The sequence below is a fragment of the Microbacterium martis genome (assembly GCF_047246685.1).
Taxonomy (GTDB): Bacteria; Actinomycetota; Actinomycetes; order Actinomycetales; family Microbacteriaceae; genus Microbacterium.
In genome coordinates, this window is sequence record NZ_JBFOKT010000002.1 from 1,084,046 (window position 1) to 1,140,146 (window position 56,101).

General features: G+C 69.3%; 54 protein-coding genes (1 of these 54 only partly in view). 31 read left to right on the plus strand and 23 right to left on the minus strand.

The features are described from left to right. The 3 genes from AB3M90_RS13165 to AB3M90_RS13175 all read right to left on the minus strand — a co-directional run. On the minus strand, positions 1 to 67 hold the 5' end (the start) of the coding sequence (locus AB3M90_RS13165) for a winged helix-turn-helix transcriptional regulator (protein ID WP_412952575.1). It extends 407 nt beyond the left edge of the window; 67 of the gene's 474 nt are visible here — the first part of the coding sequence; it begins with the start codon at positions 65 to 67; the stop codon falls past the left edge of the window. A gap of 119 nt (positions 68 to 186) precedes the next feature. After that, the gene (gene purD, locus AB3M90_RS13170) at positions 187 to 1,464 is read right to left on the minus strand and encodes a phosphoribosylamine--glycine ligase (protein WP_412952577.1); all 1,278 of its coding nucleotides are present in this window, start codon (positions 1,462 to 1,464) and stop codon (positions 187 to 189) included. Between the two features lie 51 nt (positions 1,465 to 1,515). Beyond that, positions 1,516 to 2,196 (minus strand): NUDIX hydrolase, encoded by a 681-nt coding sequence (locus AB3M90_RS13175; RefSeq protein ID WP_412952579.1) that lies wholly within the window; start codon positions 2,194 to 2,196, stop codon positions 1,516 to 1,518. A 197-nt stretch (positions 2,197 to 2,393) separates the two neighbouring features. Between AB3M90_RS13175 and AB3M90_RS13180 the strand changes: the two genes are divergently transcribed. Then, the gene (locus AB3M90_RS13180) at positions 2,394 to 2,765 is read left to right on the plus strand and encodes a sterol carrier family protein (RefSeq protein WP_412952581.1); all 372 of its coding nucleotides are present in this window, start codon (positions 2,394 to 2,396) and stop codon (positions 2,763 to 2,765) included. A gap of 293 nt (positions 2,766 to 3,058) precedes the next feature. Beyond that, a complete protein-coding gene (locus AB3M90_RS13185) occupies positions 3,059 to 3,370 on the plus strand; it encodes a potassium transporter Trk (RefSeq protein WP_412952582.1) in 312 nt (103 codons plus the stop codon). A gap of 3 nt (positions 3,371 to 3,373) precedes the next feature. Here AB3M90_RS13185 and AB3M90_RS13190 read toward each other — a convergent pair whose 3' ends face one another. Then, entirely contained in the window at positions 3,374 to 3,979 is a 606-nt protein-coding gene (locus AB3M90_RS13190; RefSeq protein WP_412952583.1) for a zinc-binding alcohol dehydrogenase, read from the minus strand. A gap of 841 nt (positions 3,980 to 4,820) precedes the next feature. Here AB3M90_RS13190 and purM point away from each other — a divergent pair. The 3 genes from purM to AB3M90_RS13205 are packed head-to-tail and all read left to right on the plus strand — an operon-like array spanning position 4,821 to position 8,731. Further along, positions 4,821 to 5,936 carry a phosphoribosylformylglycinamidine cyclo-ligase gene (gene purM / locus AB3M90_RS13195; protein ID WP_412952585.1) on the plus strand — a complete coding sequence of 372 codons (1,116 nt, stop codon included), beginning with the start codon at positions 4,821 to 4,823 and terminating at the stop codon, positions 5,934 to 5,936. 6 nt (positions 5,937 to 5,942) lie between these two features. After that, positions 5,943 to 7,433 carry an amidophosphoribosyltransferase gene (gene purF / locus AB3M90_RS13200; RefSeq protein WP_412952587.1) on the plus strand — a complete coding sequence of 497 codons (1,491 nt, stop codon included), beginning with the start codon at positions 5,943 to 5,945 and terminating at the stop codon, positions 7,431 to 7,433. Further along, complete coding sequence (locus AB3M90_RS13205; protein WP_412952589.1) at positions 7,430 to 8,731, plus strand: MFS transporter; 1,302 nt, start codon at positions 7,430 to 7,432, stop codon at positions 8,729 to 8,731. Before purF ends, AB3M90_RS13205 begins: the two co-directional genes overlap by 4 nt. Positions 8,732 to 8,842: 111 nt before the next feature. Here the strand turns inward: AB3M90_RS13205 and AB3M90_RS13210 are convergent, their stop codons facing one another. Then, entirely contained in the window at positions 8,843 to 9,028 is a 186-nt protein-coding gene (locus AB3M90_RS13210; protein WP_116634077.1) for a DUF3073 domain-containing protein, read from the minus strand. Positions 9,029 to 9,177: 149 nt separating this feature from the next. Between AB3M90_RS13210 and AB3M90_RS13215 the strand changes: the two genes are divergently transcribed. Further along, positions 9,178 to 9,723 (plus strand): universal stress protein, encoded by a 546-nt coding sequence (locus AB3M90_RS13215; RefSeq protein ID WP_412952591.1) that lies wholly within the window; start codon positions 9,178 to 9,180, stop codon positions 9,721 to 9,723. Positions 9,724 to 9,785: 62 nt separating this feature from the next. Here AB3M90_RS13215 and AB3M90_RS13220 read toward each other — a convergent pair whose 3' ends face one another. The 7 genes from AB3M90_RS13220 to AB3M90_RS13250 all read right to left on the minus strand — a co-directional run bounded on the left by AB3M90_RS13220 (position 9,786) and on the right by AB3M90_RS13250 (position 14,575). Next, positions 9,786 to 10,403: a PadR family transcriptional regulator gene (locus AB3M90_RS13220; protein WP_412952592.1), complete on the minus strand. Its 618-nt coding sequence runs from the start codon at positions 10,401 to 10,403 to the stop codon at positions 9,786 to 9,788. Further along, a complete protein-coding gene (locus AB3M90_RS13225) occupies positions 10,400 to 11,242 on the minus strand; it encodes a DUF4097 family beta strand repeat-containing protein (protein ID WP_412952593.1) in 843 nt (280 codons plus the stop codon). The genes AB3M90_RS13220 and AB3M90_RS13225 overlap by 4 nt, the downstream gene beginning before the upstream one ends. Before the next feature lie 69 nt (positions 11,243 to 11,311). Beyond that, positions 11,312 to 11,770, minus strand: a complete 459-nt coding sequence (locus AB3M90_RS13230; RefSeq protein WP_412952595.1) for a hypothetical protein — start codon at positions 11,768 to 11,770, stop codon at positions 11,312 to 11,314. 58 nt (positions 11,771 to 11,828) lie between these two features. Further along, entirely contained in the window at positions 11,829 to 12,143 is a 315-nt protein-coding gene (locus AB3M90_RS13235) for a hypothetical protein (protein ID WP_412952597.1), read from the minus strand. Then, complete coding sequence (locus AB3M90_RS13240) at positions 12,127 to 13,545, minus strand: hypothetical protein (protein ID WP_412952599.1); 1,419 nt, start codon at positions 13,543 to 13,545, stop codon at positions 12,127 to 12,129. Before AB3M90_RS13240 ends, AB3M90_RS13235 begins: the two co-directional genes overlap by 17 nt. Further along, a complete protein-coding gene (locus AB3M90_RS13245) occupies positions 13,542 to 14,267 on the minus strand; it encodes an ATP-binding cassette domain-containing protein (RefSeq protein WP_412952600.1) in 726 nt (241 codons plus the stop codon). Before AB3M90_RS13245 ends, AB3M90_RS13240 begins: the two co-directional genes overlap by 4 nt. Before the next feature lie 65 nt (positions 14,268 to 14,332). Then, on the minus strand, positions 14,333 to 14,575 hold the full coding sequence (locus tag AB3M90_RS13250; RefSeq protein WP_412952602.1) for a hypothetical protein: 243 nt from the start codon (positions 14,573 to 14,575) through the stop codon (positions 14,333 to 14,335). 164 nt (positions 14,576 to 14,739) lie between these two features. On the opposite strand from AB3M90_RS13250, the gene AB3M90_RS13255 reads away from it, so the two are divergent. The 3 genes from AB3M90_RS13255 (at position 14,740) to AB3M90_RS13265 (ending at position 16,984) form a co-directional block, all read left to right on the plus strand. Further along, positions 14,740 to 15,624, plus strand: coding sequence for a MerR family transcriptional regulator (locus AB3M90_RS13255; RefSeq protein ID WP_412952604.1), 885 nt, complete (start codon positions 14,740 to 14,742; stop codon positions 15,622 to 15,624). Between the two features lie 168 nt (positions 15,625 to 15,792). Continuing rightward, positions 15,793 to 16,167: a hypothetical protein gene (locus AB3M90_RS13260; protein ID WP_412952605.1), complete on the plus strand. Its 375-nt coding sequence runs from the start codon at positions 15,793 to 15,795 to the stop codon at positions 16,165 to 16,167. 4 nt (positions 16,168 to 16,171) lie between these two features. Next, positions 16,172 to 16,984: a nitroreductase family protein gene (locus AB3M90_RS13265; protein ID WP_412952606.1), complete on the plus strand. Its 813-nt coding sequence runs from the start codon at positions 16,172 to 16,174 to the stop codon at positions 16,982 to 16,984. Positions 16,985 to 17,005: 21 nt separating this feature from the next. Here AB3M90_RS13265 and AB3M90_RS13270 read toward each other — a convergent pair whose 3' ends face one another. Beyond that, positions 17,006 to 18,535 (minus strand): FAD-dependent oxidoreductase, encoded by a 1,530-nt coding sequence (locus AB3M90_RS13270; protein ID WP_412952608.1) that lies wholly within the window; start codon positions 18,533 to 18,535, stop codon positions 17,006 to 17,008. 87 nt (positions 18,536 to 18,622) lie between these two features. On the opposite strand from AB3M90_RS13270, the gene AB3M90_RS13275 reads away from it, so the two are divergent. Together AB3M90_RS13275 and AB3M90_RS13280 are read left to right on the plus strand one after the other, a co-directional pair. Then, positions 18,623 to 19,000, plus strand: coding sequence for a fluoride efflux transporter FluC (locus AB3M90_RS13275; RefSeq protein ID WP_412952610.1), 378 nt, complete (start codon positions 18,623 to 18,625; stop codon positions 18,998 to 19,000). Continuing rightward, positions 18,997 to 19,356, plus strand: a complete 360-nt coding sequence (locus tag AB3M90_RS13280) for a fluoride efflux transporter FluC (protein ID WP_412952612.1) — start codon at positions 18,997 to 18,999, stop codon at positions 19,354 to 19,356. The genes AB3M90_RS13275 and AB3M90_RS13280 overlap by 4 nt, the downstream gene beginning before the upstream one ends. Positions 19,357 to 19,369: 13 nt before the next feature. Here the strand turns inward: AB3M90_RS13280 and AB3M90_RS13285 are convergent, their stop codons facing one another. Then, positions 19,370 to 19,702: a hypothetical protein gene (locus AB3M90_RS13285; protein WP_412952614.1), complete on the minus strand. Its 333-nt coding sequence runs from the start codon at positions 19,700 to 19,702 to the stop codon at positions 19,370 to 19,372. 159 nt (positions 19,703 to 19,861) lie between these two features. Between AB3M90_RS13285 and AB3M90_RS13290 the strand changes: the two genes are divergently transcribed. Both AB3M90_RS13290 and AB3M90_RS13295 read left to right on the plus strand, forming a co-directional pair. Continuing rightward, positions 19,862 to 20,461, plus strand: a complete 600-nt coding sequence (locus AB3M90_RS13290) for a TetR/AcrR family transcriptional regulator (RefSeq protein WP_412952615.1) — start codon at positions 19,862 to 19,864, stop codon at positions 20,459 to 20,461. A gap of 15 nt (positions 20,462 to 20,476) precedes the next feature. Further along, entirely contained in the window at positions 20,477 to 23,629 is a 3,153-nt protein-coding gene (locus AB3M90_RS13295) for an efflux RND transporter permease subunit (RefSeq protein WP_412952616.1), read from the plus strand. Positions 23,630 to 23,792: 163 nt separating this feature from the next. Here the strand turns inward: AB3M90_RS13295 and AB3M90_RS13300 are convergent, their stop codons facing one another. Continuing rightward, positions 23,793 to 24,689, minus strand: a complete 897-nt coding sequence (locus AB3M90_RS13300; protein WP_412952617.1) for an aldose 1-epimerase family protein — start codon at positions 24,687 to 24,689, stop codon at positions 23,793 to 23,795. Positions 24,690 to 24,963: 274 nt separating this feature from the next. Here AB3M90_RS13300 and AB3M90_RS13305 point away from each other — a divergent pair, with 274 nt between their 5' ends. Then, complete coding sequence (locus tag AB3M90_RS13305) at positions 24,964 to 26,832, plus strand: DEAD/DEAH box helicase (RefSeq protein WP_412952618.1); 1,869 nt, start codon at positions 24,964 to 24,966, stop codon at positions 26,830 to 26,832. A 122-nt stretch (positions 26,833 to 26,954) separates the two neighbouring features. Here the strand turns inward: AB3M90_RS13305 and AB3M90_RS13310 are convergent, their stop codons facing one another. From AB3M90_RS13310 to AB3M90_RS13320, 3 genes are all read right to left on the minus strand, one after another. Next, a complete protein-coding gene (locus AB3M90_RS13310; protein WP_412952619.1) occupies positions 26,955 to 27,494 on the minus strand; it encodes a YaeQ family protein in 540 nt (179 codons plus the stop codon). Positions 27,495 to 27,551: 57 nt separating this feature from the next. Then, positions 27,552 to 29,135 (minus strand): Rv2578c family radical SAM protein, encoded by a 1,584-nt coding sequence (locus tag AB3M90_RS13315; RefSeq protein WP_412952621.1) that lies wholly within the window; start codon positions 29,133 to 29,135, stop codon positions 27,552 to 27,554. Positions 29,136 to 29,204: 69 nt separating this feature from the next. Further along, positions 29,205 to 29,342, minus strand: coding sequence for a hypothetical protein (locus AB3M90_RS13320; protein ID WP_412952622.1), 138 nt, complete (start codon positions 29,340 to 29,342; stop codon positions 29,205 to 29,207). Between AB3M90_RS13320 and AB3M90_RS13325 the strand changes: the two genes are divergently transcribed. The 5 genes from AB3M90_RS13325 (at position 29,333) to AB3M90_RS13345 (ending at position 34,603) form a co-directional block, all read left to right on the plus strand. Then, positions 29,333 to 29,542 carry a hypothetical protein gene (locus AB3M90_RS13325; protein WP_412952623.1) on the plus strand — a complete coding sequence of 70 codons (210 nt, stop codon included), beginning with the start codon at positions 29,333 to 29,335 and terminating at the stop codon, positions 29,540 to 29,542. The genes AB3M90_RS13320 and AB3M90_RS13325 overlap by 10 nt on opposite strands. A 148-nt stretch (positions 29,543 to 29,690) precedes the next feature. Then, a complete protein-coding gene (locus AB3M90_RS13330; RefSeq protein WP_412952624.1) occupies positions 29,691 to 30,623 on the plus strand; it encodes a M15 family metallopeptidase in 933 nt (310 codons plus the stop codon). Between the two features lie 152 nt (positions 30,624 to 30,775). Next, the gene (locus AB3M90_RS13335; RefSeq protein WP_412952625.1) at positions 30,776 to 31,939 is read left to right on the plus strand and encodes an acyl-CoA dehydrogenase family protein; all 1,164 of its coding nucleotides are present in this window, start codon (positions 30,776 to 30,778) and stop codon (positions 31,937 to 31,939) included. 67 nt (positions 31,940 to 32,006) lie between these two features. Continuing rightward, entirely contained in the window at positions 32,007 to 33,107 is a 1,101-nt protein-coding gene (locus AB3M90_RS13340) for a serine hydrolase domain-containing protein (protein WP_412952627.1), read from the plus strand. A 155-nt stretch (positions 33,108 to 33,262) separates the two neighbouring features. Further along, positions 33,263 to 34,603, plus strand: coding sequence for a DUF222 domain-containing protein (locus AB3M90_RS13345; RefSeq protein WP_412952629.1), 1,341 nt, complete (start codon positions 33,263 to 33,265; stop codon positions 34,601 to 34,603). On the opposite strand, the gene AB3M90_RS13350 is transcribed toward AB3M90_RS13345, so the two are convergent. From AB3M90_RS13350 to AB3M90_RS13370, 5 genes are all read right to left on the minus strand, one after another. Further along, positions 34,604 to 35,200 (minus strand): ECF transporter S component, encoded by a 597-nt coding sequence (locus tag AB3M90_RS13350; RefSeq protein WP_412952630.1) that lies wholly within the window; start codon positions 35,198 to 35,200, stop codon positions 34,604 to 34,606. Next, positions 35,197 to 36,072, minus strand: coding sequence for a siderophore-interacting protein (locus AB3M90_RS13355; protein WP_412952631.1), 876 nt, complete (start codon positions 36,070 to 36,072; stop codon positions 35,197 to 35,199). The genes AB3M90_RS13350 and AB3M90_RS13355 overlap by 4 nt, the downstream gene beginning before the upstream one ends. A gap of 10 nt (positions 36,073 to 36,082) precedes the next feature. Continuing rightward, positions 36,083 to 36,868 carry an energy-coupling factor transporter transmembrane component T gene (locus AB3M90_RS13360; RefSeq protein WP_412952731.1) on the minus strand — a complete coding sequence of 262 codons (786 nt, stop codon included), beginning with the start codon at positions 36,866 to 36,868 and terminating at the stop codon, positions 36,083 to 36,085. Between the two features lie 35 nt (positions 36,869 to 36,903). Then, positions 36,904 to 38,778 carry an ABC transporter ATP-binding protein gene (locus AB3M90_RS13365; RefSeq protein ID WP_412952633.1) on the minus strand — a complete coding sequence of 625 codons (1,875 nt, stop codon included), beginning with the start codon at positions 38,776 to 38,778 and terminating at the stop codon, positions 36,904 to 36,906. Positions 38,779 to 38,869: 91 nt separating this feature from the next. Beyond that, positions 38,870 to 39,412 (minus strand): ECF transporter S component, encoded by a 543-nt coding sequence (locus AB3M90_RS13370; RefSeq protein ID WP_412952634.1) that lies wholly within the window; start codon positions 39,410 to 39,412, stop codon positions 38,870 to 38,872. Between the two features lie 213 nt (positions 39,413 to 39,625). Between AB3M90_RS13370 and AB3M90_RS13375 the strand changes: the two genes are divergently transcribed. The 12 genes from AB3M90_RS13375 (at position 39,626) to AB3M90_RS13430 (ending at position 55,979) form a co-directional block, all read left to right on the plus strand. Beyond that, entirely contained in the window at positions 39,626 to 42,838 is a 3,213-nt protein-coding gene (locus AB3M90_RS13375) for a S8 family serine peptidase (protein ID WP_412952635.1), read from the plus strand. 169 nt (positions 42,839 to 43,007) lie between these two features. Then, the gene (locus AB3M90_RS13380) at positions 43,008 to 45,263 is read left to right on the plus strand and encodes a carbon starvation CstA family protein (protein ID WP_412952636.1); all 2,256 of its coding nucleotides are present in this window, start codon (positions 43,008 to 43,010) and stop codon (positions 45,261 to 45,263) included. 10 nt (positions 45,264 to 45,273) lie between these two features. Further along, the gene (locus AB3M90_RS13385) at positions 45,274 to 45,513 is read left to right on the plus strand and encodes a YbdD/YjiX family protein (protein WP_412952637.1); all 240 of its coding nucleotides are present in this window, start codon (positions 45,274 to 45,276) and stop codon (positions 45,511 to 45,513) included. Positions 45,514 to 45,833: 320 nt separating this feature from the next. Beyond that, complete coding sequence (locus AB3M90_RS13390; RefSeq protein ID WP_412952638.1) at positions 45,834 to 47,015, plus strand: sensor histidine kinase; 1,182 nt, start codon at positions 45,834 to 45,836, stop codon at positions 47,013 to 47,015. A gap of 9 nt (positions 47,016 to 47,024) precedes the next feature. Beyond that, positions 47,025 to 47,744 (plus strand): LytR/AlgR family response regulator transcription factor, encoded by a 720-nt coding sequence (locus AB3M90_RS13395; protein WP_412952639.1) that lies wholly within the window; start codon positions 47,025 to 47,027, stop codon positions 47,742 to 47,744. Beyond that, a complete protein-coding gene (locus AB3M90_RS13400) occupies positions 47,741 to 48,115 on the plus strand; it encodes a heavy metal transporter (RefSeq protein WP_412952640.1) in 375 nt (124 codons plus the stop codon). Before AB3M90_RS13395 ends, AB3M90_RS13400 begins: the two co-directional genes overlap by 4 nt. Further along, the gene (locus tag AB3M90_RS13405) at positions 48,112 to 49,569 is read left to right on the plus strand and encodes a sodium/solute symporter (protein WP_412952641.1); all 1,458 of its coding nucleotides are present in this window, start codon (positions 48,112 to 48,114) and stop codon (positions 49,567 to 49,569) included. Before AB3M90_RS13400 ends, AB3M90_RS13405 begins: the two co-directional genes overlap by 4 nt. A gap of 215 nt (positions 49,570 to 49,784) precedes the next feature. Next, complete coding sequence (locus AB3M90_RS13410; RefSeq protein ID WP_412952642.1) at positions 49,785 to 50,459, plus strand: hypothetical protein; 675 nt, start codon at positions 49,785 to 49,787, stop codon at positions 50,457 to 50,459. Positions 50,460 to 50,670: 211 nt separating this feature from the next. Next, positions 50,671 to 51,831 carry an RHS repeat-associated core domain-containing protein gene (locus AB3M90_RS13415; protein WP_412952643.1) on the plus strand — a complete coding sequence of 387 codons (1,161 nt, stop codon included), beginning with the start codon at positions 50,671 to 50,673 and terminating at the stop codon, positions 51,829 to 51,831. 1,285 nt (positions 51,832 to 53,116) lie between these two features. Further along, a complete protein-coding gene (locus tag AB3M90_RS13420; RefSeq protein WP_412952644.1) occupies positions 53,117 to 54,829 on the plus strand; it encodes an RHS repeat-associated core domain-containing protein in 1,713 nt (570 codons plus the stop codon). A 599-nt stretch (positions 54,830 to 55,428) separates the two neighbouring features. Beyond that, positions 55,429 to 55,704, plus strand: a complete 276-nt coding sequence (locus AB3M90_RS13425) for a type II toxin-antitoxin system Phd/YefM family antitoxin (RefSeq protein ID WP_412952645.1) — start codon at positions 55,429 to 55,431, stop codon at positions 55,702 to 55,704. After that, on the plus strand, positions 55,701 to 55,979 hold the full coding sequence (locus AB3M90_RS13430) for a type II toxin-antitoxin system RelE family toxin (protein ID WP_412952647.1): 279 nt from the start codon (positions 55,701 to 55,703) through the stop codon (positions 55,977 to 55,979). The genes AB3M90_RS13425 and AB3M90_RS13430 overlap by 4 nt, the downstream gene beginning before the upstream one ends. Positions 55,980 to 56,101 lie beyond the last annotated feature (122 nt).

Sequence of the window (56,101 nt, forward strand, 5' to 3'; positions counted from 1 at the left end):
CGGCGAGCACATCGGCGGAGCGGGCGATCGGACACGACGCGGTCGACCAGTCGGAGCGGAGCGGCATCCGTCAACTTTCTTGAAGAAAGTAGATTCTGTCAAGCGCAGGCTCGGAGAATGGCAGGAATCTTGGACGATTCGGCAGCAATCGTCCGAGATTCGTGCTGATCTCCGACTTTCGCACACCTACTCCGAGACGCGCGCGGCGATGTCGGTGCGGTGGTGCGAGCCGTCGAGGCTGATGCGCCCGATCGCCTCGTACGCGCGCTCGCGGGCCGTGCGGAAGTCCGACGCGCGCGCGACCACGCTCAGCACGCGCCCGCCGGATGCCACCGGGGATCCACCCGGCGCATCAGGGCTCGACGTCGCCGCATGCGCGAGGTGCACTCCCTCCACGGCCGCGGCATCCGCCAGTCCCTCGATCGGCCGACCGGTCTGCGGCGACTCGGGGTACCCCTCGCTGGCGAGCACGACGGTGATCGCGACGTCGTCGGAGAACTCGGGCTCGGCCTGCTCCTCGAGGGTGCCGGATGCCGCGGCGAAGAGCAGCTCCGACAGCGGGGTGACCAGGCGCGGGAGCACGACCTGGGTCTCGGGGTCGCCGAAGCGCGCGTTGAACTCGATCACGCGCACGCCGGCGGGGGTGAGGATGAGTCCGGCGTAGAGCAGACCGATGAACGGGGTGCCCTCGGCGTCGAGCCGACGGATCACCGGCAGCGCGACGTCGCGCGTGACCTCGGCGACGAACGCCTGCTCGCTGCCGAACCGCTCGGCGAGCCAGGGGAGGGGCGAGTACGCACCCATGCCGCCGGTGTTCGGGCCCTCGTCGCCGTCGAGCGCGCGCTTGAAGTCCTGCGCGGGGCTGAGCGCGCGCACCGTGTCGCCGTCGCTGAGGAAGAAGAGCGAGACCTCGGGGCCCGAGAGGAACTCCTCGATCAGCACCGGTCCGGCGGGGAGGTACTGCTCGGCGTGAGCGAGGGCCTCGGCGCGGTCGGAGGTCACGATGACACCCTTGCCCGCCGCGAGACCGTCGGCCTTCACCACGTGCGGAGCGCCGAGGTCGTCGAAGGCCGCCTCGACCTCGGCCGTGGTCGACGCACGCACGGCGCGACCGGTCGGAACGCCCGCGGCATCCATGATCCGCTTCGCGAACGACTTCGACCCCTCGAGCTGTGCCGCCGCCCTGCCCGGCCCGAACACCGGGATGCCGTGCTCGCGGAGCGCATCGGCGACGCCGGCGACCAGGGGAGCCTCGGGGCCGATCACCACGAGGTTGATCGCGTGCTCGTTGGCGAACGCCGTGACCGCCGCGCCGTCGAGCGGGTCGAGGCTCACGGGCGTCGCGTCCTGCGCGATCCCGGCGTTCCCGGGGGCGACGAAGAGCTCGTGCTCCGCCCGCTCGGCCCGCAGAGCGAGGATGATCGCGTGCTCACGGGCACCGGAACCGAGGACGAGGATCTTCACCCGACCAGCCTACCGACGCGCTGCCCGGCGTTTCGGCCCCGATCCGCCGCCTCAGGGCTCGATCGGGCGTTCGATCGATCGGTCCCACTCCTGCGCCCACCCGGTCGCCTCGAACAGCGCGTCGAGCACCATGGCGGTGAAGCCCCACACGATCGTGCCGTCGACGTCGAACGCCGGTCCGCGCCAGGTGCGGCCGAAGCGCTGCAGACGCGAGGTGAAGCGGATGCCGGGATCGAGCAGCTGTGCGACCGGCACGCGGAAGACCTCCACCGTCTCGGCGTGATCGACCGCCGCGACGCGCGACGGCGACCGCCACCAGGCCAGCACGGGCGTCACCACGTGGTTGCTCGCCGCGAGGGGGAGTTCGCCGAGCGTCGCGAGCACCTCGACGCCTGCCGGGTCGAGGCCGGTCTCCTCCTGTGCCTCGCGGAGCGCCGTGGCGACGGCATCCGCATCCTGCTCCTCCCGGCGACCGCCGGGGAACGACACCTGCCCGGGGTGCGACGACAGGGTCGCGGCACGGCGCTGCAGCAGCACGTCGAGGTCGGCGGCGACCGTGGCCTCGTCGGTCTGCGCGGGGGTGCTGTCGAGTCGGCCGAACAGCACGAGGACGGATGCCGGATGCGCCTCACCCGCGAGCGGCGGGAACGGCGCCGCCCAGCCGTCTGCGCGCTGCGCCGCGGCGATCAGCTCGGCCCGCGCGCCGTGCAGGGTCTCGGGAGTCTCGCTCATCGCCTCGAGCCTATGCCCGTGCCGGAGGCCTCGGGCGCATCCGCTCGCGTGCGCGCGCTGCGCGAGCGCGAGTGCTCGCGTACCGCTCGGAAGGAGATGTGCGCTTGCGAAGGATGCCGCGCCGGAAATCGTCCTTCCGAAGCGCACTTCTCCTACCCAGGCGAACGGATGCCGGTCCGCGGCGTACCCTCGATCTCATGCCTCCCCGCAGGATCGACACCGTCTCCGGTCGCACCGCGCTCGACGCCGTGCAGGCCGCCGATGCCGCCGGGGCGACGCCGCAGCGCTCCGATCTCGCGACCGCCGTGCGATACCTGTTGCAGCTGCTCGACGAGAAGGCTCCGGGCAGCAGCGTCGAGGTGCGGGTTCCGCCGTTCGGGGCGGTGCAGGTCATCCAAGGACCCCGCCACACCCGCGGAACCCCGCCGAACGTGGTCGAGATGGATGCCGCGACGTGGATCGCCGTGGCGACCGGGGCCGAAGCATGGACGGATGCCGCGACGGCCGGTCGTATCGCCGCCTCGGGCACCCGGGCGAGTCTGGTCGACGTGCTGCCGCTGCGGCCGTAGCGCGATCCTCCGTGATCTTCGTCCCGCGTCGGCGTCGCCGTACGCGGGGCGGGACGATCTCGGAAGCGACGTCGTCTCGCGTCGCGGATGCAGGTCCCGATAGCGGATGCAGGTCGAGATGGCGGATGCAGGTCCGATTCACGGATGCCGTCCCGTCACGCATGCAGGTCCGATTCACGGATGCAGGTCGATATGGCCTCTTTAGTCCTGCATCCGTGATTCCGTCCGACAGGTGAGCCCGTGAGGCCGCGAATCGGAGACCATGTAGTCCGCAACGGTGGGACAATGGAGGCATGGCCCCCACCGACTCCCACCAGACCGTCGAGGCGACCGTGCGCCGCGTGCCGCGGTACGGCGTGCTCATGGGGATCGGCGTGGTCGTCGGCATCATCGTCGCCGGCATCCTCACCGCGATCGGCAGCTACGAGCAGTCGCAGGCTCTCGACGTCGTCTACCCCCCGATGCAGGTCTTCGGCTTCCTCCTGCTGTGGACCGTGCCGATCGGCATCGCCCTGGGCGGTGTCGCCGGACTGGTCCTCGAGCGCATCGCGCGTCGCCACGACCGGGTCGTGCATGTCGACCGCGAGACCGTCGTCGACGACTGAGAGTCAGGCCAGTTCGGCGATGACCGGGCGGATCGCCGAGTCGAAGGCCACGATGTCGCGACGCAGGCCGTCGGTGACGGCGACGGTGAGCGCCCCGATCCACCAGATGCCCCGTTGAGTGAACGGCAGCACCTGCACGTTGAGTTCGAACGAGTGCGCGCGGCGTCCGATCTCGCGCTCGAACTCCGCGATGGCGCTCGCGTAGGCGCGGTAGGCATCGCCGCCCGTACTGCTCTTCATGGAGTTGACGTAGCGATCGTGCGCGACCCGGGCATAACGGAGAGCGGATGCCGCGTGCGGCGCGATCGCGGAGGCCAACTCCTCCGCTCCCGTGGCGGGCAGTGCGACGAGGGTGTCGAACCCGTCGACGAGCTCGAGCGGGACGCCTGACCGGTGCGCCCGCGGCTCGACCGTCATGTCCCAGTAGTCGCGCCACTGCTTCTCGACCGAGGCTGAGGCGTCGGGGGCGTCGGGCGCGCGCACGCTGAGCTCGCGCAGGCTGGGGAGATCTTCCGGCGCACGGATGCCGAGCGACTGACGCAGCGCGAGGGCCACGAGCACGGGAACGCTCGCGTCTTCGCGGATGAGCCACTGCGGCTTGTCGGCCATGGCCCCATCGTAGGCCCGCATCCTGCCCCGTCCGAGCCCGCCCGCCGGAGCGGCCCCGCCGCCCGAGCCCTCGCCCCCCGAGCCCTCGCCCCCCGAGCCCTCGCCGCCCGAGCGCTCGCCCCCGCCCCGCTCGCTCCGCGCCGTCCCGACCTCGCCCCCGCGCTCCGTCCCACTCGCCGCGCGGCCCCGCTCGCTCCGCGCCGTCCCGACCTCGCCCCCGCGCTCCGTCCCACTCGCCCCGCCGCCCCGCTCGCTCCGCGCCGTCCCGCCCTCGCCCCCGCGCTCCGCCTCGCCCCGCATACGCGCCCAGCCCCGCATCCGCACCCCGTCCCACTCGCCCCGCCCGTGTCCCGCCCCTTCGCCGCTCAAGGGAGGAACACGCCGGCGGGGAGCCGCATTCACCGGCGTGTTCCTCCCTTCAAAGACGCGCGGCGCGCTCGTCGGGCTCGTTCGCCGGCGTGTTCCTCCTCTCGGGCGGCGTCCGTCGCGCCGCCGGCCCCTGCGCCCCGCACCGCCCGCGTCCCGCCCCGCGCCCGGTATCCGCTCCCCGCCCCGCGTCCGGCATCCGCTCCCCGCCCCCGCGCCGCCCGCGCCTCCGCGCCCCGTGCGCGTCCCCGTCCCGTCCGCACCCCTCACCTACCCCCGGTCAAGGGAGGAACACGCCGGTGGCGGGCCGCATTCGCCGGCGTGTTCCTCCTCTCAGCGGCCACAGCCGGGGTCCGAGCGGCGAATCACCGGCGTGTTCCTCCTCTCCGGCGGGCCGGGGGCGCACGCGGAGGCGACGCAGCGACGGGCAGGGAGCGGGGGAGAGCGGCTGGGCCGCGGGCGGTAGGCTGGAGGGGTGGCTGCCTCCCCCACCAACCCCTATTCCGAAGCCGGCGTCGACACCGCTGCGGGCGACCTCGCGGTCGAGCTGATGAAGTCGTCCGTGCGCGCCACGCACGGGCCCGAGGTGCTCGGAGGCGTCGGCGGGTTCGCGGGCCTGTTCGACGCGAGCGCGCTGCGCGACTTCCGCCGTCCGCTGCTGGCGACGAGCACCGACGGTGTCGGCACCAAGGTCGCCATCGCGCAGGCCATCGACAAGCACGACACCATCGGTCAAGATCTGGTGGGCATGGTCGTCGACGACATCGTCGTGGTCGGGGCGAAGCCCCTCTTCATGACCGACTACATCGCCTGCGGCAAGGTCGTGCCGGAGCGCATCGCCGACATCGTGCGCGGCATCGCCGAGGCCTGCACCGCCACGGGCACCGCCCTCGTGGGCGGCGAGACCGCCGAGCACCCGGGCTTGCTCGGCCCCCGCGACTACGACGTGGCGGGTGCCGCCACCGGAGTGGTCGAGGCCGACGCGATCCTCGGCGCCGAGCGGGTGCAGGACGGCGACGTCGTCCTCGCCATCGCCTCGAGCGGGCTCCACTCCAACGGATACTCCCTGGTGCGGCACATCATCACCGGCGCCGGCATCTCGTACGCCGACCCCGCAGCCGACTTCGGCACGACCTGGGGCGAGGCCCTGCTCGAGCCCACACGCCTGTACACCCAGCCGCTGCTGCGGCTCATCGACACCATCCCCGGTGCCGTCCATGCCCTCAGCCACGTGACCGGCGGCGGCATCGCGGCGAATCTCGCCCGCGTGCTCCCCCAGGGCAGCTGGGCCGAGGTGGACCGTGGCACGTGGTCGCCGAGCCCCGTCTTCCGCGTGCTCAGCGACATCGCCGGGTCGACGCTGGAGTCGGCCGAGGGCACCTGGAACCTCGGCATCGGATTCCTCGCCGTCGTCGCCGCGGAGAAGAAGGATGCCGCGATCGCGGCGCTCGCCGCCGAGGGCATGCCCGCCTGGCAGGTCGGCGCCGTCGGCTTCGGCGCGCGCCCCGCCGGCGCCTTCGAGGAGGGCGCCAAGGGCGTGGACGGCGGAGCAGTGCGCCTCGTGGGCGCCTACGCGGACGGAGTGAAGTAAGAGTCCATGTGCGGCATCGTCGGAATGGTGGGGTCCGCCCCGGTCAATCAGGACATCTACGACGCTCTCCTGCTGCTGCAGCATCGTGGCCAGGATGCGACGGGCATCGCCACGGCGGAGCCGAACGGCGTCATGCACAACGCCAAGGCGCAGGGCATGGTGCGCGAGGCGTTCCGCACGCGCGACATGCGCGCGCTGCTCGGCAATGTCGGCCTCGGGCACGTGCGCTACGCCACGAAGGGCACCGCGTCGAGCGAGGAGGAGATGCAGCCTTTCTACGTGAACGCGCCGTACGGCATCATCCTCATCCACAACGGAAACCTCACCAACACGCGTGAGTTGACCGCCGACATGGCCCAGCGCGACCGCCGGCACCTGAACTCGTCGAGCGACACCGAGCTGCTCCTGAACGTGCTCGCGGGCGAGCTTCAGAACACCACCTCGACCGTCGACCTCGACGCGGAGCGCATCTTCGAGGCGGTCACGCGAACGCACGAGCGCATCGAAGGCGCGTACGCGGTCATCGCGGTGATCGCCGGCTACGGTCTGCTCGCCTTCCGCGACCCGTTCGGCATCCGTCCCCTCATCCTCGGACGTCGCCCGTCGACCGTCGACCCTTCGACTGGCTCAGAGACCGCTCAGGCGAAGGACGAGTGGGTCGTCGCGAGCGAGTCGCTGGTGCTCGAGAACGGCGACTACGAGGTCGTCCGCGAGATCGAGCCCGGCGAGGCGGTGTTCATCACGAACGACGGCGAGCTGCACTCCCGGCAGTGCGCCGAAGCCGTACAGCTCGCGCCGTGCGCGTTCGAGTACGTCTATCTCGCCCGCCCTGACTCGGTCATGAACGGCATCTCGGTGTACGAGTCGCGCCTGCGCATGGGCGACCGGCTCGCCGACACGATCGCGAAGCACGTGCCGCTCGACGAGATCGACGTGGTCATGCCGATCCCCGACTCGTCGCGTCCTGCCGCGATGGAGGTCGCGCGCAAGCTCGGCAAGGAGTACCGCGAGGGTTTCTACAAGAACCGCTACGTCGGCCGCACCTTCATCATGCCGGGGCAGGCGGTGCGCAAGAAGAGCGTGCGGCAGAAGCTCAACGCGATGTCGACCGAGTTCCAGGGCAAGAACGTGCTCCTGATCGACGACTCCATCGTGCGCGGCACCACCTCGAAGGAGATCATCCAGATGGCGAGGGATGCCGGCGCCGCCTCGGTGACCTTCGCGTCGGCGGCCCCGCCGGTGCGGCATCCGCACGTCTACGGCATCAACATGCCGTCCCGTCACGAGCTGATCGCGCACGGACGCACGATCCCCGAGATCGCCGAGGAGCTCGGCGTCGACCACCTCGTCTACCAGGAGGTCGACGATCTCAAGGCGGCGATCATCGAGGGCTCGGCGCTGACCGATCTCGACATGAGCTGCTTCGACGGCCGGTACGTCACCGGCACCGTCTCCGACGAGTACCTGGCGTGGGTGGAGGGGTCGCAGACCTCGTGACGTCGAGGCCGCTCTGGCAGGGACGCGCCCTCGCCCTGATCGGGATCGTGCTCGTCGCGTTCTCGCTGCGGTCAGCCGTCGCCTCGCTGTCGCCGGTGATCGACCATGTCGCCGACGATTTCCCGGTGCCGCCCGTGGTCATAGGGCTCATCGGAGCCGCGCCGCCGGTGTGCTTCGCCCTCTTCGGACTCCTCACCCCGCTGTTCGAGCGTCGTTTCGGCCTCGAGCGGGTCGCCGTCTCCGCGATCGCGCTGATCGCTGTCGGGATGCTGCTGCGCGGCCTCGCCGGTGATTCGGTGGCGCTCCTGGCAGCGACGGCGGTCGTCTTCGCGGGCGTCGGCTCCGGCAACGTCCTGTTGCCGCCGCTCGTGAAGAAGTACTTCCCCGACCGCATCGGCGCGATGATGACGGTCTACTCGACGACGCTGGCAGTGTCGACGTTCCTTCCGCCTCTGGTCGCGGTGCCGGTGGCCGACTCGCTCGGCTGGCGGGTGTCGCTCGGCATGTGGGGCCTGTTCGCCGCGATCGCCCTGGTGCCGTGGGTGGCGCTGCTGCTGCGCGAGCGCGCCGCGCCGACGACGGTGACCGCCGCCCCGGTCGAGATCGATCCGACCGATGGTCGCCACGATCTGCAGGATGCGGTCGCCGTGGCCACGGGGCCGATCACGACGGCGCCCGCCAACGCGCGCACCTTCGCTCGTCTCTGGCGCCTGCCGCTCGCCTGGGCGCTCGCGCTCGTGTTCGGCACGTCGTCGACGATGGCGTACGTGTCGTTCGCGTGGCTGCCGACTCTGCTCGTCGACATCGGCGGAGTCACGCCGGCGACGGCCGGGTTCCTGCTTTCGGTCTTCGGGCTCATCGGTCTGCCGTGCTCACTGATCGTGCCGATCCTGGTGGTGCGGTACCAGGCGACGCGCCCTCTGTTCTTCGTGGCGGTCGTCGGCGGCTTGGTCGGCCTCGGCGGCTTCCTCGTCGCTCCGACCGCGGCGCTCGCGCTGTGGGTGTGCATCTTCGGCCTGACGGCCATCATGTTCCCGCTGAGCCTCGTGCTGCTCAGCATCCGCGCCCGCACGGCCGAGAGCGCTGTCGCGCTCAGCGGCTTCGTGCAGAGCATCGGCTACGCGATCGCGGCGGTGTTCCCGTTGCTCGTGGGCCTGCTCCACGATTCGACGGGCGGGTGGCAGGTGCCGCTCCTGGTCGTCGCGGGCGTTCTCGTGGTCTCGATCCCTGCGGGGGTCGTCGCGGGACGACGCCGCACGATCGAAGACGAGTGGGAGCGCCGGTACGGGAGCTGGTGACGGGCGGTGAGCCCGGCTCCGGCCGGCTCGTCGGCGGAGAGATCCATCGGAATGGGCACGACGAAACCCCCGTGGGTCGCACGGGGGTTCGACGACGGGCGGAGCGGGCGGTCAGGCCTTTTCGAGCTCGTCTTCGTCTTCGTCTGCGTACTCGTCGGCCCACTTGTCGACGTAGGCGTCTTCGTCGGTCGGGTGACCCAGCTCGCGCTCGAGCGCGGAGTAGTTCACCGACGGACTGTACGCCTTGAGTTCGCGGGCGATCTTGGTGTGTTTCGCCTTCTGACGGCCACGGCCCATGCGCGAGACCCCCTCACGAGTTAAGCTGCGGGCAGCAGGAGCCCGACGCGTTTCACGACACCGGCTGACGGCCGGTAAGAGTAGCATTCAGAATAGCACGCGGCTACGGCCCCCTGGCCGAGGCCCGGCTGGTGAAGGGAGCGATCCTCATGTCCGACAGCACCTCCACTCCGTCCGACGAGGCCGCGCAGAACGCGATGCTGCAAAGGGCCGTCATCGTCGGCATGCAGCCGAATCAAGACCGCCGCGTCCTCGACGAGGCCGCGCGGTACGCCCGTCTGCTGCACGTTCCGCTCGTCGTCGCGCACGTCGACGTCACGCGATTCGTGACGTACGAAGACCCCGACGGCTACGTGCATTCCGCGCCCATCGACATCAACTTCGACGCAGGCGTCGTCGAGTTCGAGGCCGTGCAGTCGGCGGCCGCAGCCGTTCTCGACAAGACCGACCTCACGTGGACCGCGCGCCAGCTGGTGGGCGATCCGGCGCTGGCCATCAAGCAGCTCGGCAACCGGCTCGACGCGCAGCTGATCGTCGTGGGCACGCGCAAGCGCGGCCTCGGCGAGTCGATCCGCGAGTTCTTCACCGGCTCGGTCGCGGCTCGCCTCGCCCATCGCCAGCATCGGCCCATCCTCGTCGTGCCGCTGGGCGAGCCCGTGCCCGACGAGCAGAAGGAGATCTGGCCGGAGGAGTAGGTCGCGACCGCGCCGCTCGACGACCGGGGTGTCGGTCGTCGAGCGAGTGCCGCGGCAGAGCGTCAGGCCGACAGCGCGCGCGTCACGGCGTGCGCCGCAGCGTCGAGGGCGTCTTCGAGCTGGCTCACCGTCGACGGCGTCAGCACGCCGCCCTTCGCCACATGCGTGCGCAGATCGGTGCGCACGCGGGCGCGGAAGGCGTTGATCACGGCATCGGCCCGATGCAGCTCTTCTCGGCTGGTGACACGGGCGTCGTCGGAGGCCGCTCTCGGACGGTTCTTCGCCGCGTGCCGCTCGTCGTGCTCGGCAGTGGCCAGGTCGGCGCGGAGGCTCTTCATCGCCTCTCTGACGCTCTGGCGCACCTCGTTCGCGATGAGCCGCACCGAATCGGCGAGACCCGACTCGATGCCGGCGAGGTCGCTCTCGCGCGACGCGAGCTCGGCGCGGCCGGCATCCGTGATCGCGTAGATCGTGGTGCGCCCGTCGACCGTCTTGGTGACCAGCCCCTCCTCCTCGAGCTTCGCCAGGCGCGGGTAGATCGTGCCGGCGCTCGGGGTGTAGGTGCCGCCGGTGCGATCGGTGAGCGACTGGATGATGCCGTAGCCGTGCTGGGGTGACTCGGCCAGCAGTGACAGCAGGTACAGGCGCAGGTCGCCGTGCGAGAAGACCGCGGGACTCATGCTTCCTCCCACTCGGCGTCGTCGGTGATGGTCGCGGGCGAGCGGCGGAGCACCGTGACGCCGCCCGAGACCGAGTTGGCGCGCAGGTCGACGAAGCGACCCGCGAGCTCGCCCGTCGTGCCGGTGTAGTTGCTCGGTCCTGACGAGCTGCGCGGGACGCCGTCGATCAGCAGTCGGCCGCTGAGCGAGCGGATGACGTAGTTCGCGGCGAGCGACTCGTCGAGACGGACGGTGGTGCCGCCCGAGACGGTGTTGATCGTGATCGAGTTGACGTCGCCCGCGGCATCGACGAGCGTCGCTCCCGACACCGTGTCGATGGTTGCGCGGCGCACGGTGCCGGTCACGGCCACGTCGCCCGAGACGCTGTTGGCGCTGATCGAGCCGGTGAGCCCGCGCACCTGCACGTCGCCCGAGACGGAGTTGACGTTGAGGTCGCCGAAGAGGGTGTCGACGATGATGTCGCCGGAGACGGTGTTCAGACGGGTGTCGTTGCGGATGCCGGAGACGAGGGCACCGGCGCTCACCACACCCAGGTTCAGGGCGATGCTGCGAGGGACCGCGACGCTCACCTCGGCGCGCGGGCCGCCCGAGCCGAAGTTGCGGAACACCTCGAGGAAGTTGTCCCAGCCCAGCTGCGGGTGGTCGATCTCGACCTCTCCGTCGTGCGACTCGATGCGGAGGTCTTTCGTCGTGACCCCGTGCACCTCGATGCGGATGCCGGGCTCGTCGTGGGCGATCACGTCGACCTGGCCGCCGACCAGGCCGATCTTCAGCCGGGTGACGTTCTCGATGTCGATGACGCGTTCCTCGCCGGGGGCGATGAGCCACTTCTCGGTCATGTGTTTCTCCTGACGTAGGGGATCACGATATATCGTGTCTTGCCAACGATAACACGATATATCTCGATGTCAAGGGATACGCATCCCGGATCGCCAGTGTCGCAGCGAGCGCAGCGCCACGCGGCCGTCGGCGAAGACCGGTGTGAGGAAGATCGCGTGGATGAGGTACCAGCCGTGGAGGTGCACCTGCGGGACGAGCATCCAGAGCACGGCTCCGATCGCCACGCAGCTGAGCGGACCCGAGACGGCGCCGATGAAGGCCTCACGTCCGCTGAGCGAGCCGTGCGGCACGACCGACACGCGCAGCAGCGAGCGCTCGAGCGTGAGCGCCGTCACGCCCGGAGAGCGCGAGAGGGCCGCCGCGTGCCCCAGCTCGTGCACGGCGTAGCCGGCCCAGACGCCGACGACGTAGTGCAGTGCGAGCACGAGGAGGGCATCGACGACCGCCGGCTGGCCGGTGAGCTGCGCGAAGACGAGGGCGCCGGCGGATGCCGCGGCGAACAGCGCATGCAGCGGCCACCCGGCCATGCCGAGCCAGAGAAGAATGCTCGATGGTGCGAGTCGGGGGACGGTCGCCGACCACACCTCAACCCGCGTCCGCGAGCAGCTGCCTCTTGCGCGCGACGAGCAGATCGTGCACGGCCAACACGGCCAGCACGAACACGGTGATGGCCACGACCGTGACGAGCAGGGGGAGCGGATCGGTGATGCCGACGCCCAGTTGGGTCGTGCCCTGGGGCGTCGGAACGACTTCGACGAAGATCGCGTCGAAGTAGCCGAGGCGTCGTCCCGGCGTCGAGCCGGCCGAGAACATGAGCCAGACGGCGACCGCGACGGCCGCTCCCGCGGTCACGACGAGGGCGGCCACCGTGCTGCCGAGGAATCTAAACAACCACTTCATGACGTTCGGTCCTTTCGATCTTCCGCAGGGCGACCGCGGAGAAGAGGGCGGCGGTGAGGGTCAGGAGGACGAGTGCGGTGGCGCCGACGGCGGCGGGGAGTCCGGGAAGGTTCGCGCCGAGCATGAGCGTTCCCGTCACGAGCGCTGCGACGGCGACGCCCACGACCACCGAGAACGGGTTGCCCTTCTCGGGCGGGAAGACGATGCCCGCGAGGGTGAGGACCACGACGTTCGACGCGCAGAACCCGACGACGACGACGATCTCGCTCCAGGAGATGCCGGTGAGTGCCGAGAGCACGCCGACGGGAAGGGCGCACAGGCCGAGGGCGAGCAGCTGCGGGCCGACCAGGAGGAGGTAGAGCCCGATCGGTCGGTGCCGGCGCGGGGCGCACGCGCGCAGCGGCTCCGTCGCGACGAAGGCGTAGACGGCCGGGATCGTCGTGGCGATGAGCAGGAACGGAGGGAGCCGGATGTCGGCGACGAACAGAGCGTACGAGCCGGCGAAGACGATGCCGTACACCGTGATGGTCTCGATCGCCCGCGCGTGTGCGGTGAAATAGGTGCCGAACTCGCTCGCGCCGAGCAGCCGGGGCACCCGGGCGAAGCGCCGGGTGGGGTCGAACTGACGCGGCGCGGCGATGCACACGGCCACGATCAGCAGCGCCACGACCGCGAGCCAGACGACGGTCGCGGCGACGAGTCCGTGCGCTGCAGCGATGTCGGCGAGCACGAGCTGTACGGCGACGTGCCCCTCACCCTCCGTCGCCGCGAACAGCACGCGCTCCGCCTGCGAGCTCACGACGAACGACAGGGCGACCAGTGTGGCGCCGAGGATGACCGGCACGAGGAAGGCCCGCAGCCGTGCGAGCCGGAAGTGCAGCAGGAGCCGCTCGAGTGCCAGGTAGTACAGGCTGGCCAGGAGATAGCAGACGAGGGTCGGCATGAGCAGGCAGGTCACGACGTCGTCGACGATGCCGACGCCGCTGATCGACACCGCGCCGGCGATCAGCGCGCCGAGGATGACGACCACGCCGGCGGCGACGAGCATCGCCTCGAACAGCATGAACCCGAGCGTGCGGGCGCGGTTCGTCAGGGGGAAGCAGAAGGTGAGCTCGACGAGATCGCTCGACTTCATGAACATGACGCGCACGACGGTGAAGATGGCGAGCACCCACATCGGAATGGCGGTTCCGGCCACGCGCAGCAGGGGAGAGAGCAGCGCGGGATCGGCGATCAGCTGCCGCAGGGTGACGATCCCGAACACGCAGAAGCCGGCGAAGGCCGCCAGCACGGCGATCGCGATGGTCCACCGCACGACCGGCAGTCGCAGTGCTCCGCGGCGCAGGACGCGGCGGACGAGGAACATCCAGAGGAAGCCGGTCAGCGCGAACACCTGCGTCACGACGACGACCCCCGCGGGGTGGAGGCGCCGATGGCCTGCTTCACCATGGCGTCGACCGAACCGAACTCCTCCCGCACGCGCCGCAGCGGCAGGTCGTACACGATGTCGCCCCGACACAGCACGATGACACGGTCGCAGACCGCCTCGAGGAGGCGGAAGTCGTGGCTGCACAGAAGAAGGGCGTTGCCCTCCGGCATCCGCTCGGCATCGTGCTCGAACTCGTACAGGGCGTCGACGTCGACGCCGTTCAGGGTCTCGTCGACGATCGTCAGCGGGCGGGCGAGCAGGAGTCCTGAGACCACCTGCACCTTCTTGCGCATCCCGTGCGAGTAGTCCTCGATCAGGTCGTGCTGCCGCGCCGCCAGCTGATAGCGGCTCATCAGGTCGTCGAGGCGCTGCTCGTCGGGTTCGAGCCCGTAGAAGCGGTGCATGAGATCGACGTACTCGCGCCCGGTCAGGAACTGCGGCAGGTAGTCGTTGCTGGCGATGTGCACGATGCTCTCGCGCGCCGCCCTCTCCCGATGGGAGCGGCCGTCGATGCGGATGCTGCCGCCGCGCAGCTGCAGGAGGTCGGCGATCGCGCGGATCAGCGTGGACTTGCCGGATCCGTTGGGTCCGACGAGGCCGACGCGCTCGCCTGCCGCGATGTGCAGCGAGAGGTCGCGGAGCACCGGGGTGCGCCTGCCGTAGGAGAACGTCACGGCCGAGACGTCGAGCAGCATGGATGCTCCTTTCCTTTCTGAGCCCCTCGACGCGCCCTCACGGACGCGCCGAGGAGTCGACATGCTCAGACGCACTCGAGCCAGACGGACACGCCGCTCTTGCCCCACTTCCAGCTTCCGGTGAAGCGCTTGCCTCCGTTGGCGAAGAAGCACCAGGCGGCCAAGGACGCCAGGAACGCCACACCGAACACCAGGAGCGCGGCGAGCAGCACGAGCCACCAGCCGTCGAAGCGGAGAACCGCCTCGTCGAGAGCATCCTCGACACGTCGCCTCATCAGCGTCGGTTCGATCGCAGTCATCACGGACATGAATCACCTCCTTTCGTTGGGTTGCTGTCGATGCTGGCAGGCCGAAGGCCGGGGGGCAATCCATTCGAGCGCTATATACCGTCATACGAGGACGCTTGACATTGACGCTACGTCAACTTCTAAGGTCGAAGCATCGCCCACGACGATGGAGAGGAGAAGAAGAGATGCAGCGTGACGACTGGTCGATCCAGGAGATCGCGCGGCTGGCGGGAACCACCAGCCGCACCCTTCGGCACTACGACGACATCGGCATCCTGCCGCCGTCGCGCGTCGCATCGAACGGGTACCGGCATTACGACTCGGCGGCGCTCGTGCGGCTGCAGCGCATCCTGCTGCTGCGCGACCTCGGCCTCGGCCTGCCGCAGATCGGCGAGATCCTCGGCCCTTCGACAGGCTCAGGGACCCAGGGCGCGGGCTCAGGGACCCAGGGCGCGGGCTCAGGGACCCAGGGCGCGGGCTCAGGGACCCAGGGCGCCCAGGCGGAAGCATCCGCCCTCGAGACGCACCTCGCGCTGCTGCGCGAGGAGCAGCACCGGCTGACGCGGCAGATCGCGTCGGTCGAATCCACCATCACGGCATTGAGAGGAGGTGAGAACCCCATGGCAGAGAACATGTTCGACGGCTTCGACCACACGCAGTACAAGGACGAGGTCGAGCAGCGCTGGGGTCATCAGGCCTACGCTGACGGCGATCGCTGGTGGCGCGGGATGACCGATGCCGAGCGAGCCGACTGGCAGCAGCGCGTGTCCGACCTTGGACGCGACTGGATCGCCGCCGCCGAGAGCGGCGTCGACCCGGCGTCCGACGAGGCGCAGGCGATCGCCCGACGCCACGTCGAGTGGCTGACCGGCATCCCGGGCACCCCGGCATCCGCCCTTCGACAGGCTCAGGGACCCGATACAGACGTCAAGGCGTATGTGATCGGGCTCGGTGAGATGTACGTCGCAGACCCGCGCTTCGGCGCGAACTACGCGACGTCGGCCGGCGGAACGCAGGGCGCGGAGTTCGTCCGCGACGCGCTTCGCGTCTACGCGGAGGCGCACCTGTAAGCGCGGCAGGGCGCGTTTCGTCTCGTCGCTTCGCTCCTCGCTCGACGACCGGTACCGCTTCCGGTCGTTGAGCGAGCGAAGCGAGACGAAACGCGCCCGCCCGTATCGAAGATCAGCGCCCCCCGCAAGGTCGACGGCCGATGCCGCGCGCAGGCGTAGTGTCGTGCCATGGCCCACCGTCGCACACGCACGAACGCGGCTCCGCTGTTCGTCGCCGCGACGCTCGCCTACGGTGCGAACGCCGCGCTGGGCACCGCGGTGGCGACGAAGACGATCGACACGAGCGGATACCGCTGGCTGCACCATGCGCTGTACATCGTGACCTGCCTCACGACCGCCGCCGCTCTGAGCTCCGCGTTCTGGGCCCGGCCGAAGGCCGCCAGTCGACGGGCTGCGGCATCCCTCGCCCCTGCCGTCGTGCCGCTCGCGGCGATCCCGTACCTCGGGACCCGGACACGGCGGCATCCGCTGACCGCGCTCGCGGCCGCCCCCTTCCTCGTCGCGGGCCTGGTGTGCTCGCGCATGCCCTCCGACCGGAAGTGACCGCATGGAACTGCTCGACGCCATCCGCCGCCGCAAGACCACGAACGGGCCGTTCCTGCCCGACCCGGTCTCGGAGGAGCACCAGCGGCTCCTCCTCGAAGCCGCCGGTCGCGCCCCCTCCCAGCTGAACAGCCAGCCGTGGCGGTTCGTCGTGATCGAGAACCGCGACACCATCGAGCACATCGCCCGCATCTCGGGCGAGAGCATGACCGAGGCGATGTCGAACGGCACGTTCTTCGAGCGCTACAAGCCGTACTTCCGCTTCAGTCAGGCCGAGATGGAGGAGAAGCGCAGTGGGATGCTGTTCGACAAGCTCCCCGCACCCCTGCGGCCCTTCACCAACCAGGTCTTCACCAAGCGCGGTCAGACCCTGATGAACACCTTCGGGGTGCCCAAGACCCTCGGCTCCGAGAACCAGAAGCTCGTCGCCGGCTCGCCGCTCCTGCTCGGCGTGATGCTCGACCGCAGCGAGTACCGTCCCGGTCAGCTGTCGTCGTTCTACTCGGTCTTCAGCATGGGCGCGGCGATGGAGAACATCTGGCTCACGACCGTCGAGCTCGGGATGGGCATCCAGTTCATCTCGTTCCCGATGGAGGTTCCGGGGCGCTGGGAGGAGATCATCCGGCTGTTGAAGGTGCCCGACGATCTCGAGCTCATGGCCGTGTACCGGCTCGGCTACGTGCCGCCCGAGCAGCGCCGCCCGGCGATCGACTGGTCGAGTAGCCAGCGCAAGCTCGTCTCGCAGTACGTGTTCCGCGAAAGCTGCGACGTCGCCCAGCGGGGCTGGGACGACACGCAGCTCCGGCACGAGCACTGACCGGCGGCCGGCCGCACCGCGTCACGACTCCGGGGTACGCGGCAGACGCTTCAGGTCGTTGAGAGCCGGGCCCTCGATGCGCGTGCCGTCGGGCGCGAACCGCGAGGCGTGCAGCGGGCAGTCCCACGTGCATTCGGCGTCGTTCCAGTCGAGAACGCCGCCCAGGTGCGTGCACACGGCCGACACCGCCCGGGTGACGCCGTCGACCGTCGAGACCGCGACCGGAACGCCCGCCCGATTCGCGACGACGCCCTCGCCCTCGGCGGGCCGCGGGACGGGGACCGGCGTCGACTCGGCCTTGATCCAGCCCGAGGTCGCGGCCGCCGCGACCTTGGCGCCCTCGACCGCCCCCTTCGCCAGGTCGGCCGGCACGGTCAGACGGGTGCCGAGCAGGGTCATCCAACGGGGACGGTCGCCGCGGTTCGTGCCGAGGATCTCGGCCGTGAGCCGCAGGGCGGCGGCGGGAGCGTTCGACAGTCCCCACTTGGCGTAGCCGGTCGCGAAGCGGATCGCCCCGAGCCCGCGCGGCATGGCGCCCACGAACGGGATCTGGTTGTGCGACTGGTAGTCCTGGGCCGACCAGCGGTTCGTCTCCTCGGCGCCGGGAAAGTGCTCGAGCGTCCACGAGACCAGGTCGTCGACCAGCGCCGCCTCCGACGCGGAGCGTCCGACCGGGTGGTCGTTGCCTCCGACGACGAGCTGCGCCGTGCCGCCGGGGCCGTCGGCGTCGGTGACAGGACGGATCGATCGCGTGGGGCCGTCGACGGAGAGGTAGGTGCTCTCGACCACCTCGCCGGGCACGCGGAACGACACGCAGTACGATCGCATGCCGCTCACCTTCGTGAAGTACAGGCCGCGATCGAGGATGGGGCTGCCGGTGGCGAGCACGATGTGCTCGCCGAAGATCGGGCCCTCGGCGGTCTCGACGCGCGCGTTCGGGAACGCATGGGCGCCGGTGGCGCGGATGCCGGTGTGCAGCGTGCCGCCCTCAGCCAGGAACTCGTCGACGAGCGCGCGCGAGACCGTGACCGGGTCGATGGTCACCTGGTCGTCGAGCACGACGGCGCCGGCGACGGGGAACGGCGTCGTGCCGAGGTCGCCCGGCGCCAGCATCCGCGTCGACAGGCCCGCCTCGCGGGCGGCGTCGTGCTGCGCCCGCACCATCGCCAGCCCGTCGGGTGTCTGTGCGTAGGAATGGTCGGGTCGCCAGGTGTAGGAGACGCCCGCGTGGTCGGCGAAGGCGGTCAGCCACTCCATGCCGTCGCGGTTCGCGTCGACGTACGCCCGCACCAGCGCGGCGGGGTGGTGCCGCCGGATCTCGGCGAGACGCTTGCCCTGAAGCAGCGACAGCTTGCCGGTGTTCCCGCCGGTCGCGAGCTCGGCCACCTGCCCGGCCTCGATCACGGCGACATCGAGCCCGGCGCGCGTCAGCATCACCGCGGTCGTGAGACCGGTGAGGCCGGCGCCGACGACGACGACGTCGTGCCGGGCCCCCGGCTCGAACGGCGTGCCGAGGGGCAGGTTGGTGTCGATCTTCCAGAGCGGCGTCATGCGGACAGTCAACGCCCCGCGGACCGGGAGTCCCAGCGGCTTGACATTCGAACGAGGCGCTGGCACGCCTCGACTACAGTGGCGATCGTGAGTCTCCGCCGCGTGCTTCTCGTCGCCCTGGGCGGCACGCTCGGCACGGCGGCTCGACTCGCGCTGGCGCTCGTGCTCCCCGACGTCGGCGGATTCCCCGTCGCCGTGCTCATCGCCAACGTGCTGGGCGCGCTCCTCATCGGCGTGCTCGCCGCGCGTCTGCCCGGATCGAGCGATCTGCGCGTGATGCTGGGCTCCGGCGCCCTCGGCGGCTTCACCACCTACAGCTCCTTCGCCGTCGGCACGATCGGCCTCGCGGCGTCGCCGTCGGTCGCCGTCGGCTACGTCGTCGGCAGTCTCGTCCTCGGTCTCGCCGCCGCCGCCCTCGGGCTGCGCTGGGGGCGACCTCGTTCGACGGCGCAGGCGGTCGCGTGAATCCGGTGCTCTTCGCCGCCGCGGCTCTCGCCGGCGGAATCGGAGCGGTGCTGCGCTACCTCGCCGATGTCGGCGTCGCGCGCCTGACGGGCCGGCGATTCCCCTGGGGCATCCTGCTGGTCAACATCTCGGGCTCCCTCGCGCTCGGCCTCGTCACCACCGCCCTGCCCGACGCCCTGTTCGTCGTCGGGGCGGGTCTCCTCGGCGGCTACACGACCTTCAGCACGGCCATGCTCGACGCCGTCGCCCTGTGGCGCGACGGTAAGCGGGCGGCATCCGTCGCCGACGTCGTCGGCATGCTGCTGCTCAGCCTGCTCGCAGCAGCCGCCGGGCTCGCGATCGGCTCCTCGCTCTGATCGCCTCTGCGCTCTACTCGATCTCCTCGACGCCGCCGGGCACCTCGTCGAGCGGCATCCCGGCCGGGGCTTCGACGTTGCGCGTCAGCTCTCGCAGTCGGTGGACCAGGTCCGGATCCTCGATCTCGTCGCCGAGATCGGCGCCGTGAGACGGTCTGGTCACGATCTGGCTCGCCGGACCGATCAGGAAGCGGGCGGTCTCGATCGAGCCCTCGCCGTCGCGCACCGGGATCTCGACGATCTCGGCGCGATTCTCATCCCCGAGCGCACGACCGTACGCGAGGAGTGCGTCGGCGATGTCATCGCCCGTCAGGAACTCGTCTCCGGCGTAGGTGATCGTCTGCATACCGCCGTTGTACTCCCGATCGGCTGATCACGCCCTCCCCTTGCCTCTCGCGGCGACGACTGATATCCGTCGTCGGCGGAGCGGGCGGGCGGCGCTCCCAGCATCCTCACAATCGCGAAATGTACAAAAGTACATGTACGGACGTCCAGAGGGGTTTCGATGGCTGACAGCGCGCGTCGTCGACGCGACCCGCAGGCGCGGCGTCGCGAGATCGTCGACGCCGCGGCGGAGCTCATCGTCGAGGTGGGAGCCGACGGGCTGACCCACCGGATGGTGGCCGCGCGCGCCGGTGTGCCGCTCGGTGCGACCACGCAGTACTTCGACACGCTCGACGATCTCCGCTCCGCGGCGCTGCGTGCTCTCGCCGACGAGGTCGATGCACGACTCGACGGGGTGCGGATCGCCCTCGAGCGGCGCGGAGTCACCCCGGCCGTGATCGCCGACCTCATCAGCGACGGCCTGGACGACGCCCGGGCCGTGCAGGCCGACCGCGCCGTCGTGACCGCGGCGGTGCACGACCCGCGGCTGCGCGAGCTCGCGCGCCACCTCACCACGCAGATCGTCTCCCTCCTCGAACCGACCTACGGGCACGACCGCGCCACCGCCGCGATGATCTTCCTCGACGGCCTCATGTGGAGCGTCCACGTCCGCGACACCGTCGTCGACCGCACGTTCGTCGAGACCGTGCTCACCCGCATCCTCGGCATGCCCGAGACTGATACCACCCCCGGTCGCACCGCAGCGCCGTCCGCACCCTGAACCGAGGAATCCTCCGTGTCGAATCTCGCCGTCCTGAGCCTGAAGAACCGGGCGCTGATCGCGCTCATCACGATCGTCTCCGCGGTGTTCGGCGGTCTGGCGCTGACCAGCTTGAAGCAGGAGCTCATCCCCTCGCTCGAGCTGCCGGCACTCGTGGTGATGACCACGTACCCCGGTGCGTCGCCCGAGGTCGTCGAGAACGACGTCTCCACCCCCGTCGAAGCGGCCATCCAGGGCGTGCCAGGGCTCGAGTCGACCACCGCGACGAGCAGCACGAACGCGTCGATCGTGCAGGCGATGTTCGCCTACGGCACCAACCTCGCCACGGCCGAGCAGAAGATCCAGCAGGCGATCAACCGCATATCGTCGCAGCTCCCCGAAGACGTCGAGCCGCAGGTGCTCTCGGTCTCGATCGACGACTTCCCGGTCATCCAGGTGGCCGTCACCGGATTCGAGGATGCCGACAACGCGCAGTCCGAGCTCGAGACGGTCGCCATCCCCGACCTCGAAGACGTCGACGGGGTCAACGCCGCCGAGATCGTCGGCGGGGTCGGGCAGCGCATCACCATCACCCCCGACCAGGCGGCGCTCGCCGCCGCAGGGCAGAGCTCGCAGGCGATCAGCTCGGCCCTGCAGCAGAACGGCACGCTGTTCCCCGGTGGCGACATCACCGAAGACGGCGAGACGCTCACCGTGCAGACCGGGGCGAAGATCACCTCGGTCGACGAGATCGCCGCGCTGCCGCTCGTGGGCACGGCGCTCACGATCGGCGACGTCGCGACCGTCGTGCAGGAGGCCGACCCGATCACGTCGATCTCGCGCGTCGACGGCAAGGACGCCCTCTCGATCTCCATCACCAAACTGCCGGCCGCCAACACCGTCGAGGTGTCGAAGGGCGTGATCGCCGCGCTCGACGAGATCGGCGCCGCGTTCCCCGACGCCGAGTTCACGATCATCTTCGACCAGGCGCCGTTCATCGAGCAGTCGATCGAGACCCTCACGACGGAAGGTCTGCTGGGCCTCGCCTTCGCCGTGATCGTCATCCTCGTCTTCCTGCTGTCGATCCGGTCGACCCTCGTGACCGCGATCTCCATCCCGACCTCCGTGCTCATCACCTTCATCGGGCTGCAGGCGTTCGGATACTCGCTCAACGTGCTGACCCTCGGCGCCCTCACCATCGCGATCGGTCGCGTCGTCGACGACTCCATCGTCGTGATCGAGAACATCAAGCGGCACTATGTCGGCGATGCCGACAAGGGCGACGCGATCCGCCTGGCCGTGCGCGAGGTCGGCATGGCCATCACCGCCTCGACCATCACGACGGTCGCGGTGTTCCTGCCCATCGTCTTCGTCGGCGACATGGTCGGCGAGCTCTTCCGCCCGTTCGCTATGACCGTGACGATCGCGATGGTCGCCTCGCTGCTCGTGGCCCTCACGATCGTGCCGGTACTCGCCTACTGGTTCCTGCGACCGGGCAAGCCGCTGCTCGACGAGCACGGACGCGCGATCGATCCCGAGCACCAGGATGCCCCGCCGACACCGCTCCAGCGCATGTACCGCCCCATCCTCGGCTGGACGCTGAAGCACTCGGCGACGACGGTCGTCCTCGCCGTCGTCGTGCTGGGCGCCACGCTCGCAGCCGCCCCGCTGATGAAGATCAACTTCCTCAGCGACTCCGGCCAGAACACGATGACCGTCACCCAGGACCTCGGACCCACGGCCAGCCTCGAGGCGAAGTCGGATGCCGCGGTCAGCGTCGAAGACGCCCTGCTCGGCGTGACCGGCATCGAGCACGTGCAGGCGTCGATCGGGTCGAGCGGCTCGGCGCTGCGCGACGCGTTCTCGGGCGGGGCCGGCATCACCTACTCGGTGCTCACCGACGGCGACGCCGATCAGGAGAAGCTGCGCGACGACGTGCAGAAGGCCATCGACGATCTCGGCGACGACGTCGGCGAGGTGACCGTGGCGGCCTCGGCCGGATTCGGCTCGAGCGACATCGAGATCACCGTGTCGGCGTCGAACGCCGACGACCTGCAGACCGCGACCTCGGCGGTCGTCGACGAGCTCGACGGGCGTGACGGAATCGGACAGGTGACCGACAACCTCGCCGCCTCGCTGCCCTACATCGCGGTCGTCGTCGACCGGGCCGCGGCCGCCGAACGAGGACTCACCGAGGTCGCCGTCGGCTCGATCGTGTCGAGCACCATGCGGCCGCAGCAGGCCGGCTCGGTCGAGATCGACGACACGGCCCTGACCGTCTACATCGCCAGCCCGGAACCTCCGACCACGGTCGACGCGCTCCGGGAGCTTCCGATCCCGACCCGCACCGGCATCGTCGCGCTGCAGGACATCGCCACCGTCGAACAGCGCGAAGGGCCCACCTCGATCACCACCGAGCAGGGACTGCGCACGGCCACGATCACCGTGCCACCGGCATCCGACAACCTCGCCGTCGCCACCCAGTCGGTGAACGAGGCGCTCGCCGCGGTCGATCTTCCCGACGGAGCGTCGGCCGAGGTCGGCGGCGTCGCCTCGCAGCAGGCCGACTCGTTCTCGCAGCTCGGACTCGCGATGCTCGCGGCGATCCTCATCGTCTACGTGGTGATGGTGGCGACGTTCAAGTCGCTGCGGCAGCCGCTGCTGCTGCTCATCTCGGTGCCTTTCGCGGCGACCGGAGCCATCCTGCTGCAGATCGTCACCGGCGTTCCGCTCGGCGTCGCCTCCCTGATCGGTGTGCTGATGCTCATCGGCATCGTCGTCACCAACGCGATCGTGCTCATCGACCTGGTCAACCAGTACCGCGAGAAGGGTCTTTCGACCGCCGAGGCCGTGCGGGCCGGTGGCGAGAAGCGTCTGCGTCCGATCCTCATGACGGCGCTGGCGACGATCTTCGCCCTCACCCCGATGGCGCTGGGCATCACCGGACACGGCGGATTCATCTCGCAGCCCCTGGCGATCGTGGTGATCGGCGGGCTCATCTCGTCGACCGTGCTCACGCTGATCGTGCTGCCGACGCTCTACAACCTCGTTGAGGGGGCGAAGGAGCGACGCCGCGCCCGGAAGAGCGGCGACGGTTCCGCGTCGACGGATGCCGCGGGGGACCCTCTCGACGAGGGTCCTGCACCGCAGCAGCTCACGCGTCGCCAGCTGCGCGAGCGCCACGACTAGCCCCGCGCGCCCCTTCAGGCCCGCCGAGACCCCGCCCTACCGCCGAGACCCCGCCCTGCTGACGTCAGCACGGCGGGGTCTCGGCGTGAAAGCGGGGTCTCGGCGGAAGAGCGGGGAGCAGGGGGGCGGGGAGCAGGGGGGCGGGGGCAAGGGAGAGACAGGGTCAGGAGAGGGTGATGCCCCAGTGAAGCGTCCAGGTCTCGGCCGGCGCGAGGCGGCGCAGCCCTATTCCGCTGTTGAGGGCATCGGCGGGAGCGGTCATCGGCTCGATCGCGACGGCGAGCGGACGCCCGGGGTACTCGTCGGTCGTGAAGACCTGCACGACCTCGTAGCCCTCGCCCTGCCAGAGCGTGAGGCGTCGGCCGTCAGGGGCCGTGAGCGAGTGCCGCACCAGTCCGTCGGCGTCGCGCTCCAGGTCGATGAACCCCGTGTCGAGCGACACGTCGCCGAGGCGCACGCCGTCGCGCAGCGCGGGATCGGCCGGGCGGGTGCCGGTCGGCAGCATCCGATCGTCCGTCTCGATCGCCGTCCGCGCCGGGACGCGCAGGACGAGATCCTCCTCGGCGACGTCGCCGATCGTGAGGAACGGATGCGATCCCACGGCGACCGGAGCCGGCGTCGCGGAGTGGTTCGTGATGACGTGCTCGACGTCGATGCCGTCGGCGCGCAGCGTGTAGGTGACGCTCGTCTCCAGGAGGTACGGGTATCCGGTCTGCGGCACGACCCAGGCGCGCAGCGTCGCGGCCGAGGCGCCCTCGGTGATCTCGTACGCTGTGAACCGCAGCAGGCCGTGGCTGGCGTTGCCGAACTTCGGCTCGGTGATGGCGAGCTGACGCTCCGCGCCGTCGTCGGTCCACTTTCCGTCGCGCACGCGATTCGGCCACGGGACGAGCACCACGCCGGAGCACGAAGGAGTGGGAGCGTCTTCCGGATACGGCGCGATCAGGTCGACCGACCCGATGCGCAGGGAGCGCAGCGAGGCGCCGACCTGCGCGATCTGCGCCGACACCTCGCCGAGCTGGAGATGGACCTGGATGCCGGTGGGGGATGCGGTGTTCACACCGCCATCGTAGGGCGGCGGGCGTCTTCCCAGGCGTGGTGGGTACACTGGTGCGGTCGGCTTCGGGCACCCGCGTGGCAACGCGGACGTCTTGTGCAAGAAGTGTGAGCCCAGGGGCCGATGGTGAGCGTCGATCGACGTGAATCAACCATCACATGAATGGCCCCGGCCGCTGACAGTCCGGACCCGCAGCTGGATCACTCGATCGGATGCCGGGTGCTCGCGCGTGTGCGCGGCAGCGCTGTTCTCGTGCGAGAACTCAGAAGGACACCCCATGCCCAAGAACAAGAAGCCGCGCGGCGGCCGCCCCGCCGCCAACTTCGAGCCGCGCTACGGCGCCAAGAAGACCTCGTTCCACGACCGCCACGCCGGCGGTCGCGACGCAGGCCGCGACGCGCGCGACACCCGAGGCGGACGAGCGGATGCCGGTGAGCGGCGCCCCGCAGCCTCCGGCTACGACCGTCGCCCCGGCAGCCGCAGCCCCGGCCATCGCGGCTACCGTGCGGCCGAAGAGGGCGGCGCGCCCAAGCAGCGCTGGTCAGCGCAGGAGCGCGCAGGGCGCGACGAGGCCCGCAGCATCCGCAACCGCGCCGAGTCGGGACGCCGCGAGGCGCCCCACCGCCGCGATGAGCGTGCTCCGCGTCGTGACGAGCGCGCTCCGCGGCGTGACGACCGCGTCGAGCGTCCGCGTTACTCCGAGCGCGGCGAGCGTCCGCGGTACGCCGACCGCGCAGCATCCGACCGTCCGCGTCGTGACGACCGCGGCTTCGACCGTTCCCAGCGCTCCGAGCGTCCGCGCTTCGATCGCGAGCAGCGCTCGCCGCGCGAGTCGCGTCCGAGCCGCGACAACGGGAACGGCAAGCCGGCTTTCGAGCCGACCGAAGACGTCGTGCACGAGCGGCTCGAGGCCAAGGCGGTTCAGGCGGTGGAGGTGCAGGACGTGACCTTCGCCGACCTCGGACTCGGCTCCAACATCACCGAGACGCTCAGGAACCTGGGTGCCGAGACGCCGTTCCCGATCCAGGCGGCCAGCATCCCGGCCGTTCTCGAGGGGCGCGACGTGCTCGCCCGCGGTCGCACGGGCTCGGGTAAGACCATCGCGTTCGGCGCACCGCTCGTCGAGAAGGTGCTGCAGTCGCAGGCCGGCAAGCGCCGGGAGTTCGGACGTTCGCCGCGCGCGATCATCCTCGCCCCGACGCGCGAGCTCGCGCTGCAGATCGACCGCACGATCCAGCCGATCGCGCGCAGTGTCGGGCTCTTCACCACGCAGATCTACGGCGGCGTGCCGCAGGGTCGTCAGGTGGGCGCCCTCAAGAAGGGCGTCGACATCGTCATCGGCACGCCCGGTCGCGTCGAAGACCTCATCAACCAGGGCAAGCTCGACCTCTCCGACTGCCGCATCGCGGTGCTCGACGAAGCCGATCACATGTGCGAGCTCGGGTTCGTCGAGCCGGTGCAGCGCATCCTGCGCCACTGCGATGGGCCACAGAGCTCGTCGAAGTGCCAGAAGCTCCTGTTCTCGGCGACGCTCGACCGCGAGGTCGCAGCCCTCGTCGACGAGTTCCTCGTGGACCCCGCCGTCTACGAGGTCGCCGGCGAGGATCAGGACTCCGGCACGATCGAGCACCGCGTGCTCGTGATCGAGCACCGCGACAAGGCCGAGATCCTCACGTCGCTCGTCGACCGCGAGGGCAAGACGCTCGTGTTCGCCCGGACGCGTGCCTACGCCGAGATGCTGGCGGAGCAGTTCGACGACGCCGGGATCCCGGCGGTGTCGCTGCACGGAGACCTCAACCAGAACAAGCGCACGCGCAACCTGGAGCGTCTCACCTCGGGCCGCGTGAACGTGCTCGTCGCAACGGATGTGGCCGCGCGCGGCATCCACGTCGACGACATCGACCTCGTGATCCAGGCCGACGCGCCGGATGAGTACAAGACGTACCTGCACCGCTCGGGCCGCACGGGTCGCGCGGGTCGTTCGGGTCGCGTCGTGACGCTCATCACGCGTCAGCGTCAGCGTCGGATGAACGAGCTGCTGGAGCGCGCCGAGATCGAGGCGCCGTTCGAGAACGCACGCGTCGACGACGACCTGATCGAGGAGATCGCCGGACGGATGCCGACGGCGGCCGATCTCACCAGCTGACGGTTCCGCCCCGGAGGCCCCGTCTCGCGTTTCCGCGGGCGGGGCCTTTCCTTCCCCTTCCCGCGGGTCGTTGAGCGAGGAGCGCAGCGACGAGACGAAACGCGGTGAGTCCCGCAGACCCGTCAGTCGATCGAGTGCTCGTGCAGCGCCGTCGACAGGCTCGTGCCGTTGAGAGTCAGGTACAGGGTCTGCTCGGTGACCGTGATCGTCACGGTGTTCCGGCGATCGAGCAGCGACGCGGCGGATTCGATGAAGCCCGGGTCGAAGCTGTACACCCGCACCTCGTCGCCGCGATGGATGCGCTTGTCGGCCCAGGGCGCCATCACCTTCACCGGATCGCGATGGGTGTACACCGCCACGTGGTCGGCGAGACGCGTGGCATGGTGCAGGCGTTCGGCATCCGGCGCGCCGACCTCGATCCACGCGGTGATCCGACCGGTGAGATCGCGCACCACGACGGCCGGCTCCTCGGTGTCGGAGACGCTGCCGCCGAAGGCCACACCCTCGGCGTACTCGAGTCCGTGCGCGAGCAGACGGGTGATCAGATAGGCGTCGGTCTCGGACGGATGCCGCGCTGCGCGCAGCGAGTAGTCCTCGTAGACGTTCCGGTCCGTATCGGCCAGTTGCACGTCGAACGTGTGGATTGTCGAACCGATCGCCATAGTCTTCGAGCCTACGGGCTGTGGCGCGGCGGGACGGACGGATGCCGACGGCGACCGTCAGAACAGCATCGGCTGCGCGGCTGCCTCCCTGCTCGGTCCGGTCGTGCGGAAGGTGACGGATGTCGTCGCCCGCGCACCACCCCGCGGCTCGTTCTGTCGCCAGATCGAGCCGACGTGGCCCTCGCCCGACCGCGAGCCCCGCTGCGGGTAGTCGTTCTCGTCGCGGCCGTCGAGGCCGTGCATCCGGATGAGCGGTCGCGCGCGCTTCGCGAGCCACTGCCGGTACCCCTTCGGCGCCTCGGCCGAGACACCCGGATAGAGCCCGAGGTACGACGACACGAGGTCGGGCCGCGCCTCGCCGAGCCACTGCATGAACCAGGGTTTCACGCCGGGCCGCAGGTGCAGTGCGCCGTAGATGACGCGCCGCGCTCCGGCATCCTTGATCCGCCTCAGCGCGGTGTCGATCGCGTCGACCGAGTCGGTCATGTGCGGCATGATCGGCATCAGGAACACGGTCACCGGGAACCCGGCGTCCGACAGGGCCTTCACGGTGTCGAGCCGCGCCTGCGTCGTCGGCGCGCCGGGCTCGATGGCCTTCTGCAGCTCGTCGTCGTACATCGCGATCGACATCTGGACGTCGACGGGAACGCGCTGCGCCGCCTTCACGAGCAAGGGGATGTCGCGGCGGATCAGCGTGCCCTTGGTGAGGATCGAGATCGGAGTACCCGATTCCGCCAACGCCTCGATGATCCCGGGCATCAGCTTGTACCGGCCCTCTGCGCGCTGGTACGGGTCGGTGTTGGTGCCGAGCGCGACGGTCTCGTGCTGCCAGCTTCCCTTGCGGAGCTCGCGCCGCAGCACCTCGACGATGTTGGTCTTCACGACGATCTGCGAGTCGAAGTCGGCGCCGCCGTCGAGGTCGAGGTACTCGTGCGTGCCGCGGGCGAAACAGTTGTGACTGACGACGCCATTGGCGATGAAATCGCCGGTTCCGGTCGTGATGTCGAGGAGGTCGTGCTCGCCGGGCAGCGGCTCGATGCTCATGACCCGTAGGTCGGCGACGCTCTTGACCGCCGTGCCTTCGAGGAGAAGTTCCGCACCGTCCACGCCGAACCCCATCAGCCGATTGCTGGTCGTGAGATGCGGACGCTGGCCGCTCTCCGCGTCTGTCACGTGCTTCCAGCCGCGATCCGTGAGGAATCGGTGATCGCCGCTGGCCACGATTTCCGTGCCGTCGGCGAGCGTGACGCGATAGGCCCGCTTGCGAGTCGTCCACTTGGCCTGGATGGTGGTGCGGACGTAGCGTCGGTACTCGCCTTGCCGCTCAGTGCCGATGATGGCCGTTCCGATCTCCAGGTCGCGCAACGGACGCTGTCGCCCGTCTGCGCAGAGGATGAGCGTGTCGGGCGAGACGCAGTACACGCACGCATGACTGCATCCGCGGTAGGGGTTGATCGTCCAGGCGAACGGCATGCGCGACGCTCCGGGCACGTGGTTGAGCGCCGACTTCGACAGCACCTCGTGGAACGTCATGCCGGCGAACTCGGGCGTCGTCACCGATCGCAGCATGCTCGATCGATCTTCGAGACCGGGGAGCGCCGCGGCATCCGTCTCGCCAACCTTCTGTCCCTGCCACCGCATATTCTCATTCGAACATGAGGACGAAGGAAAGGCAAGTGAGATTCGAAGAAAAGGACGAAGGCCGAGCACCTACGGCTCGGTCGCGCGGATCACCCCGCACTCCACGCACGACCACACCACGAGGAACCGCTCGTCGTCGAGGATCTCGAAGGTCAGTGCTCCACCGCAGGTCGGGCAGACCCGCGGATCGAGCGCACGTGCGTTCATGGCTTCCAGCCTACGGACGCTCCGGCGGGGTGCAGCACACGTCGGTGGGCGTGAGCGCGATCCGGCGGTTCCTGCGCCCGCTCGCCTGGCAGGACGCCCCGGTCGACGTGCTTCCGGCCGAGCTGCGCGACGGCGCGGTCGACGTGCCGCGGCGGGTCGACGGCGTGCTGCAGCTCGCGAGCTCTCGGACGGGCGGGTGATCGGCGACGACGGAGATCTCCGGCCGTGAAGGAGCGGATGTGGCGCGGCATCCTGCAGAGTGAGAGATCTCCTTCACGGCGTGCGCGACGCTCTGTCGACGATGCGGCCCGATTCGCGCATCCGCCTCGAAGAGGGACAATGGGAGCGATGCTCTCCCTGCCGCACGCTCAGCACGCGGCCCCGCGCTCTCCGATCCGCGGCCCCGCGCTGCCCCTCGGTGCCGCCGTGACCGCGATCGGGATCCTGCTCTCGATCGCGTCGTCGCCGGTGGCGTCGTCGAGCGAGGGCGCCGCGATGCCCGAGCCGGTCGCGGTGCGGCAGGTGCCGTCGGTGAAGGACGGAGCGACGACGGCTGCCGATCCGTGCGCCGACCCGGTCGTGCAGCAGGCGATGGCGAACGGCGACGATGCGGCGACGGTCGCGGGATTCGGCGGAGGGGCCGAGTTCCGGGCGGCGGTGGTCACGGGCAACGCGCCCTGCATCTCGCTCACCGACCCGGCGCGGGTCTGGGTGGTCGTCAACAAGGCTCTGCCGCTCACTCCTCCCGACTACGCGCCCACGGGCCTCGGACCCGTCCCGCTGCAGATGACGACGCCCTCGGGTCAGGTGCGCTCCGATGTGGCCGCCGCGGTGGGACGGATGGCGGATGCCGCGGCGGCAGCCGGTGTCGGACGCATCGGCGCGAACAACGGCTACCGCTCTTACGGGCTGCAGGTGACGACGTACGACGCGCACGTCCGGTCGCAGGGGCAGGCCGAGGCGGATGCCGGTTCGGCGAGGCCCGGGCATAGCGAGCACCAGACGGGTCTCGCCCTCGACGTCGTCGCGTGCGATGCGGCGTGCGGGGGACTCGACGGCTTCGGCGGCACCGGGCAGAGCGACTGGGTGGCGGCGCACGCGTGGGAGTTCGGGTTCATCGTCCGCTACGAAGACGTCGGCACACCGGTGACCGGCTATGCGCCCGAGCCCTGGCACCTCCGCTACGTCGGGGTCGATCTCGCCGCCGCCTACCACGCCGGCGGATACCACACGCTCGAGGAGTTCTTCGGGTTGCCCGCCGCCCCTGATTACGCCCACTGATCGCGTCGGGATCGGCCGGGTTGCGGCATCCGACAATCGCGGTACCGAGTGTCACCGATTGTGGGATGCATTCTCACAATGACCGGGTTTCGGTCGTGCTCCGGCCATAGAATCACCGGAGCAACGCCGCACGACACGTTCAGGAGGATCGCATGGAACGCGACATCTACGAAGAGGATCACGAGGCCTTCCGCGACCTCGTCAAGGATTTCGTCAAGCGCCACGTCACCAACGCCACGATCGAGAAGTGGGATGCCGACGGCGAGGTCGACCGCGCCACCATGCGCGCCGCGGGCGAGGCGGGGATCATCGGACTCTCCGTGCCCGAGGAGTTCGGCGGCGCCGGGATGCTGCAGGACTATCGCTTCCGGGCGATCGTCAACGAAGAGGTCATCGCCGCCGGAGCCGGATCGCTCGCCGGGGCGTTCGGCATCCAGGACGACCTCGCGATCCCCTACCTCGTGCACATGGGCACGCAGGCGCAGAAGGAGAAGTGGCTGCCGCGCATGGCCACCGGCGAGGTCATCGGCGCGCTCGCCATGACGGAGCCCGGAGCCGGGTCCGATCTGCGAGGCATCAAGACCACGGCCAAGAAGGTCGACGGCGGCTATATCGTCAACGGCGCGAAGACGTTCATCTCGTCGGGCGCGACCGCCGATCTGGTCGTGACGTTCGTCAAGACGGGGGAAGGCAACCGGCCCGACGCGTTCAGCCTGGTGCTGCTCGAAGACGGCATGGAGGGCTTCGAGCACGGCAAGAAGCTGCACAAGATGGGCTTCCAGGGGCACGACACCGCCGAGCTCTCGTTCAGCGACGTCTTCGTGCCCGACGAGAACCTCATCGGCGGGGTCGAGGGCAAGGGCTTCGTGCAGCTCATGATGAACCTGCCGCTCGAGCGCCTGTCGATCGGCGTCGCCGGTGCGGCGGCCGCGCAGGCCGCCCTCGACTGGACCATCGCCTACACGAAGGACCGCGAGGCGTTCGGCGAGCGGATCATCGACTTCCAGAACAGCCGGTTCCAGATCGCCGACATGGCGACGACCGTCGACGCCCTCTGGGCCTACATCGACCGCGCGCTGCGGGCGTACTCGCAGGGGAAGCTCTCGGCGGAGGAGGCGGCGAAGGTCAAGTTCTGGGCGACGGAGCGCGAGTGGGAGGTCCTCGACGCGGGCGTGCAGCTGCACGGCGGCTACGGCTACATCACCGAGTACCCGATCGCCCGTGCGTTCCTCGACGCGCGCGTGCACCGCATCTACGGCGGCACGAACGAGATCATGCGCGAGATCGTCGGGCGGCAGATCGCCGGCAAGCGCTGAGGCGGTTCGGTTCGCTCCGGCGGCAGGGCGGTGGACACCGCCCTGCCGCCGGAGTTGAATCGGTCGCATGACCGAGCAGCTCTCCGACATCCTCGAGAAGCACGTCGCGTGCGGCACGGCCCCGGGGATCGTGGGAGTCGACGGTGCCCCCGACGGTTCCATCGAGGTCGTCGCCGCGGGTGACCTGGCTCCTGACGCGATCGTGCGCATCCAGTCGATGACGAAACCGATCCTGGCCGTCGCGACGCTCCGGCTCGTCGAGCACGGGCGCCTCGGCCTCGACGATCCCGTCGACCGCTGGCTTCCCGAGCTCGCCGACCGCTCGGTGCTGCGCGCGCCGGATGCTCCGCTCGATGACGTCGTGCCCGCGGAGTCGCCGATCACCGCACGGCACCTGCTGACGAACATGTCCGGCTACGGCACGATCCTGACGCCGAGCCCGCTCCAGGAGGCGATGGCCGCGAACGGCACCGAGGCGGGTCCGTGGCCCGTCGCCCTCGGCGCGAAGGAGTGGCTCGACGCACTCGCGCGCCTGCCGCTCGCCTTCCAGCCGGGTTCGGGGTGGAGGTATCACCATTCGTTCGGCATCCTCGGCATCCTGCTCTCGCGCGTGGTCGGCGGCTCCCTCGAGGATCACCTGCGCCGCGACCTGTTCGAGCCGCTCGGGATGGTCGACACGGGATACACCGTGCCGGTCGCACAGGCGCATCGGCTGCCGGCCGCGTACCGGCACGGGGCATCGGGCGCTCTCGAGCTGGTGGATCCGGCCGGGTCGGGGTTCGAGGTGGCGCCCGCACCGTTCGACCTGAGCCATTCGGAACTCGTGTCGACGGCATCCGACTACGCGGCCTTCGCGCGGATGCTCGCGGCGGGGGGAGTGCACGAGGGGAGGATGGTGCTCGCGCCGGAGTGGCTCGAGCAGCTGCGCACGGACCAGGTGCCGGATGCCGCCAAGACCGATGACAGCTTCTTCCCGGGTTTCTGGGAGGGCACCGGCTGGGGATTCGGCGGCGCGGTGGTGACGCGCGGCGAGCACGTCGGCCGGTACGGCTGGAGCGGCGGGCTGGGAACCGATTTCTTCATCGATCGCGACCGGGCGTTCCGGGTGGTGCTCGCGCAGGTCGAGATCGGGGATGCCGTGATGGGGCTGTTCGACGACGTGCAGTGAGAGCTGGCGTGGTGCGGGTGGCGCCCGTGTCTCGGGCGCGCGCCGTGCGGGTCGGGCGCGTCGTCGGTCGGGCGGTCCGTCAGGCATATCGATACACCGGGATGCTACTAGAACAAAACTTCGATACTCGGGGCGCACGATGGGAGAATGGGGGCATGGCCCCACTCTCCGCTCTGCACGAGGCGATCGCCCGACTGGACGCGTCGTGGGCGGATGCGGGAAGCGCCGCCGAGCTCTCGCGTGAGCAGCTCATCGGCGTGGGTGCCGCGATCGGTCTGGTGCAGAGAAGACTGGATGCCGTGCATGCCGACGTCGCCGCCGGCATCGCGCACGAATCCCGCCCCGAGCTGGGCGCGGAGTCGCTGGCCAAGCAGCACGGCTTCCGCAGTGCCGCGAAGCTGATCGCCGCCTCGACGGGGTCGTCGACCGGCGAGGCTGCGCGGCTGGTGAAGGCGGGGGAGTCGACGGCACCGCGTGCCGACCTGCGTGGTGCGCCCCTCCCGGCGAAGTACCCGGTCGTGCGTCAGGCGCTCGCCGCGGGTGACATCAGTGTGCAGGCGGCCGCCCTGATCACGGGGCTGCTCGATCGGAGCCGTGTCGCCGTAGGCGTGGCGCGGATCTCAGAGGCGGAGCAGCTGCTGACCGAGAAGTCCGCGAGTCTGCCGCTCGAAGACGTTCGCCGCCTCGTCGATCGGGCCGAGGCTTGGCTCGACCCCGACGGTGTGCCGCCCAAAGAGGAGGAGCGGCGGGCGAAGCGAGCGCTGACGATGTTCGAGCGCGACGGGATGGTGCACCTCAACGCCGTCCTCGACACCGAGACGGCGGCTCCCGTGGTGACGGCGCTGCGTGGCTACGTGTCGGCAGCCTTCGCCGCCCGCAAAGACGCGCCCGACAGCGACTCGCCCGATGCCGACCGCCGCACCGTGCCGATGCTGCAGGCTGACGCGCTCGCCGCCTTCTGCTCCCATGCTCTCGGGTGCGAATCCCGCCTGCCGCTCGCCGGAGCGACGATCATCGTGCGGATGAACCTCGACGACCTCGAGAAGGGGAAGGGGGCGGCGACCGTTGACGGTCTCGGACAGGCGATCAGTGCGGGGGCCGCGCGACGGATGGCGGCCGGCGGTGGAGTCATCCCCGTGGTTCTCGACGGTGAGAGCGAGATCCTCGACTGGGGGCGCGAGAAACGGCTGTTCACCCGGGCGCAACGGCTGGCCCTCGTCGAACGCGACGGCGGCTGCGCGATGTGCGGACTGCCTCCGGAGATGACGAAAGCGCACCACATCCGGTGGTGGCGACGAGACGCCGGGCCGACCGATCTGTCCAACGGGGTGCTGCTGTGCGAGACGTGCCATCACCGCATCCATGACAACGGGTGGGAGATCCGTATCGATGGCGGCGGATGTGCGGCGAGGGTGTGGTTCGTCCCACCGGCATACGTCGATCCCGCGCGAAGGCCGCGGCTCGGAGGTCGCGCCCGCTTCGACATGGCGGCGTGATCAGCGGCGCGCCTGCTTCTGTCGGCGCGCTCCGACACCGGCGCGGCGAAGCCGGTCGGCGATCAGGATGCCGAGAGCCGTGGCACCGACGCAGCTCGCCAGGGTGAGAGCGAAGAACGCCAGCCGCACGCCGACCGTCATCGAACCGAGGTCGAACGACGCCCACGCCAGCAACGGATACACGACACCGACGATGACGGCGCCGAGGTAGTGCAGCCAGGTGCCCCAGTAGCGCCAGATCACGAACAGGAAGGGAAGCTCGGTGAACGCCGCCCACCACAGGTTCGTCGCCACGCTGCCGAACCCGTACCCCGAGAACGGCACGATCACCAGCCCCGCCAGCAGACCGACCAGCAGCCCGACGAGCGGTCGCCGCAGCAGGCGCAGGGCGATCACCGACGGCAGCAGCCACAGCCCCGCGAGCGCCACGCTCACGAACGGCAACCCCGCGAAGAGGATCGTCGACACCCAGTTCGCGGGAGCGAGCAGCAGGCCACCGGCGACGCCGAGCGCGGCGCATGTCAGCAGGATCGCCGTGGGAAAGCGGAATCGTCCGGGCGTCCGGGGAGCAGGAGCTCCGGCATCCGTCGCGCTCATGCGAGCGGCTCCGCAGCCGCCTCGCGCGCCGCCTTCGACGCAGGCGAGGCGGCGCCGATCTTCCAGTATCCGCAGAAGCTCACCGTGTTCTTGTCCACACCGCGCTCGCCCACGAGATGCTTTCGGACTCCCGACGCGAGACTCTGCTCGCCCGCCGCATACGCGTGGAACGGCGCATGCGGCAAGGTCATCCCAGCCAGCGCCTCCATCGCGAGCGACCCGGGAGCAGCGTCATGAGACCGCACGATGAACACGACGTCGATCCCCGACGGATGCGGGAACGCCAGAGCATCGTCGTCCGAGGGGACCTCGATGATCGCCGTCCCCGTCGCGGATGCCGGAAGCGACGCGCAGATCGAGGCGATGGCGGGGAGGGCCGTCTCATCGCCCACGAGCAGCACACGATCGACGCCGCGCTGGGGGTTGAACGTCAGGCCCTCGTCGATGACGAGCACGTGCTCGCCCGGGGTGCAGGTCTCCGCCCATCGCGACGCCGGACCCGCCGTCCCGTCGGCCGCCGAACCGTGCAGCACGAAGTCGACGTCGATCTCGGCACCGGCATCCGCCGTCGCCGGCCGATGCGCCCGCACGGTGTAGTTGCGCATCACCGGTCGCTCGCCGTCGGGGATGCGCAGGAACTTCAGATACCCGAACATCCGGTTGGCCTTCGCCGGCACCCGGTCGAGCCCCGCCTCGCCGCCGATCGGCAGGAAGAGCCGGAACCACTGATCGAAGCCCATCGGGCGGAACCTGTCGATCTCGCCGCCGCCGAGGGTGACGCGGACCCAATGCGCCGACAACCGTTCCGTGCGCAGCACGGTGAGGTGGAGGAGCTCCGCCGACTCGGGCTTGACCATCTTGCTGTACGCCATCACGCGCCTTTCACGAGAGCTGCCAGGGGAAGAGCAGGAAGAAGATCAGAGCGGATGCCGCGAGGCTCGCCACGGTGAAGACGACGTCACGCGTGCGGAACGGCACGGAATGCCGTTCGGTGCGGGTGGGGTGCGCGCCGAACGCGCGGGCGTCCATCGCCAGGGCGACGCGCTCCGCGTGCCGGATCGCCCCCGCGAGAAGGGGCACGATGTACCCCCAGCCTCGCGCGAGCCGGGCGAACGGCCCGCGCCCGCCGTGATGGCCGCGCACCCGGTGCGCTGCCCTGATCACCGCGAGCTCGTGACCGAACCTCGGCACGAAACGGAACGCCGCCAGCGCCGTGTAGCCGATCCGGTACGGCACCCGGAGCTGCTGCACGCTCGCACGCACCAGGTCGGGGCCCGTCGTCGTCAGGCCGCCGATGAGCGCCAGGGCGACGATCGCGCCCAGGCGGAGCGCCGTCGCGAACCCGATCTCCAGCGCACCGGCGAAGAGCGTCCAGCCGCCGAGGCGCACGAGCGGGGCGGTGCCCGAGACGAGGGAGGCATCGACCCACACCGAGAACCCGACCCCGACGGCGATCATCCCCACGGGCAGGGCGATCAGCAGCAGCGCGAGAAGACGGACCGTCGTCCGGGCGCCGACGAGGAGGATCCCGTAGGCGAGGAGGAGGAACGCGGCCGGCGTCGCCAGATCGCGCACGAACACGAGCAGCACCATCGCCGGGGCGAATCCGGCGACCTTGGCGAGGGGATTCAGGGCGTACAGGAACTGACGGTGCGAGGTGACCGTCATCCGCGCGTACGGATCGAAGCCGGATGCCGCGGCGGTCACGACACCACCCCGAGACCGGCGGATGCCAGCACCCGCTGCAGGGGCGGAAGCCGGAGCCCGGCATCCGTGAAGACGCGCTCGTCCTGGAACAGCTCCGCCGTGGCGCCCGCGGCGTGCACGCGACCGTCGGCCAGCACCACCGTGTGCGTGGTGTGCTCGGCGACCAGCTGCAGATCGTGCGTGACGATCACGATCGTCGTGCCCTCCGCCCGCAGGCCCTGCAGCAGAGCGAGGAGCTCGGACGCCCTGGCCCGATCCTGTCCGAACGTCGGCTCGTCCAACGCCAGCACCCGCGGGCGCGTGATCAGCGCGGTGCCGACCGACAGGCGCCGCTTCTCGCCCCCGGAGAGCAGGAACGGGTGCACCTGCGCCTTGTGCTCGAGCCCGAACCGCCCCAGCATCTCGTCGACCCGCTTCGCGATCTCCGCATCCGTGAGCCGTCGTTCCCTGGGTCCCTGAGCCTGTCGTTCCCTGGGTCCCTGAGCCTGTCGTTCCCTGGGTCCCTGAGCCTGTCGTTCCCTGAGTCCCTGAGCCTGTCGCTCCCTGGGTCCCTGAGCCCGTCGTTCCCTGGGTCCCTGAGCCTGTCGCTCCCTGGGGCCCTGAGCCTGTCGAAGGGCGAGACCGTGCGCGAGTTCGTCGAACACCGTATGTGCGATGAACTGGTGCTCCGGATTCTGGAAGACGAACCCGATGTGCGACGCCAGATCACGCGGCGATGCCGCCCCGGGATCGAGCCCGTCGACGCGGACGTGCCCCCGCGGCGGCGGCACGACTCCCGCGAGCGCCTGGATCAGGGTGGTCTTTCCCGCGCCGTTCGCTCCGACGATCGCGGTGAGGCTCCCCGCCTCGATGTCGAGGTCGATCCCGTGCAGGATCTCCGTGCGTCGTCGCCGCACGCGGAGTCCCCGAGCCCGGATGATCGGATCACCCGCGGCATCCTTCTCCGTCGAGCGAGCGGAGCGAGACGTCACGCCCGCGCCGGCACCGTGATCCGCGGGGAGAGCGGAGCGCGACGGAGCGCCTGCCAGCGCCTGCGCCAGCTCGCCCGGCGTCAACGGCAACGGGTCGAACACGTGCCCCTGCGCCCGCAGCCGCAGCGCGGCCAGCGTCGCCGTGGGCAGCCAGACCCCCATCGCGACCAGCTCGTCGGCATGACCGCGGATTACCTCCGCCGCCGGGCCGTCGAACGCGACCCTGCCTTCCCGGTCGAGCACGAGCGTCCGGGTGACGAGGTCCATCGCGGCATCCAGATCATGCTCCACCAGCAGGATCGCCCGGTCGCCGGCGGCGACGACATCGCGCAGTGCCGCGTAGACGTCGTCGATCCCCTGCGGATCGAGGTTGGCGGTCGGCTCGTCGAGCACGATCAGCGCCGACCCCATCGCGAGCGCGCACGCGATCGCGAGGCGCTGCCGACCCCCGCCGGAGAGGTGGTCGGGATTGTCGTCGCGACGCGCCCACAGTCCGACCCGTCGCAGCGCGTCTTCGACGCGCACCCGCACCTCGTCCACCGGCAGCAGCAGGTTCTCGGGTCCGAACGCGACCTCGTCGTAGACGCTGCCCGTGACGATCTGCGCATCCGGGTCCTGGAACACCATCGCGACGCGCGTGCTCAGCGTGGCCGTGAGAGCGTCGCGGGTGTCGAGACCGCCGGCTTCGACCGTGCCCGACATCGTGGCAGAGAGTGCATGGGGGATCAGGCCGTTCGTCGCGAGCGTCAGCGTCGACTTGCCCGAGCCCGACGGGCCGAGCAGAAGCACGACCTCGCCCGGATGGATGTCGAAGGTCACGTCTCGCGGCGACGGGTGCGCCGCGTCCGCGTGGGTGAGGGAGAGGTCACGCACGCGGAGAAGGGGCGCGGATGGGCGCACGGCGGAACCCCGGGTCGGCAGATCGGACTCTACCAACTTAGCTGAGCCTTACCTGATCCGCCATCGCGCGGGGTCGACGACCGGCGCGACGTCAGCGGCGTGCGACCCCCGCGCGCCGCAGCGACGATCCGATCGCCAGGCCGATCAGCGTCCACACGACCGGACCGAGCACCGAGATCGCCAGGTACAGGATCTGCGCCCACGCCGGAAGTGTTCCGAGGTGCGCCGCGACGAACACCACCGCTGCGACGATCACGCCGATCACCACCGCCGACAGGAGGAACCTCCAGGCGCCCCAGGCGCGATAGCGGGTGAGCGCGGCCACGCCCTCCTGGATCAGCCCGAACAGCAGAGCGGTTCCGATGAACCGCAGGGCCCACGCGGGGTTGAAGGCGCTCGCGACGAGCGCGGCGACGAGGTGGGCGACGAGCGCGACGAGCGGCTTGCGCAGCACCTCTTGGGCGATGATGCCGGGAAGCACATGCGACCCGAGGAGGAGACCGTAGACGAACGGCGCGGTCACCAGCACCACCGGCGTCAGCAGCCCGGCGACCCCGCCGAGGATGCCCGTCGCCACGCCGATCGCCGCGCAGACCAGCAGCGTTCGGGTGGTGAGGACGGGGGTGCGCGGCACTCGTCCAGCCTAGTTGGACGGCCGAACCGGAGCGCCGCCCCGCAGCCGTGGATAACCCCGCGATACGACCAAAGTCGCCCCTGTGGCCCTTCGTCTAGGTTTCCGCCGGTCGTCTGGCGTGCCCCGCGGACCGGGACTAGCTTGAGCCGCGGTGCGGCAACGCAGCCGCTCCGAGATCATCGGGAGAAGCACATGGGTCGAACACCCCTCCGGATGGCAGCAGCCACCACCCTGGCCACGCTGTTCATCGCATCGACGGCAACCGCAGGCTACGCGAGCGTCGAGGAGGTGACGCATCCCGTGCCCGTCGGCGGCACGCCAGGGCACTACATCGTCGTGATGAAGTCCGACCCGCTCGCCAGCTACGAGGGCGACGTGAAGGGCCTCAAGGCGACCAAGCCCGCCGAGGGCGAACAGCTCGAGAGCCAGTCGCAGGACTCGCTGCGCTACGTCGAGCACCTCCAGGCCGAACAGGAAGACCTCGCGACCGAGGTCGGTGTCACGCCCGACACCACCTACCAGGTGGCGCTCAACGGCTTCAGCGCCGACCTCTCCGGCGAGCAGGTCGATCAGCTGCGCGCGTCGAAGGACGTGCTCGGCGTCTTCCCCGACGAGATCCGCCACCCCGACGCCCAGACCTCCACCGACTTCCTCGGGCTCGGCGACGACCGCAAGGGTCGCGACGGCGTCTGGGAGCAGACGGGTGGCGTCGACAAGGCGGGCGAGGGCGTCGTCGTCGGCGTCATCGACACGGGCATCGCGCCGGAGCATCCGTCGTTCGAGGGGAAGAAGCTCAAGAAGCAGAAGAAGCAGCAGAACCGCCAGAAGGGCGGCCAGCCGTACACCGACGGCACCTACGTCTACTTCGACAAGTCCGACGGCGGCCAGTTCCGCTCGGCGATGGTCGAGGGTCAGGACTGGGACAAGGGCGACTACTCGTCGAAGCTGATCGGCGGGCGCTACTTCTACGCCGGTGCCGAGGCGGCCGACTTCGACTTCCAGTACGACTACCTGTCGCCGCGCGACGGCGATGGCCACGGCTCGCACACGGCGAGCACCGCCGCCGGGAACTTCGGGGTGAAGGCGTCGATCGAGAACGTGAAGTTCGGCACCGTCTCGGGGGTCGCGCCCGGTGCCAAGATCGCCGCCTACAAGGCCTGCTACGTCGGACCCGACGTCACCGTCACGACCGACGACATCTGCGCGCTGAGCGATCTGGTCGCAGCGATCGACCAGGCCGTCGCCGACGGCGTCGACGTGATCAACTACTCGATCGGCGGAGGGGCGGCGTCGACCGTCATGTCGCCGGAAGACCTCGCGTTCCTCAACGCGGCCGCGGCGGGCGTCTTCGTCGCCGTCAGTGCCGGCAACGACGGCCCCGATCCGTCGACGGCCGACCATGCGTCGCCGTGGTACACGACCGTGGCCGCCTCCACCATCCCGACGTGGGAGGGGACCGTTCAGTTCCCGGGCTTCGCGCAGGCGGGCGCCTCGGTGAGCGTGCCCTTCGGCAAGACGGTCACCGGACCGTCGATCTACGCAGGGGATGCGGCGGCGGCGGGCGCCGAGGGCGCCGAGCTGTGCCTCCCGGGCACGCTCGATCCGGCGAAGATCGCCGGGCACATCGTCGTCTGCGACCGCGGGAACAACGCCAGAGCCGAGAAATCGCAGGTGGTGAAGGATGCCGGTGGCATCGGCATGGTCCTGGTGAACGTGCCCGGCGGTGCCGACTCGCTCGACAACGACTTCCACGTCGTGCCGACCGTGCACCTCGCGGCGGCGCACCGGGCCGCCGTGCTGGCCTACGTGCAGAGCGGAGTGGACAAGCCCATCACCCTCGTCGGCGAGAACACCACGGGGGTCACGACGCCGACGCCGCAGATCGCCGGCTTCTCGAGCCGCGGTCCCATGCTGGCCGACGGCAGCGACGTCATGAAGCCGGATGTGTCGGCGCCCGGAGTCGCGATCCTCGCGGCGACCCACAACGCCCCGGGCGAGAAGCCGACCTTCGGCATCCTCTCCGGCACGTCGATGGCGTCACCGCACGTCGCCGGCCTCGCCGCGCTCTATCTCGGTGAGCGTCCGCGGGCGACGCCCGCCGAGATCAAGTCGGCGATGATGACCACCGCGTACGACACCCTTCTCGCCGACGGCTCGCCCAACACGAATCCGTTCGAGCAGGGTGCCGGACACGTCGATCCGCGCCGGTTCTTCTCACCCGGACTGCTGTACCTCAGCGGGGTGAAGGACTGGGCCGCGTTCCTCGACGGCAAGGGGCTCTCCGACTTCCCCGGCATCGAGCCCATCGACGGCAGCGACCTCAACCAGGCATCGATCTCGATCGGGTCCCTGGCGAGTGCGCAGACCGTCACGCGATCGGTGACGTCGACCGAGAAGGGCGTGTTCACGGCATCCGCCTCGGTCCCCGGCGTGAACGTCAAGGTGTCGCCGGCGCAGCTGACCTTCGACAAGCCGGGACAGACCAAGACCTTCACGGTCACGTTCGACAACGCGAGCGCGCCCGTCGAGCAGTGGGCGACGGGTTCGCTCACCTGGACGAGCAAGAAGAACACCGTGCGCTCGCCGATCGCCGTGTTCCCCGTGACGGCGGATGCTCCGGCAGAGGTCACCGGCACCGGCGCCGACGGCAGCACCACCGTCGAGATCACTCCCGGTCTGAACGGTCCGCTGCCGCTCGCGCTGTCGGGTCTCACCCCCTTCGAACTGCTCACCGACGCCGACAACCCGGTCGAGGGGCATTCGGGAGACGAGACCTCCGGCGATGCGAACAAGAACGTGTCGTGGTTCGTCGAGGTGCCCGAGGGCACGACCCTCTCCCGCTTCGACCTCGACTCGTCCGACGACGAGGGCAGCGATCTCGACCTCACGGTGTACCACGTGGTGAGCGCCGACGACCTGCGGTACTACGACCGCTGGCAGTCGGCGACCGGTTCGGCAGACGAGCAGGTAACGATCCCGGCACCCGCCGCCGGCACCTACATGGTGGTCGCGAACGTGTACTCGACGTCGGGCCCGATGACGTGGGACATGACCTACGCCAACGTGCAGCCGGGCGGGGAGGGGGCGCTCACCGCGACGCCGAACCCCATCGCCGGGGTCAAGGGGAAGAAGACGGGCTACGAGCTCGGCTGGAGCGGCCTCACCGCGGGAACCCGCTATCTCGGCCTCGTCCAGTACGGGGCGTCGACGGTCCGCACGGTGCTCACGGTCGACGTGCCCGAGGCGGAGGCCCCCGAGACGGAGGCTCCTGAGACGGAGGCCCCGGAGACGGAGGCCCCGCCGACGGAGGCCCCGCCGACGGAAGCGCCGCCGACGGAGGCGCCGCCGACGGAAGCGCCGCCGACGGAGGCCCCGCCGACGCAAGCGCCGCCGACGGAGGCCCCGCCGACGGAGCAGCCCGAGTAGTCGACGGTTTCGTCTCGCTTCGCTCGTTGAGCGAGCGGAGCGAGACGAAACCCCCGCTCGTCGCGTGAGAGACGCCGCTCGTCGCAGCATCCGCTCGTCCGCCCCCGGGTCTCGCGTGCCGCTCCCTACCGTGGGGGAACGCAACGTCGCGTATCCCGAGGAGACCCCCATGACCGCACCGGGCAGCACCGAACCCGCCATCGTCACCGACCCGAAACTCCCGCCCACCGCTCTCAGCACCGAGCACCACGAGAAGGCGAACCGCTGGACCCTGCCGAAGATCCTCCTGTGGGCGGCCATCGCCCTGCTGGGGGCCGTCGCCTGGACGATGCTCGCCATCGTCCGCGGCGAGACCGTCAACGCGATCTGGTTCGTGTTCGCCGCGGTCTGCACCTACCTGATCGGCTACCGCTTCTACTCGAAGGTGATCGAGCGCTACATCACCCGCCCCGACGACCGCCGGGCCACCCCGGCCGAGGTCAAGCAGGACGGCAAGGACTACGTTCCCACCGACCGCCGGGTGCTCTACGGTCACCACTTCGCGGCCATCGCCGGCGCCGGTCCGCTGGTCGGTCCCGTGCTCGCCGCGCAGATGGGCTACCTCCCCGGCACGATCTGGATCATCGTCGGCGTCGTGCTCGCCGGCGCCGTGCAGGACTACACCGTGCTCTTCTTCTCGATGCGCCGCGGCGGCCGCACCATCGGCCAGATGGCCCGCCAGGAGCTCGGGAAGATCGGCGGCACCGCCGCGATCGTCGCATCGCTGCTCATCATGCTGATCATCGTCGCGATCCTCGCGCTCGTCGTCGTCAATGCGCTCGGCGAGAGCCCCTGGGGCGTCTTCTCGGTCGCGATGACCATCCCGATCGCCCTCTTCATGGGCGTGTACCTGCGATTCCTGCGCCCGGGCAAGGTCACCGAGGTCTCGATCATCGGCTTCGTGCTGCTCATGGCCGCGATCATCGCCGGTGGCTGGGTCGCCGGCACCGAGTGGGGCCAGGCGATCTTCCACCTCGACCGCACCACGATCGCCTGGGGCATCATCATCTACGGCTTCATCGCCGCGGTGCTCCCCGTCTGGCTGCTGCTCGCCCCGCGCGACTACCTGTCGACCTTCATGAAGATCGGCGTGATCGTCATGCTCGCCGGAGCGATCGTGCTCGTGCGTCCGGAGATCTCGGTCCCCGCCGTCAGCATCTTCGGCGAGAACGGCATGGGTCCGGTGTTCGCCGGGCCCCTCTTCCCCTTCCTGTTCGTGACGATCGCCTGCGGCGCCCTGTCGGGGTTCCATGCGCTGATCGCCTCGGGCACCACTCCGAAGCTCGTCGAGAAGGAACGCCAGACCCGTTTCATCGGCTACGGCGGCATGCTCATGGAGTCGTTCGTCGCGATCATGGCGCTCGTCGCCGCGATCTCGATCGATCAGGGCATCTACTTCGCGATGAACGCGCCGTCGGCGGCGACCGGCGGCACCGTCGAGGGAGCCGTCGCCTTCGTGAACTCCCTGGGCCTGACGGGGGTGAACCTCACTCCCGACATGCTCACGGGCACCGCGGCGGCCGTCGGCGAGGAGTCGATCGTGTCGCGCACCGGCGGCGCCCCGACGCTCGCGCTCGGCCTCGCGCACATCATGCAGCAGGCCCTCGGCGGGCAGGCGCTCATGGCGTTCTGGTACCACTTCGCGATCATGTTCGAGGCGCTGTTCATCCTCACGGCGGTGGATGCCGGAACCCGCGTCGCCCGCTTCATGCTGCAGGACTCGATCGGCGCCTGGTTCCCCAGGTTCCGCGACGTCTCGTGGCGTCCGGGCGTGTGGATCTGCACCGCGATCATGGTGGCGGGGTGGGGAGCGATCCTCATCCTCGGCGTCTCGGATCCGCTCGGCGGCATCAACACGTTCTTCCCGCTGTTCGGCATCGCGAACCAGCTGCTCGCCGCGATCGCGCTCGCCGTGGTGCTCGCCATCGTCGCGAAGCGCGGGCGGTCGTACGTCAAGTGGCTCTGGATCATCGGCCTGCCGCTCGCGTTCACGGCGGTCGTGACGATCACGGCGTCGATGTACAAGATCTTCTCGCCGGTGCCGGCGGTGGGGTACTGGGCGAACCACTTCCGCTATCTCGAGGCGCTGAACTCGGGCGACGACACGCTCGGCGCGCCGGAGGTGCTGCAGGCGGTCATCCGCAACACGGCCGTGCAGGGAACGCTGTCGATCATCTTCGTCGTGCTGGCGATCGTCGTCATCGTCATGGCGGTCGTCGCGACAGTGAAGGCGATCCGCAACGGCGGCGGCGAGAACACCGAAGACGCTCCGGTGGCCTCGCGGCGCTTCGCGCCCGCCGGGTTCCTGCCGAACGCCGCCGAGCGCGAGCTCGAGAAGCAGTGGGAGCCGATCCTGGCCGACGACCGCAGGGCCTCGGGCCACTGAGGCGGCGACCATGACGGACAGGACGGATGCCGCGGCCCCCGGCCCCCTGCGCACGCTCGCCTGCGCGGTGGGGCGGGCCGGCCGCGGCATCCGCTGGTACATGACGACGCTGATGGGCGACACCGCCTACGCGACGTACGTCGCGCATCACCGGCGCGAGCATCCGGGCGACGAGCCGCTGACCGAGCGCCAGTTCTGGCGGAAGAAGATGGACGATCAGGACCGCAATCCCGGTGCCCGCTGCTGCTGACCCTTCGACAGGCTCAGGGACCCACCACTGGGTGGCGCACGGACCCACCACTGGGTCGCTGACCCTTCGACAGGCTCAGGGACCCACCACTGAGTCGCTGACCCTTCGACAGGCTCAGGGACCCACCACTGGGTCGCTGACCCTTCGACAGGCTCAGGGACCCACCACTGGGTGGCGCAGGGACCCACCACTGGGTCGCTGACCCTTCGACAGGCTCAGGGACCCACCACTGGGTCGCGCACCCTTCGACAGGCTCAGGGACCCACCACTGGGTCGCTGAGCCTGTCGAAGCGTCGCAGCCCACTCCCTAGGCTGAACCCATGAACGACGTCGTCCTGGCCGCGATCCTCGGAGCGCTCGGCGGCATCGTCCTCACCGTCCTCCTGCTGCTCGCGCGTCGGCTGGCGCGCCGCACCCCCGATCTCGGCAGCGACGCGGAGCAGGCCGCCCTCCGCGCGCTTCACCAGGCGAGTCTGGCCGCTCCGCATCTGCGCGCCGGCCTCTCGGCGACCGACGTGGTGCGAGCCGCGCGGCATCTGCGCGTCCTGCTCGGCAGTGCCGCCGTTGCCATCGTCGCGGCCGACGACACCGTCTCCTTCGACGGACCGTCCGATGGACTGGGGGCCGCGGCGACGCGCATCGCCGGCCAGGTGCGGGCATCCGGTCGTCGCCAGATCTTTCCCGCCGCCAACCGCGACGATCACCTCGAGGCCGTCGGCGCGCCGATCGTGGTCGACGGACGGATCGAGGGGGTCGTCGTCGCCTTCTCGGCACCCGTGCGTGCGTCGCTGGTGCGCGCCGCGGAGGAGGTGGCCGACTGGTGCGCCGCCCAGGTCGAACTCGGTGGTCTCGACGCCTCTCGCACGCAGCTGGCCGAAGCCGAGCTGCGGTCGCTCCGCGCCCAGATCTCTCCGCACTTCATCTACAACGCGCTGACCGCGATCGCGTCGTTCATCCTCACCGATCCCGCCCGTGCCAGGGAGCTGGTGCTCGAGTTCGCCGACTTCACGCGGTACTCGTTCCGACGGCAGGGCGAGTTCACGACGCTGGCCGACGAGCTCGGCAGCATCCACTCCTATCTCGAGCTCGAGCGGGCGCGCTTCGGCGACCGCCTGCGCGTCACGCTGCAGATCGCTCCCGAGACGCTGTCGACCGTGATCCCGTTCCTGTCGGTGCAGCCCCTGGTCGAGAACGCGGTGCGGCACGGCCTCGAACCGGGGGAGGGTGGCGGCGAGATCCGCATCCTGTCGCGCGACGGCGGCACGCACACCGAGATCGCGGTCGAAGACGACGGAGTCGGCATGGATCCCGAACAGCTGCGCGCGACGCTGACGGCCGCCGATGACGGGCTCCATGTCGGGCTCCGCAACGTCGACACCCGCCTGCGTCAGCTCTACGGCGCCGAGGGCGGACTGGTCGTCGAGACGAACACGGGCGCGGGTACCCTGGTGCGCATGCGGGTGCCCAAGTCGCAGCCGCTGCACGACCCCGACGACGAGTGAGGTGCGCGCATGATCGACGTGCTCGTCGCCGACGACGAGAAGCCCGCGATGGACGAACTCGTCCATCTGCTGCGCACCGACGACCGCATCGACGACATCCTCACCGCCGCGACCGGCGCCGACGCGCTGCGCCTGCTGTCGGAGCGCACGGCGCGCATCGCGTTCCTCGACATCCATATGCCCGGACTCTCGGGCACCGAACTCGCCCGGGCGCTGTCCGGTCTCGCCCGACCTCCGGCCGTGGTCTTCGTCACGGCCGACGAAGCGCGCGCGGTCGAGGCGTTCGAGCTGCGCGCCGCGGACTATCTGCTCAAGCCGGTGCGGGTCGAGCGGCTGCGGCAGGCCGTCGACCGCGTTCTCGAGCTCGACGACCCGGTGACGACCGGCGAAGACGAGGTCCTCGCGGTGACCGTCGGGTCGACCGTGCGGTTCGTGCGGCGCAGCGACGTGCGCTGGGTGCGGGCGCAGGGCGACTACTCCCGTCTGCACACCGGCGACGGGGCCGGGCACCTGGTGCGCATCCCGATCTCCGAGTTGGAGGAGCGGTGGGCGGATGCCGGATTCCTCCGCATCCACCGCTCCTCTCTGGTGCAGGTCGCGGCGGTCACCGAGGCGCGCCTGTCGGGGGCGGAGCCGTCGGTGTCGATCGGAGAGATCTCCCTTCCGGTCAGCCGGCGTCTCGTGTCGACCGTCCGCGAGGCGCTCGTCCGCCGCGAGGTCTCCGGGTGAGCGAGTCGCCCCGACGGGTGCGGGTGACCGCCGATCTGCCCGCTCGACGGCCGTCGGCGCTCACGCGGGGCATCGCGCTTCCCGGTTCGCCGGTGGACGAGGCGGATGCCGTTTATGCGCGCGCGCTCATGCGCAGTCAGCTGCGCCTCGCGCTCGGCACCGTCGCGGGCTTCGTGATCGTCGTGGTCGCTCTGACGCTCGCCATCGCTCTGATCCCGCAGATCGGCGAGGTGATGCTGTGGGGCGTGCCGCTGTCGTGGCTGCTGCAGGCCTACGCGTTCTATCCGATCATCCTCGTGTTCGCGCTGCTCTATGCGGGCACGGCGGCGCGCAACGAGCGCCGCTACCGCGCGCTGCGGGATCGCGAATGAATGCGGTGATGGACCTCGTGGGCGTCGTCCTCGTCATCGTGGCGACGCTGCTCATCGGCGTGTACGGGCTGCGGGTGTCGCGCACCACCGGTGACTTCTTCGTCGCCTCGCGCACGGTGCGTCCGGTCTGGAACGCGTCGGCGATCAGCGGCGAGTACCTCTCTGCGGGAACGTTCCTCGGCCTCGCGGGACTCGTGCTGCTCGACGGTGCGCGGGGTTTCTGGTTCCCGATCGGCTACGCCGCCGGATACCTGCTCGTGCTCGCCTTCGTCGCCGCCCCGCTCCGGCGCAGCGGCGCCTACACGATCCCGGACTTCATCGAGGCGCGTCTGGAATCGCTCGCCGCTCGTCGGGTCACCAGCATCGCGGTGCTCGTCATCGGTTGGCTCTATATCGTGCCGCAGCTGCACGGCGCGGGCATCACGCTGCTCGTGGTGGCCGGCGTTCCCGAGTGGGTGGGTGCCGTGACGGTCGCGGTGCTCGTCGCCGCCGCGGTGGCCGCCGGGGGCATGCGCGCCATCACCTACGTGCAGGCGTTCCAGTACTGGCTGAAGCTGACCGCTCTCCTCGTCCCGGTGGTCTGCATCGCGTTCGCGCTCGGCGGCGGTCCGCACGACGTCGACCCGGCGCGGGTGTTCCCCGCCGAGGCGGGCCCATCGGGGTTCGACGCCTACGCGACGGCATCCCTCCTGCTCGCCCTGCTGCTCGGGACGATGGGACTCCCTCATGTGCTGGTGCGGTTCTACACGAGCCCGACCGGGGTGTCGGCGCGGCGGACGACCGTGATCGTCATCGCGATGGTGAGCGCGTTCTATGCGGTGTCGAGCACGATGGGGCTGCTCGCGCGCATAGAGGCGCCCGACCTCGCGGCACCGGGCGTCGCCGACACGGTCGTGCTGCTTCTTCCCTCGCGGGTGTTCCCCGGCGTGTTCGGCGAGCTGCTCACGGCGCTGATCGTGGCGGGCGCGTTCGCGGCGTTCCTCGCCACCTCCGCGGGGCTCGTCGTCTCGCTCGCGGGGGTGATCAGCCAGGACGTCTTCTCGGGCTCCGTGCGGTCGTTCCGCTTGTCGGCCGTGCTGTGCGCGCTGGTGCCTCTCGCGGTGGCGCTGCTCACCGCCCCGGCTGGCCTCGGCTCGAGCGTGGGCGTCGTGTTCGTGGTAGCTGCATCGACCCTGTCGCCGGTCGTGCTGCTCGGCGTGTGGTGGCGAAGGCTCACCGCACGAGGAGCCGTCGCAGGGATGCTGTCGGGCGGCCTCTCGGCGGGGCTCGCGCTGCTCGTGCACGCGGCGATCGGCGGAGAGGGAATCGCCGCCCCGTACCTCGCGCAACCGGCGGCGTGGACGATCCCGCTGGCGACGGCGGTCACCGTCGTCGTGTCGCTGCTCGACCCGCGGGGGCCGTCGCCGCGAACGGCGCGCTTCCTCGCGCGGGTGCACTCGCCCGAGCGGAGCTGAGCCGCCCTCGGCCGATATACCGGAAGAGGGCGCCGCTCTAGGCGTGAACTCTTACAATCCCTCGGAATGGAATTATCACACTTATTCGAGTCGTTCGTACTCCGTGATTGGCTACACGGGTCGAGGAAGGGGGGTCCATATTGCGCACTAGTCAGGGATGCAATGGCGTTACAGTCGGTTACTCGCCTCTGGGTGAGTTCGCTGGAAGCATTGTGGTGGTCGTCGTCCCGAACATTGATTCGGACGAATGGGGTTGGTTCCGCTGCTGGACGCCACATCGGTACGCCCTTAGCGTCGAGGAGAATGACATTCCGCGCGACCATTGCATTCTTGTTCGTGACTCATTGGTTGGATCATCGACTGGATCGAATGTCGCCGCCATAGTCGGAGAACTCTATAACGGCGACTATGCCGAACTGGTGCATGGTCCGCGCGAAGGCCGCTCTTCAACTCTCTCGGCGCGCACCGCCGACGGCCCCAGTGTGGACGCCGGCGCAGTCGCTATGGCAATGCAGCTTCCGCTACTACAAGCAATGGCACGGGTGGAGCGACTGGATGGCGCGCTTGTGCAGGCTCTCCGTAACGCGGAGGCCGCAGGTTCCAACGATAAGGCGATAAAGGCTCTGCTCGCGTACTGCCAAAGAACAGTGAACCGGCAAGACATTACTATGTCGCCAGATGCCGCCGTCCGCTGGTGGTTCGCGTCATTGGCGGTCAGCATGGACGAGGCGCCGGCGGAGTTCCGCTCATCACACCTGCGCGACGCGCGCCGTATGCTGAGCGCGATACTCGATCGCAATTCGATCTGGGTATCCGGCGATTGGTCGGAGCGTCTGTGCGAAACCGCTCGCCTTGCCGTGCTGCGCCTGACCGAACTAAATGCGCTCTAACGCCAAGGTGGGTGATGCAGCAGGGGTCGGTGTCGTATTCGTCGACGTACGGGTATGACGCGGCGGGCCGGTTGGTGTCCGCGAAGATCCCGGGCACGAGCTGACGTATGCGTTCGCGGGGTCTGGTGGTTGCGGGCCGAACACGTCTGCGGGGGCCTCCGGGAACCGGACGGGGTTGACGGATGTGTGGACGGCGCCGGGGCAGGCGCCGGTGACGACGTCGACGGCGTACTGCTACGACTGGGCCGACCGGCTCCTCTCTTCCACGGTGACGGGGGCGATCCCAGGGGCGTCGAGCGTGACCGACGGGGTCGCGGCATCCGAGATCGTGTACGACGCCCGGGGCAACACGACCCGCCTCGGGGATATGCAGTTCAGCTATGACGCGGCGGATCGGCATGTGGGAACCACGTACGACGACGGCACCACCGTGACCATTCTCCGGGATGCGTCGGGGCGGATTGTGTCCCGCACGACCGACCCTGCGGGGTCTGCTCCAGCATCCACGGTGAAGTACCTATTCGCGGCGGGCGGGGACGCGGCGTGGGGGCAGACCACCGGCGCCGACCTCACCCGCAGTGTCGGTCTGCCAGGCGGGGTGTCCTGGACGAACCAAGCGGGCACCGTCACGTGGTCCTTCCCCGGGATCGGTGGCCACGGGCTCATCACCCGCACCGGTGGCACGAACGGCGCTCTCCTCCTGTGGGACCCGTTCGGGCAACCCGTCGACCCGACCACGTTCGCGATCGGGACTGCGGCGGCGGATGACACGAACCAGATCGCCGGGAACACACTCTGGCACCAGGGCGCGTTGAAACCGGCAGAATCCGCTGGGTCGACGCTCGTGGTCGAGATGGGTGCACGGTTGTATGTCCCCGCCCTCGGACGCTTCCTCCAAGTCGACCCGATCGAGGGTGGTGTCGACAATGACTACGTCTGGCCACCAGACCCCATCAACTCCGCCGACCTCTCGGGCGAGTTCGACTGGCTACTCGCGCTCGACGTCGTCTCTACCGCCATCATGTTCATCCCTGCAGTGGGGACGGCGGCCGGACTCGTGATCAAGGCGGCTGTCGTGGCTACAAGGTTGATCACGACAGCTGTCCGTGCAACTACGGTCGCGCGTAAACTCACTTCTGTTGCAAACGTCGCGCGCACAGCGATGCAGAGAAATAACATACTTCGCATAGGCAAGCCGCCATCCGGTGGTGCTTTTCGGGTTTCGATCGGGGCGCAGCAACGACACTGGGCCAAGATGCCAAACTGGCGGCAGCGCGTTCAGCCGCTGCACGCGCATTTTGAAAGATCTAGGGGCGGAATAACCCGTAACCGCACCGGATCAACTATTTGGAAGTACGGTGATTGGAAATGATTCGATCGAACCCGGAAGTTGCGGTGCTGCTTGACACGCTCGCACCGCGTATCCCTGGTATCGAATCGACTACGGAACTCGATCAATCCTCCGCGAGTCTACGGCTAGAGGCGAACGCGGCCAATCGATTTGCTTCTATCTCTCGTACGGGGATGACGCTGTATTCCTTGGTTCTCGATAACGAGTATGGTATGTCCTGGATCGATGAGGACCGTTCACTCGAAGAAGAGGAGGAACTCCTTCGAAGACTTGTCGAGATCGGGACTCGGTATGTTTCAGGCGGGGGGCAAGTGAAGCGAACCCGTTTTCTGAGGCGCCCGTTTATGGCCATAAGCATGCCGGATGAAACGGTTGAGATCCACGCCCGAAGGCACGAGTGAGATAGCCCTCGAGTTTGACGCGCTTTGCGGTCTCGGATTCACCGGGATGGTAGTCGGCAATGTCATCGGAGTTCTAGCGGGTCCCGTCGGGGGCACGCTAGCGGGCGGCATATTTGGGACACTCACAGGAAGCGTTATGTTCTTGACATCTATGCCTGGGGCCGCGAAACGGCCGGAAATTGATTGGTGAGGTGGGTGAGCCTATGGACCGACTTGTGCACGCGTCGTACGGACCGACAACGACGCTCGCCCGTAACGTAGCGACGACCATAGCGGCTCTCGCAGGAGGCGTTTTCCTGATCGTGCCAACGTTGCAAGGCGTTGCGATATCGAGTGTCGTGCTCTTCGCGGTCGGGGGCGCGGCTTTTCTCGCGACCTTCGTCTTCAACGCGTTTCGTTGGCGATCCTACTTTGCCCGCGCTGCCAGGGATTCGCGAGACCGTCGCGCGACAGGGTTCTTCGTCTTCATCCAAGGGGAATCGAATGGGCCGGAAGGTCGGGCCGTTGAGCACATCGGGCCGGGTTGGGCGCTACTTCTTGACAACCGCATTGAGCTGCACTTCCATAAGTCAGCCTCGGCGTTAGGGGGTTCCGTCCACCGGAGAGACGTCGTGTCCGAGTCGGTACGAGAGGTCTCTGTGAGAGAAACCACGAGCACGTCCTACGGGGGGCCAGCCATCGTGCTCGAGTCGGGAGAGGAGCTGTCGTTTACTTCTGCCCCGGGAACCGGATCTGGCCTGCGGGGCCCGACGGATGCGGAGATCATCGATATCGTGACCAAGATCCGGTTGGCTTTGGGTCGATGACCCGCCGACGGCGGTGTTAGCGAGACACTGCCGTGCACGCGCTGACGGTCGCGCTTACGTTGCTGCATCCCGTCGTTTGACCCCGCATCCGGTCGGGTGATGCAGGTCTCGACGACTCCGGCGGGTGGGGTGGCGTCGGTGACGGCGTACTCGTACGACGCGGACGGGAAGGTGTTGACGGTCACGGTCGACGGCACGCAGCTCGCGGGGGTGACGCATGACGCGTTGCAGCGGTTGGCGCAGGTGGCGTATCCGGAGGGGTCGGCGCTGAGTCAGGTGGGGCGTGATCAGGCGCAGCGGGTGGTGTCGCAGGAGTGGTCGGTGGGCGGGCAGATCGTGTCTGACAGTGTGGCGCGGTCGCAGTCGGGCCGGATCGTGCAGCAGACGTCCGCGTCCGGGTCGGTGTCGTATTCGTCGACGTACGGGTATGACGCGGGTGGCCGGTTGGTGACGGCGAAGATCCCGGGGCATGTGTTGTCGTATGCGTTCGGTTCGTCGGGCGGGTGTGGCCCGAACACGTCGGCCGGGGCCTCTGGCAACCGGACCGGGCTCACAGACGTGTGGACCGCGCCCGGGCAGGCGGCGGTGACGACGTCGACGGCGTATTGCTACGACTGGGCCGACCGGCTGTTGTCTTCCACGGTGACCGGGGCGATTCCGGGGGGGTCGAGCGTGACCGACGGGGTTGCGGCATCCGAGATCGTGTACGACGCCCGGGGCAACACGACCCGTCTCGGGGATATGCAGTTCGTGTATGACGCGGCGGATCGGCATGTGGGGACCACGTACGACGACGGCACGACCGTGACCATCCTCCGGGACGCGACAGGGCGGATCGTGGCCCGCACCACCGACCCCGCCGGTGCCGCTCCGGCATCCACGACGCGGTATCTGTTCGCGGCGGGTGGGGATGCCGCGTGGGGGCAGACCACCGGCACCGACCTCACCCGCAGTGTCGGACTTCCCGGTGGGGTGTCGTGGACGAACCAGGCTGGCACGGTGACCTGGTCGTTCCCCGGACTCGGCGGCCACGGACTCATCACCCGTGCAAACGGCATGAATGGGGCCCTGCTCCTGTGGGATCCGTTCGGGCAACCGGTCGACCCGACGACGTTCGCGATCGGCACTGCGGCGGCGGATGACACGAACCAGGTCGCCGGGAACACCCTCTGGCACCAAGGCGCACTCAAACCCGCCGAATCCGCCGGGTCGACGCTCGTGGTCGAGATGGGAGCACGGCTGTATGTCCCCGCCCTCGGCCGCTTCCTGCAGGTCGACCCGATCGAGGGTGGCGGAGCGAACGACTACTCCTGGCCCACAGACCCCATCAACGGACACGACCTCACCGGAAAGAAGTGGTGGAGCCCTTGGGCGGGCGGCTCGCAGGGCGGCAATTACTTGTCCTCACCACGCATGCCTGGGAACATGCAGCGGTACACGACGCCGATGGGCATCTACACTTGGCGCAGGATGACTCCGGTAGTCGCGCCAAGGGCGTCGCTGCAATCCAGGCCTCCGGTACGTCAACCCGTGCTCTCTTCTAGGCCGGCGGGGATACCAACAAATTGGGGTGTCAAGCCCGCACGGAAGGGCCCGGGTATCACCTACTACGACATCAGAAATCCGGGGAACAGCGTACGCGTTATGGAAGGGAATCCGAATAGTCCATATGTGCATTCGAGAAGTCCATACGTTCGCTGGCAGAAAAACGGTCAGGCGTTGGATGCTTTTTGGAAACCCGTAGACAAGTTTTCACCCGAGGCTCACATCCCCTACTCGACATTCTCATTCTTGCCGGAGGTCTTCCAATGAGTTATCTTTCTCATCGAGACGTAGTTTATTCGCTCGCCGAGATGGCTAGCTCATTGTTTCAGAGTCGAGTATGGCTTGAGGTTGGGTCTCCCTGGCAGTCAAGTTACGTCGAGTGCATTACGAGGCTGTTTGATGACAGCGGACTGCATGACGCGTTGGGCGAATCCTCGATATACGGAGACGAGATTGACTCGCTTCTTGAAGAGATCGATAATTTGACTGATCAAATCGACTTCAGTTCTCCTCAGTCGGAGATAGTTGCAGATCACAGGTTTATCCGGTGCTCGCGAATTGCTGCAGACATCCTGCCTTTCGTGATGTTGCATTCGCAGCAGTAGTATCTGATCAAGATGGATCTGTAACGGCCCCTGATGACCCGCAAGTCTCTTCGTCGACGGGCGGGGTCGATGGACTACGCGATATGGCCGCGGCGCTGAACCACTGGATCGGAGTCGAGCTGGGACCACGGCGGGCTCGCAGGCGGCAAGATCCCGAGAGAGGTTGCTTTGGTTGACGCGCTCGCCGTGGACCGCGCCCTGTGCACCGCTGGCCCATAAGCAGGCTACCTTCGGGCCAACTTCCTGGCTAACATGTATGGCATGCAGACCGTCCCTCTGAGCGAAGCGAAGGATCAGCTGTCGAAGCTGGTCGATCAGGTCGAGCGTGAACACGAGAGCATCGAGATCACCCGATACGGCCACACGGCCGCTGTGCTGGTGAGCAAGGACTCGTTGGAGTCCCTCTACGAGACGCTGTTCTGGCTGTCCCAGCCCGAGAGCCGTGAGAGCGTCGAAAGTGCTCGACGCCAGGACGAGCGCGGTGACCTTCGTAGCGCTGCCGAAACCATGAAACGCTACGGGGTTCGTGACCGGTGACCTGGGTCACATCGTTCGCCGATTCTGCATGGAGGGATCTCGATCAGCTCCCGCCGAAGATCGCGCAGGCGATCGTCGAGTTCGCGGTCTTCACGTTGCCTCATAACCCACTGCGGATGTGCAAGCCGTTGCAGGCGGAGTTCGAGGGGCTGCGATCGGCACGACGAGGCGACTATCGGGTGCTGTTCTACCTCGCTGAGACCGACCGACTCGTCGTCGTGCGTGCACGACACCGTGAGCACGCCTACAGGCCGCCAGCACCGACCGTGAACTGAGCTGAATGAACGGGCCCGACATCAGGCGCGTGTCGCGGAGCTACCGGTGGTTCGGCATGGGAACGAGGAGTCCCGACGTGAGACGGCCGAGCATCGAGTGCTCTGGGACATAGAAGCGCAGC

What these genes read in the sequence shown, in the direction of transcription:
- AB3M90_RS13405 (WP_412952641.1), top strand. Translation starts at nt 48,112, where the DNA reads ATGAATGCGGTGATGGACCTCGTGGGCGTCGTCCTCGTCATCGTGGCG.
- AB3M90_RS13340 (WP_412952627.1), top strand. Translation starts at nt 32,007, where the DNA reads ATGACCGAGCAGCTCTCCGACATCCTCGAGAAGCACGTCGCGTGCGGC.
- AB3M90_RS13245 (WP_412952600.1), bottom strand. Translation starts at nt 14,267, where the DNA reads ATGCTGCTCGACGTCTCGGCCGTGACGTTCTCCTACGGCAGGCGCACC.
- AB3M90_RS13345 (WP_412952629.1), top strand. Translation starts at nt 33,263, where the DNA reads ATGGCCCCACTCTCCGCTCTGCACGAGGCGATCGCCCGACTGGACGCG.
- AB3M90_RS13215 (WP_412952591.1), top strand. Translation starts at nt 9,178, where the DNA reads ATGTCCGACAGCACCTCCACTCCGTCCGACGAGGCCGCGCAGAACGCG.
- AB3M90_RS13310 (WP_412952619.1), bottom strand. Translation starts at nt 27,494, where the DNA reads ATGGCGATCGGTTCGACAATCCACACGTTCGACGTGCAACTGGCCGAT.
- AB3M90_RS13185 (WP_412952582.1), top strand. Translation starts at nt 3,059, where the DNA reads ATGGCCCCCACCGACTCCCACCAGACCGTCGAGGCGACCGTGCGCCGC.
- AB3M90_RS13375 (WP_412952635.1), top strand. Translation starts at nt 39,626, where the DNA reads ATGGCAGCAGCCACCACCCTGGCCACGCTGTTCATCGCATCGACGGCA.
- AB3M90_RS13270 (WP_412952608.1), bottom strand. Translation starts at nt 18,535, where the DNA reads ATGACGCCGCTCTGGAAGATCGACACCAACCTGCCCCTCGGCACGCCG.
- AB3M90_RS13395 (WP_412952639.1), top strand. Translation starts at nt 47,025, where the DNA reads ATGATCGACGTGCTCGTCGCCGACGACGAGAAGCCCGCGATGGACGAA.
- AB3M90_RS13175 (WP_412952579.1), bottom strand. Translation starts at nt 2,196, where the DNA reads ATGAGCGAGACTCCCGAGACCCTGCACGGCGCGCGGGCCGAGCTGATC.
- AB3M90_RS13260 (WP_412952605.1), top strand. Translation starts at nt 15,793, where the DNA reads ATGGCCCACCGTCGCACACGCACGAACGCGGCTCCGCTGTTCGTCGCC.
- AB3M90_RS13315 (WP_412952621.1), bottom strand. Translation starts at nt 29,135, where the DNA reads ATGCGGTGGCAGGGACAGAAGGTTGGCGAGACGGATGCCGCGGCGCTC.
- AB3M90_RS13210 (WP_116634077.1), bottom strand. Translation starts at nt 9,028, where the DNA reads ATGGGCCGTGGCCGTCAGAAGGCGAAACACACCAAGATCGCCCGCGAA.
- AB3M90_RS13335 (WP_412952625.1), top strand. Translation starts at nt 30,776, where the DNA reads ATGGAACGCGACATCTACGAAGAGGATCACGAGGCCTTCCGCGACCTC.
- AB3M90_RS13220 (WP_412952592.1), bottom strand. Translation starts at nt 10,403, where the DNA reads ATGAGTCCCGCGGTCTTCTCGCACGGCGACCTGCGCCTGTACCTGCTG.
- purF (WP_412952587.1), top strand. Translation starts at nt 5,943, where the DNA reads ATGTGCGGCATCGTCGGAATGGTGGGGTCCGCCCCGGTCAATCAGGAC.
- AB3M90_RS13250 (WP_412952602.1), bottom strand. Translation starts at nt 14,575, where the DNA reads ATGTCCGTGATGACTGCGATCGAACCGACGCTGATGAGGCGACGTGTC.
- AB3M90_RS13330 (WP_412952624.1), top strand. Translation starts at nt 29,691, where the DNA reads ATGCTCTCCCTGCCGCACGCTCAGCACGCGGCCCCGCGCTCTCCGATC.
- AB3M90_RS13285 (WP_412952614.1), bottom strand. Translation starts at nt 19,702, where the DNA reads ATGCAGACGATCACCTACGCCGGAGACGAGTTCCTGACGGGCGATGAC.
- AB3M90_RS13255 (WP_412952604.1), top strand. Translation starts at nt 14,740, where the DNA reads ATGCAGCGTGACGACTGGTCGATCCAGGAGATCGCGCGGCTGGCGGGA.
- AB3M90_RS13225 (WP_412952593.1), bottom strand. Translation starts at nt 11,242, where the DNA reads ATGACCGAGAAGTGGCTCATCGCCCCCGGCGAGGAACGCGTCATCGAC.
- AB3M90_RS13180 (WP_412952581.1), top strand. Translation starts at nt 2,394, where the DNA reads ATGCCTCCCCGCAGGATCGACACCGTCTCCGGTCGCACCGCGCTCGAC.
- AB3M90_RS13320 (WP_412952622.1), bottom strand. Translation starts at nt 29,342, where the DNA reads ATGAACGCACGTGCGCTCGATCCGCGGGTCTGCCCGACCTGCGGTGGA.
- AB3M90_RS13425 (WP_412952645.1), top strand. Translation starts at nt 55,429, where the DNA reads ATGCAGACCGTCCCTCTGAGCGAAGCGAAGGATCAGCTGTCGAAGCTG.
- AB3M90_RS13385 (WP_412952637.1), top strand. Translation starts at nt 45,274, where the DNA reads ATGACGGACAGGACGGATGCCGCGGCCCCCGGCCCCCTGCGCACGCTC.
- AB3M90_RS13190 (WP_412952583.1), bottom strand. Translation starts at nt 3,979, where the DNA reads ATGGCCGACAAGCCGCAGTGGCTCATCCGCGAAGACGCGAGCGTTCCC.
- AB3M90_RS13360 (WP_412952731.1), bottom strand. Translation starts at nt 36,868, where the DNA reads ATGACGGTCACCTCGCACCGTCAGTTCCTGTACGCCCTGAATCCCCTC.
- AB3M90_RS13355 (WP_412952631.1), bottom strand. Translation starts at nt 36,072, where the DNA reads ATGGCGTACAGCAAGATGGTCAAGCCCGAGTCGGCGGAGCTCCTCCAC.
- AB3M90_RS13350 (WP_412952630.1), bottom strand. Translation starts at nt 35,200, where the DNA reads ATGAGCGCGACGGATGCCGGAGCTCCTGCTCCCCGGACGCCCGGACGA.
- AB3M90_RS13230 (WP_412952595.1), bottom strand. Translation starts at nt 11,770, where the DNA reads ATGGCCGGGTGGCCGCTGCATGCGCTGTTCGCCGCGGCATCCGCCGGC.
- AB3M90_RS13235 (WP_412952597.1), bottom strand. Translation starts at nt 12,143, where the DNA reads ATGAAGTGGTTGTTTAGATTCCTCGGCAGCACGGTGGCCGCCCTCGTC.
- AB3M90_RS13290 (WP_412952615.1), top strand. Translation starts at nt 19,862, where the DNA reads ATGGCTGACAGCGCGCGTCGTCGACGCGACCCGCAGGCGCGGCGTCGC.
- AB3M90_RS13420 (WP_412952644.1), top strand. Translation starts at nt 53,117, where the DNA reads ATGCAGGTCTCGACGACTCCGGCGGGTGGGGTGGCGTCGGTGACGGCG.
- AB3M90_RS13380 (WP_412952636.1), top strand. Translation starts at nt 43,008, where the DNA reads ATGACCGCACCGGGCAGCACCGAACCCGCCATCGTCACCGACCCGAAA.
- AB3M90_RS13305 (WP_412952618.1), top strand. Translation starts at nt 24,964, where the DNA reads ATGCCCAAGAACAAGAAGCCGCGCGGCGGCCGCCCCGCCGCCAACTTC.
- AB3M90_RS13265 (WP_412952606.1), top strand. Translation starts at nt 16,172, where the DNA reads ATGGAACTGCTCGACGCCATCCGCCGCCGCAAGACCACGAACGGGCCG.
- AB3M90_RS13390 (WP_412952638.1), top strand. Translation starts at nt 45,834, where the DNA reads ATGAACGACGTCGTCCTGGCCGCGATCCTCGGAGCGCTCGGCGGCATC.